Source organism: Aquamicrobium segne, assembly GCF_042656785.1.
Classification (GTDB): Bacteria; Pseudomonadota; Alphaproteobacteria; order Rhizobiales; family Rhizobiaceae; genus Mesorhizobium; species Mesorhizobium segne.
Window position 1 is genome coordinate 1 of the sequence record NZ_JBHSLL010000039.1, and the last position, 55778, is coordinate 55778.

Below are 55778 nucleotides of genomic sequence, written 5' to 3' on the forward strand. Positions count from 1 at the left end.
CTGCTCTAATCTCTTGTTTTAGCCGCATTATTGCGGCTAAAACAAGAGATTAGAGCATTTCATCCGTTTTCATGAAAACAAGAAATGCTTTAATAACCGCGCCGGTAATAGCGGTCATTATAGCGGCCGTGGCGATAGCGATTGTCGTAACGCCTGTCGTTGCGATCATAATAGCCGCGTGGACACTGGGCGGTGTAGGTTCGGCCATAGCGGTCGCGGTAGCGGCAGCGACCGGATTCGTTGGCCGAGCCGATCAGCGCACCGGCAACAGCGCCCACAGCGCCCCCAACCAGCGCGCCTTCAGCCCGGTTTCCCGGGGATGCAACAGCCGATCCGATGGCCGCCCCGCCCAGACCGCCAATTGCTGCCCCCTGTTCGGTTTGTGAACAGGCTGCAAGCGGCATGAGCAGGCCCATCAGTACGATCAATTTTTTCATTGTCCAACCTCTCGTGGGCAGTTTTGTTCATCAACACTGCAGATAACGAATAAAAACCGGATTCGATCCGGCAGAGCGGGAAAATGGTGACATCATGTTGATGAATGGCGGCTGAACGTGACTTTCGGGTGTTGCAAACACCATGCAAAGGTTGACAGGAGCAGGGCTCGTCGTTTATGAGCCAGTCACAAATTCGGCGCGCTTTTCAGGCGCGCTTTTCAGTTACGCCCGCAACGGGCCAAATTGACGGGCAGTATCATGAAAATCAAGAATTCGCTGAAGGCGCTGAAGGCACGTCACCGCGACAATCGTCTGGTTCGCCGCAAGGGCCGCATCTATATTATCAACAAGACCGACCCGCGCTACAAGGCCCGCCAGGGTTAAAGCATTTTGTGAGTACAGATGGTTACATCTGACGTCGCACAAATGCGGCTAAAACAAGAGTTTAGAGTATTTCATCCGTTTTTCGTGAAAACAAGAAATGCTCTAAAAAGCGCGCGTAGCCTTGGCTGATCTGATCCCTGAATCAGAGTTTTACCGTCTGGTTGCGCGGTTTGCATAAAATTCAGTTTGACGAAACGCATGACAGGAATAGTCTTCCTGTCATGCGTTTTATTGTTTTTACAAGTGCGGTGTTTCTGTCGCTGTCTGCCATGGTCCTTGCTGCGGCAGCGCAAGAACTGCCGCATGATGCGATCTCCGTCGATGTTGCGGTCGATGCTGCAATCGAACGGCCGATCGAAAGCCGGGCGCAAAAGCTTGACCGGCTGTTTTTTGAACTGAAGCGTGAAGGCAATGCCCGGGCTGGTGAGCGCATTGCGCGCCGCATCCAGCAGGAATGGTCACAGTCAGGCAGTGCGACTGTCGATCTGATGATGGACTGGGCGCAAAAGGCCATATCGGCTCAAAACCATGCCGTTGCCCTTGATTTTCTGGATCAGATTGTCACCTTGCAGCCGGAGTTTGCCGAGGGCTGGAACCGGCGCGCTACACTCCATTATGCAATGAAAAATTATGCCAAGTCGATGGCCGATATTGATCGCACATTCAGGCTGGAGCCGCGCCATTATGGGGCAATTTCCGGTCTTGCCCGCATCATGTCCGATACGGGGCGCGAGGCGCAGGCGTTAAAAGCCTGGCAGCATGTGCTCGATATTTATCCTGCCCTGCTTTCCGCGCAGGAGCAACTGGCAAGCCTGGCGGAAAAACTTGCCGGTCAGAGCATCTGAATCAAAACTCTGACCGGGCCGGGTTTGCGCGCTCAATGCTTATGAATGGCTTGTCTCTTCGGCACCAATATCGGCAATGCGCAGCATATTGGTGGCGCCTGAGGTTCCAAGCGGGACACCGGCGGTGATGATGATGCGCCCGCCATCTCCGGCAAAATTCTCCTCGACGGCAATGCGGCAGGCGCGGCGCACCATGTCGTCGAGATCCGTGGCATCCTGGCTCACCACGCAATGGGTGCCCCAGGCAAGCGACAGGCGTCGTGCCGTTGCAAGGATCGGCGTCAGCGCAATGATGGGAACCTTGGGGCGCTCGCGTGCGGCGCGCAGGCCCGTTGCGCCGGATGCCGTATAGGTGACGATTGCCGATAATTCGAGTGTTTCGGCAATTTCGCGGGCGGCATAGGAGATGGCGTCAGGGCCGGTCGGTTCGGGTGCGGAGCGCTGGGCATTGATGATGGCAGGATAGGTGGGGTCTTTTTCCACCCGTGCAGCAATCCGGTTCATGGTGGCGACGGCTTCGACCGGATAGGCCCCGGCAGCAGATTCAGCCGACAGCATGATGGCGTCTGCCCCTTCAAACACAGCCGTTGCCACATCCGAGACTTCAGCGCGGGTGGGCACAGGCGCTGAAATCATTGATTCCAGCATCTGGGTGGCCACCACCACCGGCTTGCCAGCCTTGCGGGCGGCGCGGGTGATTTGTTTTTGAATGCCGGGTACGGCCTCGGCAGGCATTTCCACGCCCAGATCGCCACGCGCCACCATCAGCGCATCGGTCAGTTCCATGATCTCGGCAAGGCGTTCCACAGCTTGTGGTTTTTCGATCTTTGACAAAAGCAGCGCCCGGCCATTGACGATTTTGCGGGCCTCGATCAGGTCTTCAGGGCGCTGGACGAAGGAAAGCGCAATCCAGTCAACGCCTGCTTCCAGTGCTGCATCAAGATCGGCGCGGTCCTTGTCGGTCAAGGCGCCAACGGGCAGGTCGGTGTCGGGCAGTGAAACGCCCTTGCGGTCGGAAATGGACGAGCCTGCCACCACCACACATTCGATGGAGTTTCCGTCCGTTTTCACAGCCTTGAGTTCCAGCTTGCCATCGTCGATCAGCAGACGATGCCCGGCTTCCACGGATTTCAGGATTTCAGGGTGCGGCAGGTGAATGCGGGTGGCGTCACCGGGGGCTGTATTGTCATCCAGCGTAATCGTCTGGCCGGGCGAAAGTGTTTGCGCGCCATCGGCAAAACGGCCAAGGCGCAGCTTGGGGCCCTGAAGGTCGGCCAGAATGCCGATGGGGCGGCCAACTTCGGCCTCGACAGCACGAATGCGCGTGATCAGGGTGCGCATCAGATCATGATCGGCATGGCTCATATTGATGCGGAAAACATCCGCACCGGCTTCAAACAGTTTTTTCAAAGTGGCCTGCTCGGAAGAGGCAGGGCCGATTGTTGCCAGTATTTTGACCTTGCGGCTACGTTTCATTGTCCATTCATTTCTGGGGTAGAAGCCCCGTCTGTTGCCGGTTGCTCGGTAAACTGGACCATCCAGTTTGCCTGCTCTCCGGTGTCATATTCCTGAAATCCGGCACGCTGGAAGCCTCGTGCCACGCAGTCGGTGACGCCTGCGATCTTGAATTCCTTTTCTGCCACGCACATGTTGATGGGGCCGTCCCAGCGCCCGCCGCGTTCGGCATCTTCTGCATACAGATAGTAAAACCGTGATGACAAAGGCCCCTCGATCAGCGTCTTGCAGCTTGAGGCCTCAATGTGCCACCAGCCTTCGGTGATCCAGCCGGCCTGAGCGCGATAGCCGATGCCGACCCCGACAAGGCTTTGTGTGGCGTTGCAAACCCGGAAATCTGCATGGGCAGGTGTGGTCTGCGCCAGAGCTGCAACCATGGCAACTACCGGCAGCAGGAGTGCCAGAAACGCCCGGTATGTGCTGATACGGACCCTGTTCATAGCCTTCGGCATTGCTTCCATCATGTGCTTTCAACCTCTTTTGGGCAAACTGGTTGCGCATGTCAACGCGCTGAAGAGATAAATCCAATCGATTTAAATGGGACAAAACCGCCTGTTGACGGAGAATTGCAGAGTTTAGGGAGCACATCTCATGACCGTGCTTGCATTGCGCATATACTCTCTTCATGGGATGAGATTAAAGTATTTTGCGGCGCAACGGAATCGCCTGATGCCCCACAAATGAGGCGAGACGGAAAAGGAGCCTGTTTTCTGTGCCATGACCCGATCTTCAACCTTTGCGCCTTTCGATTTGATCACAGGCGATGCCAGCCGGGGCATTCTGCTGGTTTGTGACCATGCCCGGCGCGATCTGCCGCAAGATTATGGTACACTTGGCCTGCCGGAAACGGAATTTGAGCGTCATATCGCCTATGATATTGGCGCAGAAATGGTTACCCGTGAACTGGCCGCTCTGCTTCAGGCGCCAGCGGTTCTGGCAAATTTTTCGCGCCTGCTGATTGATCCCAATCGGGGTGAAGATGATCCAACCCTGATCCGTCAGCTTTATGACGGGGCAATCATCACCGGAAATTATCCGCTTTCTGAAGCCGAGCGGCAGCGCCGGATTGATCTGTTTTATCAGCCCTATCATGATGCGGTTTCTGCTGCGACGGCATCGGTGGCGGCCCGGTCGGGGCGGGCGCCATTTCTGTTTTCGGTGCATTCTTTCACGCCCGCCATGCAGGGTGTGAAAAGACCGTGGCATGTGGGTGTGCTGTGGGATCGTGATGACCGGGTGGCAAAGCCGCTGATTGAAGCGCTGGCTGCTGACACATCACTGGTGGTTGGCGACAATGAGCCTTATGATGGCGCATTGCGCGGCGACACCATGTTTCGTCATGCCATCGTCAATGGCTATCCGCATGCGCTGATTGAAATCCGGCAGGATCTGATCGCCACCTTGCAGACAGCGCGTGACTGGGCGCAGCGCCTTGCGCCGATGGTTGCGGCCATCAGCCAGCGCCCCGATATGCAGGATGTGCGCCATTATGGTTCGCGCACCGGACCTGTCTGATTGAAGGAGAATAATAATGACGCAGAGTGATGAAACCCGGCAGCGCGATCTTGAAGCTGCTGCTTTCCGCCGTCTGCTTGAGCATCTGCGCGAGCGCACCGATGTGCAGAATATCGACATGATGAACCTTGCCGGTTTCTGCCGCAATTGCCTTGCCAACTGGTACAAGGAGGCTGCTGAAGCCGCCGATACGCCGCTTTCCAAGGAAGCGGCGCGCCAGATCATTTATGGAATGGATTATGAAGAGTGGCGCGCCCGCTACCAGAAAGAGGCAACCGACGCGCAAAAAACCGCCTTCGAGCAGAACCGGCCTGGAGCATGATTCCTAAAAAGCTGCAGACTTTTTAGATAAAATCATACGTAATAACAATAACTTAAAGCGTGTCGCGTGAATCTGAAAGATCGTGACACGCTTTAAAGAGGCGTAAGGGTTGATTTTCAAGCGCCGACCTGTGCAATCCAGTCATTGAGATTGTAATAGTTGGAAATGCGCGCAACCTTGCCGTCGCGGATTTCAAAGAACGCACCGGCTGGCAGCACATAGGTCTGGCCAGCCGCTTCCGGCAGGCCCTCATCAGTGGCCAGATATTCGCCATTGACGGTAAATTCGGCAGCGCCGCGTGTGCCGTCAGCATTTTCCATGATGACAATATCGGTCAGGCGCTCCCGGTAGCAGCGGTGCATCTTGTCCATGAAACTGCGAAAAACTTGCTTGCCGGTCTGGCGCTCGCCCTGATTGATGTCGTGGGCGACATCATCGGTCAGCAGAGCCAGAAAGGCGTCCATATCCTGCCGGTTGAAAGCATCATAATAGGCACGGATGGTGTTTGTGGCGCTCATGGTCACTCCTTTTTCGCAAACGCAATGGCCAATCCTGTGGGCAAGCTCTATAGCACTGACAAGAGCTTTGAAAGTCCGGGAGCGACAATGAATATCGTGGTTCGGCAGGGGCCTGAAATCGGTCCTTATATTGATGATCTGGCGCGGCTGCGCATTGAGGTGTTCCGGGCCTTTCCCTATCTTTATGAAGGCTCGCTCGATTATGAACAGACTTATCTGTCTACCTATGCAAGCTCACCTGAAAGCCTGTTTGTGCTGGCTTTTGATGGCAATGATGTGGTGGGGGTCTCAACCGGTGTTCCAATGGATCAGGAGACGGAGGCGTTCCAGAAACCGTTTATTGAGGGCGGCTGGAACCCGGCCCGTATTTTCTACTTTGGCGAATCGGTACTTTTGCCCCGTTATCGCGGGCAGGGGATTGGTGTGCGCTTTTTTGAGGAGCGCGAAGCCTATGCGCGCCAGCTTGGCCGCTTTGACCATTGCTGCTTTTGTGCGGTGGAGCGCCCGGTCGATCATCCGCTGCGGCCAGCCGATTATGTGCCGCTCGATATATTCTGGAATAGGCGGGGCTATATCCATCAGCCGCAATTGCGTACAGAATTTTCATGGCGTGATGTGGGCGAGCAGGAAGAAAGCGCCAAGCCGATGTCATTTTGGATGAAGGAGTTGCGCTGATGGTGAAATTTGCGTCCTGCCAATATGCTTTTGAACTGTTTGAGGATTTTTCCGCCTATGCCGCGCATCTGGAAGGACTGGTGGTGGAAGCGGTGGAGAGAGGTTCAGAACTGCTGTTGTTGCCTGAATATTCGGCAATAGCACTGACCGGCTGGCTGGAGGAGGCTGAACGTGGAGATCTGCATAAATCCATTGCCGCCATTCAGCCGCTCATTCCGCGCTGGCTGGAATTATGCGAGACGCTTGCCCGCCTCCATGCTGTGTGGTTTTGCCCCGGCTCTGCCCCGGTGCTTGACCCGGATGGAAACTATCGCAACCGCGCCTATTTGTTTGGGCCGCAAGGGCTTGTCGGCCATCAGGACAAGATCATCATGACGCGCTTTGAGCGTGAAAAATGGTTTCTGGCTGCTGGTGTCGAGGGTTTGCGCCATTTTGACACGCCTTTTGGCAGGCTCGGCATTTTGATCTGCTATGATAATGAATTTCCGATGCTAGCCCGAAAGCTGGCCGAAGATGGGGTGGATCTGGTCTTGGCGCCAAGCTGCACCGATACGGAAGCAGGCTATTACCGTGTGCGCATTGGGGCGCAGGCGCGCGCCCTGGAAAACCAGATGGCGGTGCTGGTCTCACCCACTGCCGGTTTTGCCCCATGGTCGCCAGCCGTCGATGAAAATTTTGGCCGCGCTGCCCTTTATGTGCCGGCTGATTATGGCATGCCGGCAAGCGGGATTTTTGCTGAAAGCGAGGCGCTGACGACGCAAACCAGTGTGTGGCTGACAGGCGAGATCGACCTGCAAAAAGTTGCAACCTTGCGCCGCGAGGGCCAGGTTGCGCTTTACCGGGACTGGCCCGAACAGTTCATATAGCCGGGGTAATCGTCACCAGCAGGATTTTTGCCTCGGTCTTGTGGTTCGTGAAGCTTTCGCCCGCTTCGAGCGCGATGGCGTCGAAGCGTTCGATAGCGAGTTCCTGACCGTCCGCCTCAATCTTTGCCGGTGAATTGAACACTGCCCAGTTAAACCCCGGCGTGGTGAGTGTTTCGCCCGGGGCAAGCGTTATGCGCTGCATGGCGTGGGTGCAGCGCCTGCGCCGTGTCATGATGTTGAGATCGATGGTTGGCTCATTCAGATTGCGGCTGGAAATTTCCCAGTCGCCGGAAAAGGAAAAAGGCGTGCCCTCTTGTGACAGTTCTTTGATGCGCCCTTCAGGCAGAACAAGCGCCAGCCCCGCCCCGTCAAGCAGGGCGATGGTGCGGTCAATGCCGGAAAATACTGAAAAGGGACCGTCGGCGCCGACATGGGCAATCGACAGCCGCCAGTCGAAATTGTCGGTCGTGCTGCCGGCAGGAAAGGCCGCCACCTCTTCGGTGACGCCCTGTCCGTTTTTCCATGCCATGCGCTTGTAATCAGCGCGGCGCGCGATTTTCATGGCTGGCCTTAATTGCCGAGGATGGCAGGCAGGCGCAGGCCCTGCTTTTTGGCCCAGTCGAGTGCAATCTCATAGCCTGCATCGGCGTGGCGCATGACGCCGGTGGCCGGGTCGTTCCACAGGACGCGCTCGATGCGGCGCGCTGCATCGTCGGTGCCGTCGCAGCAGATCACCATGCCCGAATGTTGCGAAAAGCCCATGCCGACACCACCACCATGATGCAGCGATACCCATGTCGCGCCCGAGGCGGTGTTCAAGAGCGCATTGAGCAGCGGCCAGTCGGACACGGCGTCCGAGCCGTCCTTCATGGCTTCGGTTTCGCGGTTGGGGGAGGCGACCGAGCCGGAATCGAGATGATCGCGACCGATAACGATCGGCGATTTCAATTCGCCATTCTTGACCATCTCGTTGAAGGCAAGGCCAAGACGGTGACGATCGCCAAGACCAACCCAGCAAATGCGCGCTGGCAGGCCCTGAAACTCGATGCGTTCACGCGCCATGTCGAGCCAGTTGTGCAGATGGGCATTATCGGGCAGCAGTTCCTTGACCTTGGCATCGGTCTTGTAAATGTCTTCCGGGTCGCCCGAAAGCGCTGCCCAGCGGAACGGACCAATACCGCGGCAAAACAGCGGGCGGATATAGGCAGGCACAAAGCCGGGGAAGGCAAAGGCGTTTTCAAAGCCTTCTTCCAGCGCCATCTGGCGGATATTATTGCCGTAATCGACGGTCGGAATACCCATGTCGTGGAAGGCGACCATGGCTTCGACCTGAACGCGCATTGAGGCGCGCGCTGCCTTTTCGACAGCCTTGGGGTCGCTTTCCTGCCTGGCGCGCCAGTCGGCAACCGACCAGCCGATCGGCAGATAGCCGTGTACCGGATCATGGGCCGAGGTCTGGTCGGTGACGATGTCGGGCTTGATGCCGCGCTTGACCAGTTCGGGGAAGACTTCGGCCGCATTGCCGATCAGGGCAATTGATCTGGCTTCGCCTGCCTTGGTCCATTCTTCGATTTTGGCCAGCGCCTCATCAAGGCTATGGGTCTTTTCATCAACATAGCGGGTGCGCAGGCGGAAATCGGCACGGGTTTCGTCACACTCAACGGCAAAACAACAGGCGCCCGCCATGACGGCTGCCAGCGGCTGTGCGCCGCCCATGCCGCCAAGACCTCCGGTAAGAATCCACTTGCCCTTGAGGTTGCCATCATAATGCTGGCGACCGGCCTCGACAAAGGTTTCATAGGTGCCCTGCACAATGCCTTGTGCGCCGATATAAATCCACGAACCGGCTGTCATCTGGCCGTACATGGCCAGACCCTTCTTGTCCAACTCGTTGAAATGGTCCCAATTGGCCCAGTGCGGCACCAGATTGGAATTGGCGATCAGCACGCGCGGCGCATCCTTGTGGGTGCGAAACACGCCAACCGGCTTGCCCGACTGCACCAGAAGCGTCTCATCCTCATTGAGGGCTTTGAGCGTGGCGACGATCCGGTCGAAATCATCCCAGGTGCGCGCAGCACGGCCAATGCCGCCATAGACGACCAGTTCATGCGGGCGCTCGGCCACGTCGGGATCAAGATTGTTCATCAACATGCGCAGCGGCGCTTCGGTCAGCCAGCTTTTGGCATTCAATTCGTTGCCGCGCGGGGCGCGCACTTCGCGTTCATTATGGCGGGGATTGGACATGATCTTGTTCCTCACGAGCGTTTCATCTCAAGCGCAATCTGTTCGATGCGTTGCAGAAGGGGTTTTAAGGTCAGGCGCAGGCGCGCAGCTTTGCTGTCATCATAGGCAAAAGGCAGGCTTTCGCTCATCAGATGGGTGGATTGGGCAAGCTCCATCTGAATGGCATGAATGTTTTGTTCGGGCCGGCCATAATGACGGGTCGTCCAGCCGCCCTTGAAGCGGCCATTGAGGATCGAGCTGTAGCCTTGGGCCCTGGCGGTTATTTCCACGGCAGCCGCTTCAATGCGGGCATCGCAGGTCTTGCCCATATCCGTGCCGATGTTGAAATTGGGCAGCTTGCCTTCAAACAGGAAGGGGATATGTGAGCGGATGGAGTGGCAGTCATAAAGCACAGCCACGCCATGGATGGATTTCACACGTTCGATCTCGGCTGCCAATGCGTCATGATAAGGCTTGTGAAAACGGGCAATGCGGTCTGCAATATCGGCCTTGGTTGGAGCCTCGCCTTCTTTCCAGATCGCCACCCCGTCAAAATCTGTTTCAGGGATCAGCCCGGTGGTGTTCTGGCCGGGATAGAGGCTGATGCCTTCCGGGTCGCGATTGGCGTCGATGCAATAGCGGTGGAAGGTGGCGCGCACCGTGGTCACACTGTCCAGAAGCCCGTCATAGAGCTTTTCAATATGCCAGTCGGTGTCGGAAAGGGTCAGGCCGTTATCATTCAGCCGCACCTTGATGTCGTCGGGCACATATGTGCCGGTATGCGGCAGCCCCAGAATGACCGGCGATGTGCCTTGATGAACTTCAAAAACCGCCGCCATCTTTAGCCCTCCAGTGAGGGCAGAAGATTGGCAGATACGCTTGCCGTCAGCCTGCCATCAGCAACCAGTTGGGCAGCTTGCGCAAGGTCGGGGGCCATATAGCGATCATCGTCCAGCTTCAGTACAACTGCGCGCAGGCAGGATATGGCTTTTTGCAATTCGGGACTGGTGGTTAGCGGCCCGCGCAACTCCACCCCTTGTGCGCCAGCAAGTAGCTCAATGCCGATGATGTTGAACAGGTTTTCGCTCATCTGCAACAAGCGCCGCGCACCATGGCAGGCCATCGACACATGATCTTCCTGATTGGCTGAGGTCGGTGTGGAATCCACTGATGCCGGATGCGCCATCTGCTTGTTTTCGCTCATCAGCGCAGCAGAGGTCACTTCGGCAATCATCAGGCCGGAATTGAGGCCGGGCCTGGGCGCCAGGAAGGCGGGCAGGCCATAAGAAAGGGCTGGGTCAACCAGCAGCGCAATGCGGCGCTGGGCAATGGCCCCGATCTCGCAGATGGCCAGTGCGATCTGGTCGGCGGCAAAGGCCACCGGCTCGGCGTGGAAATTGCCGCCGGAGACGACAGTTTCATCCGACAGAACCAGCGGATTGTCGGTGACAGCATTGGCCTCGATTTCGAGTGTGCGGCCAACCTGACGCAGAAGATCAAGACATGCGCCTTCGACCTGTGGCTGGCAGCGGATGCAATAGGGGTCCTGTACACGCTCATCGCCGTCGATGTGGCTCTGGCGAATGGCGGAACCATCAAGCAGCGCGCGCAAAGATGCGGCAATGTCGATCTGGCCCTGATGGCCGCGCAGCGTGTGAATATCTGCGGTGAAAGGGGCGGATGATCCCATGGCGGCATCGGTCGACAAGGCTCCGGTAATCAGTGCTGCCTGTGCGGCGCGATGGGCACGAAACAGGCCAGCCAGCGCCAGTGCGGTGGAGGCTTGCGTGCCATTGATCAGCGCCAGCCCTTCCTTGGCAGCCAGTGTCACCGGCTGCAAACCGGCGCGCTCAAGTGCAACACGCCCTGAAAGCTGCTCACCCTGATAAAAGGCCTCGCCTTCACCCATGAGCACGGCGGCAAGATGGGCAAGCGGGGCCAGATCGCCGGATGCACCAACTGAGCCTTTTTCGGGGATCAACGGGGTGACATTTTTTTCCAGCATGGCCTCGATCAGCCGCACCAGTTCCAGTCGAACCCCTGAAGCGCCGCGCCCCAGCGAAATGAGCTTGAGCGCCATGATGAGGCGCACCACATTTTCCGGCATTGCCGCACCCACGCCGCAGCAATGCGACAGGATGAGATTGCGCTGCAAGGTGGCGGTGTCTGCGGCGTCGATCTTGATCGAGGCCAGCTTGCCAAAACCGGTATTGACGCCATAGACCGGCTCGTTTCCGGCGGCGATGGCGGCAATGCGAGCGGCCGCCTTTTTGATGTTGTCATCAAAGCTGCGGTCAAGAACCGCATTGTCGCCGTTCCAGTAGATTGCGGCCAGATCGGCCAATGGTACGGAACCGGGATGAAGCGTAATGGTCATATGCAGGCTCCTTGTAAAATCAGATCGTGATGTCGCGATTTATTGTGGTGTGGCCGGCCCGGATACGGGCATGAAGCGGATTGAAACCAATGCGATAGACGAGTTCGGTAGGCTCTGAGATGTCCCAGATGGCAAGGTCGGCCTGTTTGCCTTCTTCCAGCGTGCCGATGCTGTCTTGCCTGCCCAGCGCGCGTGCCGCCTCGCGGGTAATGCCCGCAATACATTCCTCAACGGTCAGCCCAAACAGGGTTGCGCCCATATTCATGGTCAAGAGCAGCGAAGTCAGGGGCGAGGTGCCGGGATTGTTGTCGGTGGCAAGCGCCATATGGGCGCCATGTTTGCGAAACAGATCAACCGGCGGCTTTTTTGTTTCGCGAATGAAGTAGTAGGCGCCCGGCAGCAACACGGCAACGGTGCCGGATCTGGCCATGGCGGCCGCCCCTTCATCATCGGTATATTCCAGATGGTCGGCCGATAATGCGCCATAAGAGGCAGCAAGTGCCGCTCCATGCAGGTTGGAAAGCTGGTCGGCATGGAGCTTGACCGGAAGGCCGTGCCTTTGGGCGGCATCAAACACCAGCCGCATCTCGTCCGGTAAAAAGGCGATGCCTTCGCAAAAGCCGTCAACGGCATCAATCAACCCTTCAGCATGGGCAGCTTCCAGCCCCGGCAACACCACGTCGCGCAAAAAATCGCCATTGCGGCCCTTATAGTCGGCAGGTGTGGCGTGTGCGCCCAGATAGGTGGTGGCAATCGCCACATCGCGCTTGTGGCCAAGCTGGCGGGCGGCCCGCAGCATTTTTAGTTCATCAGCAACAGTCAGCCCATAGCCGGATTTGATTTCGATGGTGGTGACGCCCTCGGCCAGCAGGGCGTCAAGGCGCGGCAGGCTCTCGGCAATCAATGTGTCTTCATCGGCAGCGCGCAGATTGGTCACAGATGAGACAATGCCACCCCCGGCGCGGGCGATTTCCTCATAGGAAGCCCCTGCCAGCCGCATTTCAAACTCACGCGCCCGGTTTCCGGCATGGACAAGATGGGTGTGGCAATCGATCAGGCCAGGTGTGATCCAGCGCCCGTCGCAATTAATCACTTCAGCATCGGCAAGCACGCTAGAGGGCAGATCAGCGGCTGAACCGACATAAAGGATGCCCCCCTCACGTGCTGCCACAGCGCCGTTTTCGACAATGCCAAGCCCTGACCGGGCGGGGTCAAGCGTTGCCAGCCTTGCATTGGTCCAGATACGATCGCCCTTGGCCATGGAAAATCTCCCGCAGACTTTTTAACTGGCGCATTGCGCAAGTTTTCTGTTGCTGATATGTATATACTTAATCAAGGTTGGCGCAAGCAAAAAGTCAGAGCCCTTCGTGGTGCGCTGCAATCGGGAGCCTCACATGACCACTATTCACGCTGAATATGCACTTTTGCCGGAAGGCCTTGTGCGCAATGTGCGCATCACATTTACGGGCGCCGAAATTGAGCAGGTGGAACAGTTTGTGGAGGCGCGCGCAGGTGATGAGCGCCACCGTTTTGTTGTTCCGGCCATGCCCAATCTGCACAGCCATGCCTTTCAGCGCGCCATGGCGGGGCTGGCTGAAAGGCGCGGGCCGGGGGCTGACAGTTTCTGGAGCTGGCGCGTCGAAATGTACCGCGTTGCTTTGTCGATGTCGCCTGAACAGGTCGAGGCGGTTGCGGCGCAGCTTTACATGGAAATGCTGGAGGCCGGTTTTGGCCGGGTCGGCGAGTTTCACTATCTGCATCACGACAAGGACGGCGCTTGTTATGCCGACCCTGCCGAAATGGCCGCCCGTATCGGGGCGGCAAGCGCACAAACCGGCATTGCGCTCACGCTTTTGCCGGTATTTTATGCCCATTCCGGTTTTGGCGGGGCAGCACCGATCGAAGGCCAACGCCGCTTCATTCATGATGTTGATGGTTTTGCCCGGTTGATGGAGCGTTCGCGCCAGATCGTGGCTTCCTTGCAAGGGGGTGTGCTGGGCATTGCGCCGCACAGCCTGCGTGCCGCAACGTTGGAAGAGCTGCAACAGATCATGCCTTTTGCTGAAGGCGGGCCGGTGCATATCCATGTGGCCGAGCAGGCTAGGGAAGTGGAAGACTGCATTGCATGGTCGGGCAAGCGCCCGGTGGAGTGGCTGCTTGATCATATGGAGCTTGATGAGCGCTGGTGCCTGATTCATGCCACCCATATGACTGAGGATGAAACGGTTCGTATGGCCAAAAGCGGTGCGGTGGCGGGTCTGTGCCCGATCACCGAGGCCAATCTGGGCGATGGCGTGTTTGAGGCGCCGGGTTTCCTTGGCTCTGGTGGGCGGTTCGGCATCGGCTCGGACAGCAATATCCTGATTTCGCTGGAAGAAGAGTTGCGGACACTGGAATATTCGCAGCGTCTTTTGCGCCGCTCCCGCAATGTAGTGGCCGATCCGGGCCAGTCGACCGGGCTTAATCTGTACAGCCGCGCGTTAAATGGTGGCGCGCAGGCGCTTGGGGCTGTAAGCAGTATCGGAGCGGGCAGGCCAGCCGATCTTGTATCGCTTGATCTTTCGCGGGTGAATTATCTACCCGCTGAAAAAATTCTCGACCATTTTATCTTTGCAAAAGGGATCGGCGTCGACAGCGTGTGGGTGGCTGGCATGAAGCGGGTTGAAGGCGGACGCCATCACCAACATGAGGCCATTACAGCGCGTTTTGCCAAGGTCATGGCTGAACTTGCACAATAAAAGCAGGGTCAAAATTGGAAGGCGTGCGACATATTCAAAAGTAAGAGCAGCGTGGCAAAAGCAGACAGCAAGGACACAACCCTTCATCAGATGATCCTGAGCGAGATTGAAGGGCGCATTATGTCCGGTGAATGGCCGCCGGGCTTTCGGCTGCCGTTTGAGGTTGATCTGGCGCAGCATTATGGCTGCTCGCGCATGACCGTCAACAAGGTGATGACCCAGCTTGCCAAGGCAGGGCTGATCGAGCGCCACCGCAAGGCAGGCAGTTTTGTCACCCGGCCACGCGCCCAGTCGGCGGTGCTGGAATTGCATGATATCGAAACCGAGGTGAAGTCGCTTGGCCAGCCTTATGGCTACAGGCTTGTCTCGGAAAAAAAGCGGCCTTCCAATACTGAGGATCGCCGTCTGCTGGAATTGACGCAGGCAACGCCGATGATTGAATTGCTGGCGCTGCATCATGCGGGTGGAAAATCTTTCTGCGTGGAGGAGCGCCGCATCAATGCCGGTGTCGTGCCTGAAGCTATAGAGGCGGATTTTACAGTCGAACCGCCAGGTGGCTGGCTGATTGCACAAGTGCCGTGGAGTGCTGCTGAAAACCGTATTCAGGCCATGTCAGCCACAGCCGAGATCGCCCGCCTGCTCAATCAGCCGAAGGGATCGGCCTGTCTGGTGGTTGAACGGCGCACTTGGAGCCATGCCGGGCCGGTGACTTTTGTGCGCCTGACCTATCCGGGCGACAGCCATATGCTGGTAGCGCGTTTTGCCCCGGCGACATGATCTGGGACTACATGAATAAAAAAACCCAGCGCAAGGCCGGGTTTTTTGCATTTGGATTATTTGTAATCAGCTGACCTGAACCTTGGCAGCGGCCTGATCTGCCGCCAGCTTCTGCTGGAACATCTGTGCAAAATCAATCGGGTCGAGCATCAAGGGTGGGAAGCCGCCATTGCGGGTGGCGTCGGCCACGATCTGGCGAGCAAAGGGAAACAACAGACGCGGGCATTCGATGAACAGCACCGGCAGCATATGTTCTTGCGCAAAACCGGCAATGTTGAACACGCCGCCATAGACGAGTTCGACATTAAACAGCACATCATCATCGACCGTGGCCTTGGCCGTCAGGGACAGGTTGACGTCGAACTGATTTTCCGAAAGCGGATTGGCGTTGACATTGACATTGATGGCAATGCCGGGAGCTTTTTCGCGAGCCCGCAGTGAATTGGGAGCGCCGGGGCTTTCAAAGGAAAGATCCTTCACATATTGCGCCAGCACATTCAGCGTCGGCTGCTGGGCAGCACTGTCATTGCCATTACCGTTTCCGGCAGCTTTTTTGTCATTCGCGTTGGCCATAAGCCTTGTTCCTGTTCTTGGAGCGTTTTTTTGGAGCGTCCGGCCCCGGATGGATTCGCAATTTGGCTATCACGCCAGGATGCTCAAGACAAGTTTTTGACGGCGCTGTCCTATTGCTTTCAAACCTGCAAGGCTCAATCGTCGGAAATATGCCGCCAGGGTGAGTTTTTATCGGGTTGTCCGCCCGGCGGGGTATTTCTGGAAAAATCCTCGCTGTCGAGGTCGATCGTATGGCTGTCCTTCCCATGCCGTGGCCCGGATGCGCCAAACGGGCTGGTGACGATAACGTGGTGGCCCAACAGTTTCCAGAACAGGGCGCGCACAGGCGGCAGCAGAATCAACAGGCCGATGGTTGAGGTGATAAAGCCTGGAAGAATGAGCAAAATGGCAGCGATGACGCTCATGGCGCTGCTGGCCATCTGGCGGCTGGGATCTTCACCGGCCTCAATAGTTGCACGCACCCTGTTTACCGTGCCGGTGCCTTGATGGCGAAGCAGTGCGACCCCGGCAACACTCGATAAAATCACCAGGCCGATTGTCGCCAATGCGCCGATTTCCTGCCCGACAATGACAAAGCCGGCAATTTCCAGAAGCGGAAGTACGAGAAAAAACAGGGGAAGAAAGGAAATGCGCAAATTTGTAGCCGTTTGTTGGTTGTTTATGCGACAGAGTTCATTTGTCTCTGGCACTGGCCCTTACAGATAGGTATGTCTGCCTTTAATTTGAATGATTGAGTTGCGCGTTCTATATGTTTTTATAGAGCGAGGCCAGACAAGGTGTTGCGCTTTCGACGTAACCGAAACAGGGACTATTGGCGCGGGCATGGAATTCTTCGACTTCGGCACGATTTTCTTCATGATTGCGGCGGTGGTGATCTTTTTTCAGCTGCGCAATGTGCTTGGCCGCCGCACGGGCAATGAACGCCCGCCTTTTGACCCCTATTCTGCCCGCAAGCAGGAAAAGCCAAATGGAAGTGATGGTGACAATGTGGTGACGCTGCCGCGCAAGCGCGGGGAAGCGGTTCCAGATGCCTATGCTGCCATTGACGCCTTCGCAAAGCCGGAAAGCGAGTTAAACAAGGGCCTGCGCGCCATCAAGGATGTGGATGCGGGCTTTGACCCCAAGAGCTTTGTCGAAGGTGCGCGCATGGCTTATGAGATGATTGTGCTGGCCTATGCCGATGGTGATCGCAAGGCATTGAAAAACCTTTTGTCACGTGAGGTTTATGATGGTTTCAGTGCGGCAATCTCCGAGCGCGAGGCCCGTGGTGAAAAGGTCCAGTCCTCTTTTGTCGGTATTGACAAGGCCGATATCGTGTCCGCCGAAATGAAGGGCAGCGAGGCCCAGATTACATTGCGTGTCGTCTCGGAACTGATTTCGGCCACCCTTGACAGGGACGGGGCCATTATTGATGGCGATCCTGAAACGGTCGCCGAGGTCAAGGATGTGTGGACCTTTGCCCGTGATGCACGCTCGCGTGATCCGAACTGGAAGCTGGTCGCCACCGAGGTTGAAGACTGATCGTTGCGACCGGTTTCATCGCATGTCTTTCGCTCCGTTTTTTGAGCCGAGCTGTTTTGAGGCTTTGCCGGGGTGGGAACTGGACGATCATCTTGCTGCTTTTGCAGCTTTTCAGCGCTCGGCCCATCATGTCATGGTCAAGCCTTATAAAACCGGCGCTCTTGGCATCCGGTTTGAGGCTTTTGCCAGTGCTTATGAAGCGGCAAGAACGGCTTTAGCCTCAGATCAGGAAGAGGCGCGCAGCTTTTTCGAGCGCCATTTTACCCCTGTTTATGTCAAGCCGGAGCAGGGCGGCCAGGGTTTTGTTACCGGCTTTTATGAGCCGGAAGTTGAAGCCTCTCCGGTTCGCACACCGCATTTTACCGTGCCGTTGCTGATGCGCCCGCATGATCTTGTTGACATTGACGATGCCAACCGCCCGGCTGGCATGGACCCCTATCTGGCCTTTGCCCGTCAAACCTTGTCCGGGCTGGTGGAGTATCATGACCGGCAAGCCATTGAGCGCGGTGCACTGGCGGGCAGGGGGCTTGAAATTGCCTGGCTGGCGGACAAGGTGGATGCGTTTTTCATTCATGTGCAAGGGGCTGCCCGGCTCAACATGGTTGATGGGCGCAGCCTGCGGGTCAGCTATGCGGCCAAATCCGGCCAGCGCTTTACCGGACCCGGCGGCATTCTGGCTGGTTTGAGGGAAATTCCTCTGGAACAGGTCACCATGCAGTCGATTCGCGCATGGTTTTTACAAAATCCACAGCGTGTGGATGAGATTTTGTGGCAAAACCGCTCCTACATCTTTTTTCGGGAAGCGCCGGTTGACAATCCGGCACTGGGGCCGATTGCTGCGGCCAAAGTGCCGCTGACGCCGGGCCGCTCTGTTGCGGTGGATCGGTTGCTGCATACATTTGGCACGCCTTTTTATATCGACGCGCCAAAACTGATGGCTTTTGAAGAAAAACCGTTTCGGCGGCTGATGATTGCACAAGAGACCGGATCGGCTATTTTAGGGGCGGCGCGTGGCGATCTGTTTGCCGGTTCAGGCCGGTGGGCGGGTGAAACTGCCGGTGTGGTGCGCCATCCTGCCGATTTTTATGCTCTTGTGCCACGCGCGCTTGTGGAGCATCTGTCGGGCAGACAGGTGTAAAAGAATGACACGGCGATCGCAAAAAACGCTGAGCGATGAGGATCGGATTCTATGGAATCTGGTGGCGCGCTCGGCTGTTCCGCTGAAAGGGCGCGCTGCACCTGTGGTGGAACTGGTTGAGCCTTCGTCGCCACCAGCCCCCAAAATATCTCCTTCAGTGCAGGCTTTGCCTGCCACGCAACCGCAGGCAAAGCCTTTGGCGGCGCCGCGCAGCCTTGACCGCCCGACGCTCAACAAGCTGGCCAAAGGCCGGCTTGCCATTGAAGCGCGGGTGGATTTGCATGGCATGACACAGGCAGAAGCCTATTCGCTGCTGTTTTCGTTTATCAGCCGCGCCCATGCGTCTGGTGTGCGCTATGTGCTGATCATTACGGGCAAGGGATCTTCGTCGGGCGGGGATGGCGTGTTGCGCCGCTCGGTTCCCGGCTGGCTGGCAACGCCTGCTTTTCGTATGTTCGTTTCCAGCCATGAACAGGCAGCGCGCCATCATGGCGGTTCGGGCGCACTTTATGTGCGCTTGCGAAAAATACGTTAGACCATTCGTAGCAAGAGAAGCCTGAATGACACCGCTTGGCGAAAAAATTCGGCAGTTGCGGCGCGAGCGAGGCGTCAGTCAGAAAGACATGGCTGAGGCAATCGGTGTTAGCCCCGCTTATTTATCTGCACTGGAGCATGGCCGGCGCGGTGTGCCGAACTGGTCGCTGATTCAGAAGATCATTGGTTATTTCAACATTATCTGGGATGAAGCGGAGGAATTTCAGCAGATCGCCGAGGCGTCTCACCCTACTGTCCGGGTTGATACGGCAGGCCTGTCACCGGCGGCCACGGAACTGGCCAATCTTCTGGCCAGAACAATCGGGCGTCTGGATGAGGCCGAAATCCAGACCCTTATTCTGCGTATCCGCAAGGCCGTGAAGGACAGATAAAAAAACTCATACTGTGGCAGCGGCAGCCTCACAGGAAACATCGGAAAACTGTCCGATCATGCGGGTGATTGCCTCCTGGTCAGGCATTAAACATGCGGCGGTGGAAAGCGCATCGGCAAGGGCGGCGGAAGGTGCTGAAATCGACACTGACTGCCAGACTGCCGCAATTGGCAAACCCGTTTCGGGGTTCAGGATGTGGCCTTGCTTGCCATCCTGATCAAAAGTCGTGCCAAGCGGGGCTGACGTTGCCAGCGCCCGCTGGCGCAGGCCAAGCCGTTCACCGCTTTCCAGCCGCATCGGCCAGTCTCCGCCTTGGGGACGACCGCCCAATGCGCGAAACTCGCCCGTATCGACCAGAATATCGTTGAGCCCTTCATGTTCCAGCAGGCCCACCACACGGTCTGCAACATAGCCCTGACCGATGCCGTTGAGCGTCAGCGCCATGCCCGGCTCCATGATGATGGCTTGCGGGCTGAACCGGATTTTTTGCCAGCCGATTTTGCGCCGTGTCTGCGCAATTTCTGCCTGTGTGGGGTTTTTGCCTGCCGTTACAGCCTGTGCCCACAAGGCCCAGAGCGGCTGCACGGTCGGGTCAAAACGGCCCTTGCTGGCCTTGTGAACCGTGCTGGCAATGGAAAGGCATTCCAGCAATTCAAAGGGCGGGGTTTTTAGTTCTCCATCCCGGTTTAAACGGCTTAACGCACTGTTTTCCCGGTAGAGGCTCAAGATGTTTTCCAGCCGCTCGATTTCGGCCAGAACACGGGCGGCAATTTTGTCTGCCTGTGGGTGATCAAGCCGGATGGAGGCGCGTGCCCCCAGCGCCTGCCCGGTCCAGATCTGGTGGCCAGAGCCTGCCCGCGCTGCCCCGGCAAGGGTTGAAGCGGCCATGGCGGCGGAAATGGCGATCATACGGCGGCGTGTCAGCATGGTTCAGCCTCCAATCGAATTGGGCAAGGCGCGCAGGCGACCCTGAAAATCATCGTCATCATCAATGTCTGATTCATGCTCCACTGGTGTGAGCACCATGTCGTCGGTGATGTCTGCCAGTTGCAACACTTCTCCGCCTTCGGCCCTGGCAAAAGCTTCGGCATCTGTCCTTGATGAAAAGGGCACGGTTTCAGGGGCTCCCATGCCGCCTTCGCGGAGCGAGCCGACGACATAGAAAGCCTTGTTGGCGTCAATCCAGTTGCCATCGCCGGGAGCGTCCCATGTGGCGGCAGGGTCGCCCATGTCATTGACATAAATGGCAAGGATCGGGGCGATCTGTTCAGGGGCGCGCGCATAGGCAATGGCGTCACGCACCTGACTGAAAAACAGCGGTGCGGGCATGTTTTTCATATGCACCTGCCCCTTGGGACCGGGATGTTCAAGCAGATTCATCTGGCAATAATGGCCAAGTGTCTCAGTCGTCATGTCCTGCGGGTCAATATTCTGGGTTATTTCCTCCTTGCAGGCGCTCAAGGCGACCACAAGGGCAAGCAGGATCAGGCGTAACCGAAATCTCATGGCGTCACCTTTTTGAAAGCGGCCCAGGCAAGCAGCAATGCAGCAATGGGCCATAACAGGATTGAAGTGGCCGATTGCCAGAGCGGAATGGCATCTGCTGCCCCGCCAATGCCGCCAGCGGCTGAAACAGCCAGCGCTGCCGACAGGTTGAAAATGCGGAACGCATCAGCCGGATTGGACAAAAGTGCGACGGGCAGGATTTGCGTGGTCAATGGGCCGCCCGCATCCGAGACAATCAGGGCGAGCAGCGCCAGATCATATAAAACGACAATCGCCAGCCACAGGCCGACAGCCAGTCCCGCAGCACTCGATGTGCGCCGTGTCAGTGCAGACAGTGCATAGCCAGCGCCCAAAAAGGTGGCGCCCAGCAACACGGATGACCAGATCAGCCGCCATAGCGAGGCAAGCCCGGCCAGTGCGCCGGGGTCAACCAGGATGGCGGCAATGGCGGCAACACCATAGCCCAGCCCGATGGCCAGAGAAAGGATGGCGATATGGGCCAAAAGCTTGCCAAGCAGGATTTGCAGGCGTGAGACCGGATAGGTCAGCAAAAGCGGCAAGGTGCCGCGCTCGACCTCGCCTGCCACGGCGTCAAAGCTGACCAGCAATGCCAGCAGGGGCACCAGATAGACCGACAGCGAGGTCAGCGAGGCGACAATCACCGATAGCCGGTCAACGCCGACATCGCCGGTGGGGGCTGCGCCTGCTGCTGCCAGCACCAGCGCAAACAGCGTCATCATGGCGGTGGCAATAGCCACCCAGCGATTTCTGAACGCCACGCGAAATTCACAAAGGGCGGTGGCAAGGATACGCTTCATTGCCCGTCCCTCCGGCTGAAATGCGAATACATGTCTTCAAGACTTGGCGGGATGACATCAAGATCGGTGATCTTGTCGCCAAGGGCGGTTATGCGTGACAGCAGCGAAAGTTTATCTGCCTGCTCGCAAGTCAGCCGGAAGCGGCCATCATCGCTGCGAATGGCTTGCGGAAAACTTGTGCTCAAGATTTCTGACCCATTATTGGCCGGGGTGATGAGCAGCGTAATGGGCAAATCCGCCTGCGCGCGCAATTCAGCCAGAGTGCCTTCGGCCACCATTCTGCCCTTGGACAGGATCAGGATCTTGTCGGTGCGGGCTTCAACCTCGGTCAAGGCGTGAGACGACAACAAGACAGAAGCCCCATCTGCCGCCAGCCCGTCCAGAAGGTCGTAAAAATCACGCCGGGAGATGGGATCAAGGCCGGAGGTCGGCTCATCCAGCACCAGCAGGCGGGGTTTGCCGATCAGGGTCTGGGCAAGGCCGACACGCTGACGCATGCCCTTGGAATAGCCGCCAATGCGCCTTCGCGCTGCATGGCCAAGGCCGACACGCTCTAAAAGTTCCATGGCAAGTTTCGGGTTCTGACCGCGCAAGGACAGATAATAGCGAATCTGCTCTTCTCCGGTCTGGGCCGGATGAAACGACACATTTTCGGGCAGATAAGCCACTTGCGCCCGTGCCTGCGCCGAACCCGGGGTCAGGCCGCAGACCTTGACCTCACCGCTGTCGAAGGGGATCAGCCCGAGGATGATTTTCATCATCGTCGATTTGCCCGCGCCATTATGGCCAAGCAAGGCGACACGTTTGCCGCCCTCCAGCGTCAGCGAAACATTTTTCAACGCTTCAAGCGCATCAAAACGCTTAGTGAGCGAGGAAATTTTCAGGGTCGAAGTCATTACTATTTCCTTGGGTCCACCGTCCGCGGACTTTGTCTTCAAAACCCTGCACCTCCTGATCCACCGCAATTGTCAGCGGCTGCATCAGGGGGGCGGAATCACGCACGCCACCGGGCAGGGTTGCGGGAAAGCTCTGCTGGCTCCAGCGCACCAGTTGCACGGCGGGCGAGCCGATCAACAGGGCGGCAGCAGGTTGTGACCATAAAATCTGGTCCATCAAATCATTGGGGCGATAAAAACTGTCGGCAAGGCCATCGCCATTCAAATCATAGGCCGGATGGTCCGACCAGAAATTGCCGCGCCCTTCATGGCTCCATTCCATATGGCGGGTACCGACATATTTGACCTGTTCGCGATTGCCCATGAAGGCATTGCCGGTCAGCACATTGCGCTCGGAACCTGCGGTGAAATGGATGCCGATGCCGCAGCCTTCAAAGCGGTTGTCCCAGATCAGGTTCTTGTGCGCATTATAGATGAACAGGCATTTCTTCGTGCCGCCGCGCACCAGATTGCCGCTCACATCGGCATTATTGGCATAGTTGAGCATGAGCCCGTGTTCACGGTCGCCCAGACTTTGATTGTGCAGGATTTTGCTGCGGTCGGAAAACATGATGGCAAAGCCCAGATGGTTGCCGATCGAGATGTTTTGCGAAACTTCCGTATTGCGGGTGTACATGAAATGCACGGCAAAGCGCAGGTCACGCATCAGATTGTTGCGATAGATGCTGTTGGAACTGGCATTGGAGAAAATGCCATCGCGCCCATAGCGGATCAGATTGCCTTCAAGCAGTGTGCCGGGACTGTTCCAGACATAGATGCCATTGCCGCGCTCATTCATATGGGTGTGCTGTGTGCCGATGATCTCATTATTCAAAACCTGGGAATCACGCCCGCCATGCACGTCGATCCCGTGCATATTGCCGGTGACCAGCAGATTCTCCACCAGCGTGCGATCTGCGCCTTTGAGGATTTTGACACCGGCATCGAGATCGGCATTCACATGGCCTGATCCGGTCACTGTAAAGCCTGAAAGGGTGATGTCGGGTGCGGCCAGCGTCATGACACTGCCTTTGCCGTTTCCTTCCACAATTGCCCCGCGCGGGCCGGTAATGGTCAGGGAGCGGTCGACGGTGACGGGGCCTTGATAGACCCCGTCAACCAGTTTGAGCACATCGCCGGGGGCAGACCCGGCGATGGCCCGTGCAAGGCTGCCTGCTCCGGGCATAACCTCGCGCTCTGCGGCACCTGAAGGTGCAGCAAAGAGCAGGCCCAGAAAAAGAACAGCCAGACGCTTCATCATCAGGCGTTCTTCGGCTTGACGAACATACGCCCGCGCATCTCCATATGGAGCGCATGGCAGAACCACTGGCAATAATACCAGTAGACGCCGGGGGTTGCCGCCACGAAGGTGACCGATGCGGTCTGCTGCGGTCCGACCTCCATCGCCACACCGTGATTGCCCATGGTAAAGCCGTGGGTCAAATCGTCGATCTCATCAAGATTGGTGACGATAATCGTTACTTCATCGCCTTCGTTCACGGTAAAGCTCTCAAGGCTGAAGGCCGGTGCAACCGAGGTCATGTAGACGCGCACCTTGTTGCCGTCGCGCACCACTTCCTCGGCCCATTCGTCAATATCGACGCCATCCTTCTCGGCCTGTGCCCGCGTTTCGGCCCACATGGGGTCGTTGCGGTCCCAGACAGACTTGATGTTGGACATGATCGAGGGATGCACGGCAATTGCATCATGCGGCTCGGCAAATGTCGGGCCATCATGCACCAGCACCATCTTGTCGCCGGAAATGTCGATCAACTGGTCGTTCTCGGGCTTGAGCGGTCCCACATTGAGGAAGCGGTCCTTTGAGAACTTACATAGACACACCAGCCAGTCATTGGTTGCATCCAGTGTCTCGCCCATCACCGTCTTCAAATGGCCGGGCTGATAGTGAACATCGATCTTGTCCTTGATCGGATCGATATTTTCACCTGCATAGGCGCGGATGGCGTCTTCAATGTTCCACTTCACCACCTGGCTGTCGAGGAACAGTGACGTATAGGCATTGCCGCGCCCGTCAAAGGCGGTGTGCAGTGGTCCAAGGCCAAGCTGCGGCTCTGCCACCACGGCGCTGCGCGGTTCGGCATTGTCATAAAAGATTGCGTCGAACTTGGTGACATCGAGCACGGTGACGGTGGGCGAAAGCTTGCCGGCAATGCACAGATGCTTCTTGTCGGGCGCCATGTTGCAGCCATGGGGATTGTTGGCGATCGGGATATAGCGGGTAAAGAGGGAGTTGGCCTCTTTGCGCCCGTCCAGAACCTTGACGCCATTGATCTCCTCATACTGGCCGGCGGCGATGGCCTTTTCGATCTCCGCAATGTTGAAGACAACCACATGGTCCATTTCGGCCTCGGTCATCTCTTCCAGCGTCATGCCCATTTCAGAGTTGTAGCTGGTCGAAAACGCCCATTTGCCTTCATAGTCAGCGTCGCAATTGTCGAGATTGCCCGACACCTGAATCTGCCAGGCGACATCCCACTTGTCGGCATCGACGGCTGTGAAAATATTCACATAGGTCGAAACGTCTTCCATGGTTGAGCCGTCATTAATGAGCGGCGCCTCATCCTCGCCATTACAGAAGACATAGTTGGTGCGCGGCCATTTTTGCGGGCGCATGCCATGGATGCCCTTGGCGTTGGGGATTTCAAGGATCGCATCGGTCTTCATGACATCGCAGCGTACCCGCGCCACCCGCGTGTTGGCCTTGTCATTCATATACAGATAGCGACCGTCATATTTGCCTTCGGTGAAGGACATATGGACGTGGTGTAGGTCACCATTGTCATGGATCTGCTTGCCATTGGCAGCCAGCTGCTTTTTTGTCTTTTCGCTCATGGTGCGCTGATGGACGCGGATCGACTCATTGGTCTGTCCCCAGCCGGTGGCCGAGCAGCGGTTGAATACTGGAACGCGCATCAATTCGCGCATGGAGGGCACACCCATGATGCGCATTTCGCCGGTCTGGCCTGAAGACCAGAAGCCGTAATAATCATCAAGCTGGCCCGGGCCAACCGAGCCATCCGCTCCGGCAGCCAATGCGGTGCCGCTGCTTAAAGCCGTGGCCGTTCCGGCCAGACCAAGGCCAAGTGCGGGAGTTCCAAGCGCCAGCCGCCCGCCAAAAGCTCCGGCAACGGCAGCACCCCCTGCGGTTGCTCCAAGCAGGGTACGCCGGCTGACCCCTTTTTTACCAGTCGATTCCATATTTCAGGCTCCTTTGATTAAATGTTGGAAACATTTGCGCGTGTGACGGTAGGCTGGCCGATGCCGGGGCCAAGCGGCCCCGTTGGCGTGCTTTGCGCCAGCTTTTCCCGTCGCTTCACTTTCTTGATAACGACCGGGCAGGTTGTCTCGGACTGGTAGAGAACCTGACAATGCAGACAGTTGATGCATTCATTGGGGTTGATTTCCCCGGTCGGGTGGATTGCCTGCACCGGGCATTGCTTTGCGCAGGTCTGGCAGGGATTGCCGCATTCATGGTAGCGCTTGAGCCAGTCAAACATGCGCAGCCGCGCCGGAATGGCCAGTGCCGCCCCCAGCGGACACAGATAGCGGCAATAGAAGCGTTCCACGAACAGACCGGCAATCAGCAATGCTGCAGCATAGGCGACAAATGGCCATGCCCGCAGGAAGTTTAGGATGATGGCCGTCTTGAATGGCTCGATCTCGGCCAGACGCTCGGCCTGCTCGATACTGGCCAGCGACACGCCAAACAGCCCAAGGAAGATCATGTATTTGACCGGCCATAACCGCTCATGCAGGCCCCATGGCAGGGTCCATTGCGGAATACGCAGCTTGCGGGCAATCTGATTGGTCAGCTCCTGCAAGGCGCCGAACGGGCACAGCCAGCCGCAATAGGCGCCACGCCCCCAAAACAGCAGGGCAGCCGCCACCGCAAACCATAGAATAAAGGTCAGCGGATCAAGAAGAAATGCCTGCCAGCTAAAACCGCTCACCAGGCTGCCAAACAGCGCCATGAGATTGACTACGGAAAGCTGCGCATTGGCGTACCAGCCTAAAAACACCAGCGTTACCGTCAGAAAGCCCATGCGGAAGATATAAAACCGGCGCTCGTTTCTGACGGCAAAGGTCTGGAAGAAGAACACGCCGGTCAGCACCAGCAGCATGATGCCAAGACCCACGATCTTGACTTTCGAATCCATCCAGATCCGCTTCCATAGCTGGGCTTGCGCTTCACTTTCACTGGGGTCGGCAGCAAGTGTTGTTTCAGAAGGCGGGGCAGGTGGCGGGCTGAGCGCGCGCAGATATTTTTGCGGCAACTGGTAGCCCAGATCAAATGTATGGAAGACCTTTTCAACCGGCCCGACCTCGCGCTGCACCAGCAATTGAATGCGAAACGGCTTTGTCGGGTCAAAGCCGGAATCGGCTGGAATGCGAAACAGGTCTTTTTCGAGGAAATCGGGCGCACTTTCCGCATGGATGGCAGACAGGCGGCGATGATCACGGTCGCGAAACCGCACCGACACATCATCCTGGATCAGGACGACCCGGTCAAAAATGCCGCCGCGCACATAGCCTGACCCCTTGAAGGAATAAAGGCCACGCCCCATCAGCGCAATGGCGCTGTCGCCTTCCTTCAGCCAGGCTTGCAGATTGGCAGCTTCGGCTTCTCCCAGCAGCCCTTCGGCAATGGGCGGCACGGAAACAAGGGCGGCCTGCAACTCGATGAAAAGTGTTTCAGGCGGCTCGCTCAGCGCCCGCTCGGCTGCTCTTTTGTCGCTATGTTCGGCAAAGGCTGCATTGACCTGCCCGACATCCAGCACCAGACGCCGCACCGTACCGTCGCCTTCGGCTTCAAACCAGTCGACGGGAGTTTGCGCCTGCCTGTTAATCTCAAAGCGCGGGCCGGTTGCCTGCTCGGGCGCCAGCCCGCCAAGACCAAGTGCGCGGGCGACCCTGAGGCCGGAGCGGATGATGGAATCGTCAATCACCATCACGGTGACTGTTGCACCGGAAATGATGTCGACCTCATGCGCCGTACCACCGGCCCTGGCCTCGGCCAGCAGATCAAGCCCGGCATAGCCTTCCACAAAGGCTCGCACTCTGGCTTCAGGAATGCCGATGAGAACAATGGGTTCGGAATGCTTGACCAGATGAACGCTGATGATCCGGGCATTTTCATCCACTGTGACAAGCGAATGGATGGGCTTGCCTGAATAGCCTGTCGTGCCGACAAAGTCAGAGGTGATGAATGCCCAGGCAATGGTTTTCCCGTCCTTCAGGACGGGTGCAACGGCCACATCATCGCGGATTGGCCCAAAGCCGTCGGCTCCGGGAACCAGTTCAGAGGCATTTGCAGAGGGCAAATACTCCTGCAATATGGGTGCAGCAACAGCCGGGCCTCCCCAGATTAAAATTGTAAATAATACAAGTAAAAAACGGAGGGACTTCATCCGCACATTCCGGAAAAACGTGATCGTGACGCTTAAAGCTTTTGACAGAATAATTTTACTACTCCGGTGAAGTAAGAGCAGTTCTTGAATCAGAAGTGTGGACCATTTCATCTGTTCCCGTGGAAACAGAAAATGATCTAGGCTGTTTTGGCAGTGCAATCTTTGCGCTCGATCAAATCGCAGGCAGTTTCAGGTGCAATGAGAATATTTCTTGTTTCTATGGGAGCAGACGAAATGCTCTAAGCTATTGTTTTAGCTGCATTTGTGTGACGTCAGATGACGCGATCTGTACTCACAAAATATTCTAAAACCTGTCTCTTAAAACTGGTTTCTGGTTCGGGAGGCACTCTTTAGTTGCAGTCAAAGTGTAGTGGCCCGGATAAACGGGTGTTCAAGGGGTAGAAATCGGGGAAATGAACGGTGCAGTCCAGCTTCCACCGACAAAAAATTCGGCCTGACTGGCAGGAGGCGAAGCCTCTGTGCCATCGCTATTTTCCGGTTGCTGGTTTGCAATGCCGCCGGTTAGCGCCAGTCCGCGTCCGGCATAGGGCATGATGCCGTTCAGCCACAGGAGCAGATTGCCCTGTGTGGCCTGCGCCTTCTCAATCCGCACCACACCTTTGGTGATATTCGCCTTGAACTCTGCGCTGCTGATCGGCACCGAGCCATTGGCAACCTCATCCAGAGCAAAGAATCCGCCCTCAGCATTGCGCTTGAGGAAGGCGGCCAGATCAAGCCCGGTAAGTGCGCCGGGGCCAAAGCTTGCCGAAATCGAGCCATCGGCATTTTCAACCACCGAGTCCCAGCTCTTGCCTGGTCCTTTCAAAATGACAGACACGGTGCCTTTTCCGGTCGGCATCAGGCGCGTCATGTCAAAGGCTGCGCCAAAAGCCGCACCATTGACATCGGAAGCCAGCAGCCGCATTTCGGCCTGTGTGCCGCTTGGGGTGCGGTCAAAACGGATGCTGCTTTGAATGTTGCCGCCAAAGGCGGTCGCATCCGAAACGTCGAGCACGCATAGCCCATCCTTGACCTGTATGGTGGCGGCAAGGGTGGTCAGTGGAATTGTATTGATGCTTGCTTTGGCTGCTGAAAGCCTGAGGTCGAAATGAAGCAGTTCCGGCGCTGTGGGGTCTGCGGCGCCTGCACCGGCAAAAGCCGGGCTTGTCAGCGGCGTAAAGGCGGCGATGAACGGGTCGAGGTCGAGGGTTTCAAAAGCCAGTGTGCCTGAAAGTGCGGGGCGCCCGGCCTGGCCAAAGGCAAGATCAAGCACGCCGGCGCCGGAATTCTTGCCCAGTGTGATGCGGGTGGTGTCGAACTTTATCCGTTCCCTGTTGCCAAGAATATGGCTGTCGAGCAATGCGGCTGAAATGCTTGTCGCACTGGCCATGGGCAGCCCTGTCCATTCCATGACGCGCCGCAGGGAAGGCGACTGGAATTTTACATTGCCCTCAATGAAGGGGTTGATGGACAATTCAGCCTTGCCTTCAAAAGACAGGCTTGCCGGGGCGGATTTGATCGAAAAAGAAAGAGGGGCTGCGCCACCGGCAGCCAATAGCAGCGGCCTTTGGGTGGAGGCGTCGATCGTGACATTTTCACCGCGCCAGATTGCCGAGGCTGAAAGCAGGGAGGATGTGCCCGGTGCTGCCCAGTTGGCACGGGCGCTGATGCTGCTCAAGACCTCCTCATCTTGACCATTGACCTGCATGACAATGCGCCCGTCGCGGATTTCTGCACTGCCAATGGCGGTTGCAGGCAAACTGGCAGGATCGGGTTCGGCAGTGCCGCTTTTAATGATCATGCGTGCGGCTTCAACGGCGCGGCCAATGGTGCCGGTGTCAGGCATGGGCGGTAAATACAGCCCGGAATCGGCCTGTTCGACCCTGATGACGGGGCGGATCAGCCGGGTCGAAGAAAACTGCACCTCGCCACGCAGGGCTGCCATGGCCGAAAGGCCGATCTCGATCTGTTCCGCATAGATGACCGGCTCCTGCTCACTCTTGTCCCAGCGCGAAAAAGACACTTGTGTCAGGACGGCATTGAATTGCGGCCAGATATTGATCTGCGGGGAGCCGGTAATGGTCACCCGATAGCCGGTCCAGTTGCTCATTTCCCAGGCGATACGGTCGCGTACGATGCGGGTGGAGGCAATATAAGGCAATGCCACTATGGCCACTGCCGCAACAAAGGCTGCAATGCCAGACGCCCATAAGCCACGCCGGAGCCATCTCGACGTCATCTTGCCCTTTCCATATTACGCCAGGTGGCGCAAGGTGTAACCCGTAGTCGATAGATTTCAAGTGTTTATGCGCTGTTCATGGCGCAATTGAGCATAAACTGTGTCGCGCTACACAGTTGTGATTTACTACGCCAACATGCTTAATCAGCCATAAAGACCGGCGCAGTGATTATTAAGAGGCTTTCGTGACCGCAAAAAAACCGCTTTGGACACCGACAGCAGAGCAGATTGCAGCCTCGCCCCTGACAGCCTTCAAGGCAGAAGCAGAAAAGCGCACCGGGCGCAATTTTGCCAACTATGGCCAGTTGCATTCATGGTCGGTGACAGAACCTGAAGCGTTCTGGGATCTGGTGTGGGATTTTTGCGGCGTCATCGGGGAAAAAGGCAGCATCGTGCTCAGGCATGGTGACAAGATGCCTGGTGCCGCCTTCTTTCCGGAGGCCCGGCTGAATTATGCTGAAAATCTGCTTGGCAATGCCGGCAAGGGTGATGCGATCATCTTTCGCGGTGAAAACAAGGTGGAGCGGCGGCTGGGCTGGGCGGAACTGGAAGCGCAGGTCTCGAAATTGCAGCAATTGTTCCTCTCTCTGGGCCTCAAGGCCGGTGACCGGGTGGCGGCGATGATGCCGAATATGCCCGAAGCCGTGACCGCCATGTTGGCCGTGACCTCGATCGGGGCGGTCTGGTCTTCCTGCTCGCCTGATTTTGGTGAGCAGGGCGTTCTCGATCGTTTTGGCCAGATCGAGCCGGTGATCTTCATTGCACCAGACGGTTATTGGTATAATGGCAAGGCAATCGAGACTGGCCCCAAGACGGCAATGGTTGCAGCCCGGTTGCCAACGTTGAAAAAAGTGCTGATCGTCGATTATCTGGGTACAGCCCGTGAGGTTGCAGCACCGATTCCCGGAGCTGAAGCATTTGAAGATGCAATCCAGCCCTTTACGCCAACAAAAATTGCCTATGCGCAACTGCCCTTTTCGCATCCCTCGTTCATCCTGTTTTCGTCTGGAACGACCGGCATTCCCAAATGTATTGTCCATTCGGCAGGTGGCACACTGCTTCAACTCCTGAAGGAACATCGGCTTCATGCCGGGCTGGAGGCGGGCGATCCCTTCTTTTATTTCACCACTTGCGGCTGGATGATGTGGAACTGGCTGGTCAACGGGCTGGCTTCAGGTGCGACGCTGCTGCTTTATGACGGCTCGCCCTTTTATCCTGATGGCAATGCGCTGTTTGACTATGCGCAGGCCGAGAAAATGACCCATTTCGGCACTTCAGCCAAATTTATCGATTCGGTACGCAAGGCAGGGCTGCGTCCAATCGATAGCCATGATCTTTCTGCCCTGCGCAGCATTTCCTCCACCGGCTCGCCGCTGTCGCCGCAGGATTTCCGCTTCGTTTATGACGGTATCGGGCATGATCTGCATCTGGCCTCAATTTCCGGCGGCACCGATATTGTGTCCTGCTTTGTGCTTGGCGTGCCGACTGAGCCTGTGTGGGAGGGGGAGATCCAGGGGGCGGGCCTTGGCATGGCCGTTGATGTCTGGAACGATGAAGGCCGCCCGGTGCGCGAAGAAAAGGGTGAACTGGTCTGCACCCGGCCGTTTCCTTCCATGCCGGTCAGCTTCTGGAATGACCCGGATGGCGCCAAATACCGGGCTGCCTATTTTGAAGGTTTTGCCAATACATGGTGCCATGGCGATTTTGCCGAATGGACGGTGCATGGTGGCATCATCATTCATGGCCGCTCGGATGCAACGCTCAATCCGGGCGGTGTGCGCATCGGCACAGCCGAGATTTACAATCAGGTTGAGCAGATGCCGGAAATTATTGAGGCGCTCTGTATCGGTCAGGATTTTGACGATGATGTGCGTGTCGTGCTGTTCGTGCGACTGGCGCAAGGTGTGAGCCTGACGCAAGAACTGGAAAAAGAGATACGCACCCGTATCCGTACCGGCGCCAGCCCGCGCCATGTTCCGGCGCGTATTGTGGCGGTCAGTGATATTCCGCGCACCCGCTCGGGCAAAATTTCTGAACTGGCCGTGCGTGACACGGTGCATGGCCGCACGGTCAAGAACAAGGAGGCGCTGGCCAATCCGGAAGCGCTGGATCTGTTTGTGGAGTTACGGGCCTCATTGATGGAAAGCTGAGCCGCATCAGCCTTCAGAAACGATAGGTTACACCCAGCACCGGACCGCTGAGGCGCGTGTCAAAGACATGGCCGCTGCGCTCATAATCGACATTGAGCACTTTATAGCCTGCCGAGACGGAAAAATGATCGGTGACGACATAATTCAGTGTCGCCAGCGCCGACCAGGTCAGGTCGGAGCCTGCGCCAAAACCGCCAATATCGCCCTGTGCCTGAAGGGAGAGCTTTTCGGTTATCGGCACAAAGACGCGCAAGCCTGCCACCGGGTCCACCCAGCCGAATTTTTCGCCATAGCTGCCGTTCACGCTTCCGTCACCCAGATTGACGGTGAGCGTCACATCATTTGAAATGCGCCAGAAACGAGCGCCAGCCAGCGCATCAAGCGTCAATTGCGGGGTGTCGATGACCCGGTAGCCACCCTGTAGCGTGGCCATGAATTGTCTGGAATCAAATTCTGCATCAACACTGGTGCCGGCTGGTATGGAACCCAGTCCTGGAATGGTGATTTCCGGCAGCAAGCCTGTCCCGTGGTTTTCGGATGTGCTGACATACATGAGATTGCCGGAAAAAATGAAACGATCCGAACGGGCCCAGATATCGAGGAACCCGCCGAAGTTGAGACTGTCCATCACATCGGAAAAGGATTTTTCGACCGCAAGCGTCGGTCCGCGCCGGAATGGCGATATGTTTCCGTCCAGACCGGCCGCCCACATATAGGGCGTGATCTGCAAGGCCCATGACGGCTGCCCGCTTGCCACCGCTGGGGCCTCTGGCGGCAGAACCGGGATTGTATCGGCTGCATGAACAGTGTGTGCACCAAACAGAAAAAATGCAGCGATAATCAGAAGATTTTTCATGGTTCTACCGTGTGGGACATGCGTTTTGCAGCCTCATGCTGCTGACGGGTTGATACCCGTTCCCGGGCAGCTTCCTGTTTGCACTTGCGGCAATCTTATGCCAATCAGGGACAGATCAATCAATTCATCAGGATAGCTTTTCTCCTGTCTTGCACAATGTCTGCCTGCTTTGCAGGTTTGTCGCATTGTTCTTTTCAGGCGTAGTACCAATGTAAGAGCATCGGCATCACAGTTTTCACCCTTCAACTTTCAAGACAGTCTGGAGACCCCATGTCAGATCAAGGTAAACCCGACCATTCCCATAACACCGGTTCCACAACGGGAACCGGCGCTCCTGCTGTGAGCGACCGCAATTCGCTGACTATTGGCGCCGATGGCCCGATCGTGCTTCACGATGTGCATTTTCTGGAGCAGATGGCGCATTTCAACCGCGAGAAGGTGCCGGAGCGTCTGCCGCATGCCAAGGGTGCCGGTGCTTTCGGGATTTTCGAAACGACCGAGGATGTCTCAGCCTATACCAAGGCAGCCCTTTTCCAGAAGGGTGCTTCGACGGATATGCTGGCGCGTTTCTCCACCGTTGCCGGTGAACAGGGCAGCCCCGACACATGGCGCGACGTGCGTGGCTTTTCGCTGAAATTCTACACCAGTGAAGGCAATTACGACCTCGTCGGCAACAACACGCCGATCTTTTTCGTGCGTGACCCGATGAAGTTCCCGCATTTCATCCGCAGCCAGCGGCGTCTGCCCGATTCCGGGCTGCGCGACAATCACATGCAGTGGGATTTCTGGACCAGCAACCCGGAGACCGCGCATCAGGTGACCTATCTGATGGGCGAGCGCGGCCTGCCGCGCACCTGGCGTCACATGAATGGCTATGGCTCGCACACCTATATGTGGGTTAATGCAAAGGGCGAAAAATTCTGGGTCAAGTACCACTTCCACACCGAGCAGGGCATGGAATTCTTCAGCAATGAAGAAGCTGCCGCCATGTCGGGCAATGATGCTGATTTCCATCGCCGTGACCTGTTTGACGCCATTGAGCGTGGCGAGCATCCAAGTTGGATCCTGTCGGTTCAGGTCATGCCTTATGAAGAGGCCAAGACCTACCGCATCAACCCGTTTGACCTGACCAAGACCTGGCCGCATAAGGATTATCCGCTGATCAGGGTCGGCAAGATGACGCTCAACCGCAACCCGGAAAATTTCTTTGCCCAGATCGAGCAGGCCGCCTTCTCGCCGGGCAACACCGTGCCGGGCATTGGCCTGTCACCCGACAAGATGCTGCTTGGCCGGGCTTTTGCCTATGCCGACGCCCAGCGCAACCGCATCGGCACCAATTTCCATCAATTGCCGGTCAACCAGCCCAAGGTGCCGGTTAACTCCTATATGTTTGATGGCCACATGACCTATCATCATTCGGGCAACGCCCCGGTCTATGCGCCCAATAGCGGCGGACGTTCGTGGTCGGATGAGACCGGCCCGGTCGCAGATGGCTGGGAAGCTGATGGTCCAATGGTTCGCAGCGCTTATGCGCTGCGGGCTGAAGATGATGATTTCAGCCAGCCGGGCACTCTGGTGCGCGAGGTCTTCAATGATGCCCAGCGTGCGGCACTGGTTGATACGGTTGCCGGTGGCCTTGCCGGTGGTGTGCGTGAACCGGTGCTGAGCCGTGCTTTCGATTACTGGAAGAGCGTCGATGCCGATATTGGCGCCCGCATCGAGGCAAAGGTGAAGGCGATCAAAGCCTGAACTAGAAAGAGCCGGTCGAAAGACCGGCTCTAAACTTTTGTTTTAACCGCAATTTGTGCGACGTCAGATGATTCCATCTGACGTCGCACAAATGCTCTAGCGAACGCTGGCCAGCGCCTGCTCAATATCCTCTACGAGGTCGTCAATATCCTCAAGGCCGATCGACAGTCGCAACGTGCCTGCACCAATCCCGCTTTCAGCCCGTGCTTCATCGCTCAGATTCTTGTGCGTGGTCGTGGCTGGATGGGTAATCAGGCTTTTGGCATCGCCCAGATTGTTGGAAAGCAGCACAATATCAAGCGCATTCTGGAAGGCAAAAGCTCCCGCCCTGCCGCCTTTTACGTCAAAACAGATGAGCGTTGAGCCACCTGACATCTGCCTGGCGATTATATCGGCCTGCGGATGGTCGGGACGGCCTGGATAGATGACGCGCTCGATCTGCGGCGCTTGCGCCAGAAGATCGGCAATGCGGGCGGCCGAGCGCATCTGCTGATCAACCCGCACGGCAAGTGTTTCCAGCCCCTTGAGCAGCGTCCACGCATTAAAGGGCGACATGGACGGGCCGGTATGGCGGAAGTAATCCTGCAAATGCTCTTCAACCCATGCCTTGTCGGAAAGGACGATGCCGCCCAGACAGCGGCCTTGCCCGTCTATATGCTTGGTAGCTGAATAGACGACGACATGAGCGCCCAGTTCCAGCGGGCGTTGCAGCAGTGGCGTGGCAAACACATTGTCAACCACCAGCCTTGCGCCAATCGAATTGGCAAGGGCTGCCACAGCGGCAATGTCGATGACCTCAAGGGTGGGGTTGGTCGGGCTTTCAAGGAAGAAAAGCTTGGTGTTGGGGCGTACGGCCTGTTCCCAATTGGCAATGTCCTTGCCATCGACCAGCGTGGCTTCAATGCCATAGCGCGGCGCCAGTGTCTCGACGATCCAGCGACAGGAGCCGAATAAAGCGCGTGCCGCCACAATATGATCACCCGCCCTGAGGCTGCACAGAATGGCTGCGGCCACCGCTGCCATGCCTGAAGCCATGGCGCGGCCTTCTTCAGCGCCTTCAAGCGCACACATGCGCCTTTCAAACATGTCAACCGTAGGATTGGCGTAGCGCGAATAGATGAAACCCGGATCTTCACCCTTGAAGCGGGCTTCGGCAGCCTCTGCCGTTTTATAGACATAGCCTTGCGTGAGAAAGATTGCTTCTGACATCTCGCCATATTGTGAGCGCAGCGTTGCGTCGTGAACCAGCGTCGTGCGTGGTTTCCAATTGCGTGTCTTGTCCGATGTCATGGCTTTCTTTCCCAAAACAAAAAACCGGCCGCGAAGTCGCAACCGGTACAGACAGCTTCCAAAGAGTCCGACGGTCCCTTAGCGACTTGTTTAACGTGGCTGCAAGCCGACCGGCCAAATCACCACGGGATAAGCATGGCTTTAAACCTCACGCCGGGTTGCGTCAATCATTTGTATGTTTAAGACATATTCAATTGTCATCCCCTATCGGCCGGGAGCTTGAGCCTTGCGTCAGACTGGCATTTTGCCCGATCAGGAAATTGCCGCGCTGTTTGAAACTGGCGCGCTTGTTTCACCTCGCGCACTCGATGCTGACCAGATTCAGCCTGCAAGCCTTGATCTGCGGTTGGGAGAAAAGGCGTTCAGGGTGCGCGCCTCCTTTCTGCCGGGGCCGGGCCATTCGGTTGCAGAAAAACTTGACCGGCTGCAATTGCATGAAATTGACTTAAGCGCGGGCGCCGTTCTGGAAACGGGCTGCGTCTATATCGTGCCGCTTTTGGAAACACTTGCGTTGCCAGAAAAAATTTCTGCCTCGGCCAATCCCAAAAGCTCGACCGGACGGCTTGATATTTTCACCCGTGTGATGACGGATCACGGCGCGGAGTTTGACAAGATTGCCGCTGGCTATCATGGCCCGCTCTATCTGGAAGTCAGTCCGCGGACCTTTCCAATCGTTGCCCGCACCGGTTCACGCCTGTCGCAAATCCGGTTTCGCAGTGGCAATGCCTTGCTTGGTGAAGAAGAACTGCATGCGCTGCATCAAGGCGAGATGCTGGTGGCAACCGATCCGCCCGATATTTCTGGCGGTGGCATTGCCTTGTCCATTGATCTGGAAGGGGATGCCAACGGGCTGATCGGCTACCGCGCCAAACATCACACCGGCCTCATCGACGTGGACCGCCGCGCCATTCATGAGGTGCTGGATTTCTGGGAGCCGCTTTATAATCGGGGTGCGGCTGAATTGGTGCTTGATCCTGACGAGTTTTATATTCTGGTCAGCCGCGAGGCCGTGCATGTGCCGCCCTTATATGCAGCCGAAATGACACCTTTCGACCCGCTGGTGGGTGAATTCCGGGTTCACTATGCCGGTTTTTTTGATCCCGGCTTTGGCCATTCGGCTGCTGGCGGCACCGGCAGCCGCGCCGTTCTGGAAGTGCGCAGCCATGAGGTTCCCTTCATCCTTGATCACGCACAGATTGTAGGCCGATTGGTCTATGAACATATGCTTGCACGCCCGCAAGCGCTTTATGGTGCTGATCTTGGCTCCAACTATCAGGCGCAGGGCCTCAAACTCTCCAAGCATTTTCGCAGTCCCGTTCAAGTATAAGCCTCTCCTTTTCGGCTTGTCTCCGGCTTCTGGCTGTGCTTGGCTGGAGACAAGGCCAAAGGGGCCTGAATTTTTTGGGAAGAGGTATAATATGCGAATTTCCAGATGGCTCGCAGGCGTTGCCACGGCGAGCGTGATTGCTCTTATCGCCGGTCAGGCAGCCGCACAGGATGGCAAGCTCAGGATTGGGACTGAAGGTGCTTATCCTCCCTTCAACAGTTTGACAGCCGATGGTCAGCTTGAAGGGTTTGACATCGACATTGCCAATGCGCTTTGCGAGCAGATGAAGGTCGAATGTGAATTTGTCGTGCAGGATTGGGATGGCATTATTCCAGCCCTTCAGGCCAGCAAGTTCGATGCTGTTGTTGCCTCCATGTCGATCACCGAAGAGCGCAAGGAGCAGGTTGATTTTACCAATAAATACTATGTCACGCCGCTGGCTGTCATCGCCACCAAGGACAGTGACCTGAGCGGCACCAAGCCCGAAGAGCTTGCGGGCAAGACGATCGGGGCGCAATCGGCGACCACGCAGGCAATTTATGCACAGGATCATTATGCCAAGGCTGGCGCGGATGTTAAGCTTTACCCGACACAGGAAGAGGCCGTGCAGGATATGCTCAATGGCCGTCTTGACGCGCTTGTGTCCGATAAATTCGTTCTCGTTGACTGGCTCAACAATTCGGATGAGGCGGATTGCTGCAAGCTAATTGGCGATGTTGAGGGCACTGAACTGGAAACCGGTATCGCCATTCGCAAGGGTGAGGATGAACTGCGCGAAAAGATCAACAGCGCCATTGACGCCATTGTTGCTGACGGCACCTACCAGAAAATTCAGTCAAAATATTTCAATTTTGATATTTATTGATCAATCAGCATTTTTCTTGAAAGGCCGCAGCGCAAGTTGCGGCCTTTTGGCCGCCCTGATCGCATGATGTAAGGGCTTGTATCAAAAACCCGGAACCTGTTGCAGTCAGCTTACGTTCATCTTCATGATGCGATGTGAGAATGGGCTATCAGACAAGGAGAAGGATCAGATGAGAGTTTTTAAATTTGCAGCCATTGGCGCTGTCGCCCTGACCATGGGTCTTGCCGGCTGTTCGCAAACGCCGCAACAGCAGCGCGCCACGACAGGGGCCGCCGTTGGTGGTGTGGGCGGGGCACTGGTTGGTCAGGCGATTGGCCGCGATACAAAGAGCACGCTGATTGGCGCCGGTGCCGGTGCGCTGCTTGGTGCTGTGGTTGCCACTTCCGGCGGGCCACAGCCAGGTGATCGCCAGATGTGCCGTTACCGCGCGCCCAATGGTCAGGTCTATGTCGCTGAATGTGATGAGCGCTATTATAGCGGGCGCTATTAGAGCGTTTTGCAAGGACAGGCGGTTGCGTCCGGCAGGACGCAACCGCGCTCCATGAAAAGAGCCTGCGGCATTTCATTCGTTTCCATGATGGGATGAAATACTCTAACATGCAGCGCAGGAGGCAGATATGGCTTCTGCGCAACGCTGGCCGCTGACTGAACTTGTCTGGAGGCAGTTCAGGATTTTTGACCTCGCCATGGAGCGAGCCGGGATCGATGCTGCTTCTGCGGCGCGTCTGGAGGCAGGCAAGGCAATGGCTGAGGCGCGCACGACCTGCCTGACCTGTCCAGTTAAAGAGCAGTGCCGGGCTCTGTTGGAAAAACAGGCTGATTTTGCAGATGTGAGGGCAATCTGCCCGAATGCCGATTTCTTTTTGCGGTGCATGGAAAAACCGGATTCTTAGAGCATTTTGCAGCCAGACGGAATCTTCTGGCGTCGCATAAATGCGGCTAAAACAAGAGATTAGAGCATTTCATCCGTTTTTCATGAAAACAAGAAAAGCTCTGTCAGAAAAGCGAGCCTTGTCCGCCATCATCTCTGGTCTTGGATTGCGTGTTGGGTTTTGGAACCGGGCGTGGACGAGGTGTTTCTGGCTTGCCTTGTCCGGCCATGGCTTTGGCCGTACCATCGGCAAAACGCAATTCCAGTTCCTGCCCGGACACAATATCAGCAGCGCGGCGCATAACTTGTCTTTGTGTGTCCAGCACCATTGCATAGCCGCGCTCAAGAATGGCCTGTTCGGACAGTTTTAAACTGGCAAGCAGGCGGTCGGCCTGCACAAGGCGGGCCCGCAGCCTTTCAAGGCGTATTGTCATTGTCTGCCCGCTCCGCCGGGCAAGGGCTGTCACGGTCTCTTCAAGCTGTTTTTGGCGGTGCAGCAAGGGGATCGGCGTCAGGCGGATTGCAGCAAACCGTGCCCGTTTACGCTCAACGCCCACTTCCAGTGCTCGCTGCAAGCGGCTTTCGGCCTCATCAAAACGGCGGCGTTTTAATCCCAGCAATTGGTCTGGTGAGGGCAGGGCGCGTGCTGCTGCCCGAAGTGCCTGCCGCTCGCGCTCCAGCCGCCGTGAGATGCCTGCCTGTAGCCGCGAAGTCAAAGTGGCCAGCATTGCTTGCAGTTCCGCCCGCACCGGCACCGCCATTTCGGCAGCACCGGTTGGAGTGGGGGCGCGCTTGTCGGCAGCAAGGTCGATCAGCGTCCAGTCGGTTTCGTGGCCGACCGCCGAGATAACCGGGATATGCGAGGCGGCAACGGCGCGTGCCAGCGCCTCATCATTAAAGCCCCACAAATCTTCAAGGCTGCCGCCGCCGCGCGCCACGATCAAAAGATCGGGTCGGTGCACAGGACCAGCAAGCGGCAATTCATTGAAGCCGGTTACGGCAGCGGTTACTTCTGCGCCGCTGGTCTCGCCCTGCACCCGCACCGGCCAGATGATGACATGCAGCGGAAAGCGGTCGCGGATGCGGTGGAGAATATCGCGAATGACCGCACCGGTCGGTGAGGTGATAACGCCGATGACTGCAGGCATATAGGGCAGGGCGCGCTTGGTGGCGTCGTCAAAAACGCCTTCAGCCGTCAGCCTGCGCTTGCGCTCTTCTAAAAGCGCCATCAGCGCCCCGGCCCCTGCCGGTTCGAGATTATCGATGACGATCTGATATTTGGAAGAGCCCGGATAGGTGGTCAGCTTGCCGCTGGCCACCACTTCCATCCCCTCTTCGGGGCGGAATTTCAGGCGTGACATGGTGCCCTTCCAGATCACCGCTTCCAGTCTGGAGCGATCATCTTTCAGGGCAAAATAGGCATGGCCGGAAGAATGCGGGCCGCGATAGCCGGAAATTTCGCCGCGCACCCGCACATTGCCGAATACGTCCTCGACGGTGCGCTTAAGCGCCCCGGAAATTTCACTGACGGTAAATTCGGCAGCATTGCTGCGCGGCTCGGCTGTGGTCTCATTCATGGGTGGTGGCCCTGACTTTAGCGCATTTCATCCGTTTTTGTGAAAACAAGAAATGCTTTAGCCTTTCCGGTCCATGCCACGTAAAAACTGGTCAAAGATAGATTCCATGCCCTTTTGGTAGTCGTCACGTTGCTGGCGGCCTGCCTCAAACATCTGGCCAAACAACTCACCATAAGGGTTTTTTGCCGGTTCGCTGGTCTTGGCTGGATCTTGCTTAGGGGCCAGATCTTGCTCAGGGGTTTGCGCGCCGCCCAGAAAATCGTTCAGCATCTTGCCCCATGGGGAATTTGCCAGCGGATTTTGTGTCTGGCTCTGCCCGCCACCGAACATGCCCTGCAAAAGAGTGCCCAGCGGATTGTCACTGGAATTTCCGGCGGACTGTGCCGGTCCGGTGGATTGCTTGAACAGGCCGCCCATGACCATTGAGGCAATGACCGGCAGCATTTGTTGCAGCAATTGCTGGCCAAGGCCGGTGGCTTGAGCGGCTTGCCCGGCCACTGCACGTGACAGGTCCTTGGAGCCAAACAGATGGCCAAGAATGCCATTGCCTTCCTCGATGCCTTGCGCAGAAAAGGCGCGGCTTGCATCCTCGAAATATTTGGCATGCTGGCCGGTGCTGAGCGCATTGAGAAAGTCACCAAGCCCGGATGTGTCAGCCGTGTTGCGCTTCAGCCCTTGGGAAAAAGCCGGCAGCAGGGCCGCAACGGCTTCTTGCGCCTGGGCCTGTGACAGGTTGAACTGTTTGGCCAGTTCTTCCATTGCCTGCCCGTTCTGGGCTTTGCTCAGCATTTCAAACAGATTTTGCATGGCCGGATTCTCCGTTGGAAAAATTCCTGGACTTCACTCAATAGGCATATTCAAGGAAAGCCGGTTCGATCGAACCGCCCCAGCGCGTATGATAGGCCGAAACCATTTCCTGCGCACTGGTGGTGCCGCGGCTGATCACTTCTTCCAGTGTTTGCAGGAAGGAGGTTTCATCATAACCCTCCTGATTGAGGCGGGCACGATTTTTTAAACCCAGATGGGAAATGGCCAATACTTCGCGCCCGATTTCTCGCAAACTGGTGTTGCGGAAAGCGGTGTCGATGCCTTGGCGTGGCACCTCGTCACGCAAGGCGAGCGTTTCCTCATAGGTCCAGTTTGATGTCAGTGTCTCGACGGCGGCCAGTGCTTCATCATCATAAAGCAGACCGACCCAGAAGGCAGGCAGTGCGCAAATGCGCCGCCACGGACCCCCGTCTGCGCCGCGCATTTCCAGAAAACGCTTCAGGCGCACATCAGGAAACAGTGTCGACAGATGATTGGCCCAGTCGCCTATTGTCGGCAGCCCGTCGGGCAATTCATTGCGGGCTGCGCCATTCATGAACTGGCGGAAGGTCATATGCGTCATGTCGTGATAGCGCTCATCACGGATGACAAAATACATCGGCACATCAAGCGCCCATTCTACATAATCAATAAAGCCGAAATCTGGCGCAAAACAGAAACGCGGCATACCTGAGCGCTGATTGTCGGTGTCGCGCCAGATTTCGCCGCGCCAGCTTTGCAGCCCGTTGGGTTTGCCGTCGGTAAAGGGCGAGTTGGAAAACAGTGCGGTTGCCAGCGGCTGGAGTTTCAGCGAGACCTGCATCTTGCGGCGCATATCCGCCTCGCTCTCAAAGTCGAGATTCACCTGAATGGTGCAGGTGCGGTACATCATGTCGAGACCTTGCGCACCAACTTTGGGCATATAGCGCGTCATGATGTCATAGCGTGATTTTGGCATTTTCGGCGTCTCCGCCAGTGTCCATTTCGGACTGCCGCCCAGACCCAGAAAACGGATGCCAAGCGGCTCGGCAATCTCGCGCAACTGGGCCAGATGCGCATTGCCTTCGCGGCAGGTCTGGTGGATGGTTTCAACCGGTGCGCCAGACAGTTCGAACTGGCCACCCGGCTCAAGGCTGATAGCACCCTGTCCGGTCGGCTCAACCAGGCCGATAATGTGGCCCGCATCAATGATCGGGTCCCAGCCGAGCTTTTCCTGCATGCCTTCCAAAAGTGCGCGGATACCACGCTTGCCGCCATAAGGAACCGGCGCATGGCCATCAACATAAAAGGGGAATTTCTCATGCTCGGTGCCAATGCGCCATTGATCGCGCGGCTTGTTGCCGGCAGCCAGATAGGCCACCACTTCGTCAAGACTTTCCACGGGGCTGAAATCGGTTGTGTCGCGGGCCATGAAAACCTCATTGCCGGGTATCTGGAGCATTTTGCTGCAAGATCACAGGATCTGGCGTCGCATAAATGCGGCTGAGACAGGAACTTAAAGCGTGGAATGCGAATCCGGAAGATTGCCATTCGCTTCAAGTTCTTATTTTTACATATGTCTTTATCCAAAAACCGGTTCGTAAGGCTTTGGGAGACAGGCTTTAGTTGGCCGATATGACCGTGGCGATCAAGTAAGAATTATAGCGCCAGACTTCAACGAGATTTCATGCCAGATGAAGTTGAGCCTGTGATGTGTTGTCGGCGTGCCGATTACCAGTCGCCAATTGTTGCCTGAATGACGGCAAGTGCGGCAACGGCTGCCGTATCGGCGCGCAGGATGCGTGAGCCCAACGGAATGGCGCTGACAAAGGGCAAAACGCGCAGCATGTGGCGTTCTTTATCGGAAAAACCACCTTCCGGCCCGACCAGCAGGGCCAGCCTGCGTTCGGTAATGGCGCTCAGGGCCGCAATGGGATTATGCGTGGCTGCAGCCTCATCGCAAAAGATCAGCCGCCGGCTGGCATCCCATTGGCCTAACAGAGGCTCCAGCCGCATTGTGTCGCGCAGTTCCGGAACAGTCAATATGCCGCATTGTTCAGCCGCTTCAATGATATTGGCGCGCAGTCGCTCAAGGCCGGGTTTTGTAACCTGCGTATGTTGGGTGATAACCGGTTGCAGAATACCAGCTCCCATTTCCACGGCTTTTTGCACCAGATAGTCGAGCCGCTCACGTTTTAATGGGGCAAAGCAATAGACGAGATCAGATGGCGCAGGCTGGGGGCGTTGCAGCTTCTCTACAGCAAGCCGCACCGTCTTTTTTGCAATTTTGGAAATGGCTGCGAGCCATTCACCATCGCGCCCGTTAAACAGCAGAAGTTCTGCCCCTTGGCCAAGCCGCAGCACATGGGCCAGATAATGGCTCTGTTGCGCATTGACCTCGATCTCATGGCCAGCGGCAAGGTCGTCTGGCACAAATAGTCTTTGTAATTTGTAGTTGGCGCGCATGGCCAACTGATGCGGCAGTCAGTGCAGTGCGTCAAGCGGTGAGACGGCTTGGCGGACCTGTATGTGCATGGTATCGCACGGGCCAGCTTGTCTTGCGGGTGAAAAGTAATGCAGATACTGGTTGTTGAAAACTATGAGGGCACCGGCCTTGGCCAGATGGGTGTTGCTATCGGGCTGGCGGGTGGTACGGTTGATATACGCCGCCCTTATCTGGGCGATGCCCTGCCGCAAAATGCCGATGGTCATGACGGGCTGGTGGTTCTGGGCGGTGCGCAAAATGCGATGGCTGATGATGTGTGCCCCTATTTCCCGGCTTTGCTTAATCTGATCCGCGACTTTGAGAAAAAAGACCGGGCCATTGCCGGTATCTGCCTTGGCAGCCAGCTTCTGGCCCGTGCTTTTGGAGGGAAAAACCGGATTGGCGGGGCAAGGGAGTTTGGCTGGACAGAAATTGAACTGACCGAGACTGCAAAAGGCGACGCCGTATTTGCTGATCTGCCGGAAGAATTTTCAATCTTCCAGTGGCATGATGACAGTTTCACCCTGCCGGAACAGGCAACCCGGTTGGCTGGCAGTGCGGCTGTCAAAAATCAGGCGTTTCGGGTTGGTCGCGCCGCTTATGGGTTTCAGTTTCATTTCGAGGCTGATGCGCAACTGGTGCGGCAGTGGAGTGCGGACTTTGCCCCGCTCATTGAAAAAATCAGCCCCGACTGGCCGCAGCGTCTTGAACAGGAACTGGCTGGCAAAGCTGCAGAAGCTGACAAGACAGGGCTTGCCATTGCCCGCAACTGGGTGGCGACGGTTGGTGCAGGCTAAAGCCTGTCTCTCGAACCGGGAGCCAGTTTCGAGATAAAGACATGCGTAAAACAAAAGTTTAAAGCATTTGTACGACGTCAGATGATTCCATCTGACTGCAAAATACTCTAGCCAAAATCAATCAACTTCATGCAAAGTGACCGGAAAACACCAACTGTCATGACTTCAGCCAGAGCCGTTCTTTTAACCTTCGCCATGCTTTCTGGTCTCGTCATGGGCGGGGTTGGCATTTATGCCGCCGATGCGTCGAGCGGCCACACCCCTGTTGACGGCTATGGTGTGACCAGCGCGCTGGACTGAAACATTGCTTACCTTGCGTTATTTGCGGTAGAGCATGGATTTGTCGGCGGTGCGGATATCGCGTCGCCCACACAGCGCCATGGTTGTGTCCAGCTCTTTGGCGATAATATCGAGCGCCTTTGACACGCCTTGTCTGCCGCCAGCGCCCAGGCCGTAAAGGAATGGCCTGCCGATAAAGACGCCTTTGGCGCCAAGGCATAGCGCCTTGAGCACATCCTGCCCGGAGCGGATGCCGCCATCCATAAAGACCTCGATGCGCTCGCCAACAGTATCGGCAATCTCTTCCACAACCGAAATGGACGAGGGCGCGCCATCAAGCTGACGCCCGCCATGATTGGAAACAATGAGTGCGTCGGCCCCGGTCTTTGCGGCGATTTCAGCGTCCTTGCTGTCCATGATGCCTTTCAGGATCAGCTTGCCGCCCCAGCGTTGCCGGATCCATTCCACATCATCCCATGAAAGCTGCGGGTCGAACTGGTCCGCGGTCCATGACGCCAGCGATGACAAATCGCCAACGCCTTTGACATGGCCGACAATGTTGCCAAAGCTGCGGCGCTTTGTGCCCAGCATGCCCATGCACCAGGCGGGGCGTGTCGCCATTTGCCAGACATGCTTTGGCGTGAATTTGGGCGGGGCTGACAGACCGTTGCGTATATCCTTGTGGCGCTGGCCCAGAACCTGCAAATCAAGGGTCAGCACCAGTGCAGAGCATTTTGCAGCCTTGGCGCGCTCAAGAAGGCTTTCCACAAAACCCCGGTCGCGCATCACATAAAGCTGGAACCAGAAGGGTTTTTTTGTAGCAGAAGCCACGTCTTCAATGGAGCAGATGCTCATGGTTGAAAGCGTGAAAGGTACGCCAAATTCTTCGGCAGCTTGCGCCGCCAGCATTTCGCCATTGGCGTGCTGCATGCCGGTCATGCCGGTGGGGGCGAGCGCCACAGGCATGGCCACCTCTTCGCCCAGCATGGTTGATTTCAGCGACCGGTTGGTCATGTCAACCAAAACCCGTTGGCGCAGCTTGATGTCGGCAAAATCCGCTTCATTGGCGCGGTAGGTTGTCTCTGTCCATGAGCCGGAATCGGCATAGTCGAAAAACATTTTCGGCACACGTCGTTGCGCCCTGTTTTTAAGATCGTTGATTGTCAGCGGTTCGGTCATGTTTCTGGTCCGGTTTTGTCAGTGTCGCGCGCGTCCGAGCGCTGCTGGCGTCTCATTTTTGCAATGCGCCGCCAGTCGCCCACCCGTTGCGCCCGGGTGCTGGCCTCTTCAATATAGTCAATATGGTCCATGGCTGCCTTGCGTGCGGCTTCAGGGTCTTTTGCCATGATGGCGGCATGGATGGCATGGTGCTGTTGAAGCAGAGCTTCGCGCGCGCCCGGCAGGGTAAAGATCATCAGCCGGTTCTGAAACACGTCTTCTGACAAAAGCCGGTAACAGGAGCGCAGCGTATGCAGCAGGATGATGTTATGTGCACATTCGCTTACTGCGTGGTGGAACTCGACATCGACTCTGGCCTCGGCCTCAAAATCATTTGCCTGATGGGCTTCATCCATACGCGCCATGATGGCGTCAAGCAGGGCAAGATCGTCGGCTGTTGCGCGTTGCGCTGCATATTCAGCCGCCACGCCTTCAATCTCGCGCCGATATTCCAGATAGTCGGCAATCGCCTTGGGATGGCTGGAAATCAGCTCAATGACCGGCTTTGAAAAGACCTGTCCGATAATGTCGGCAATGAATGTGCCGCCGCCATGACGGGTGACCAGCAGGCCGCGCGCTTCCAGCGCCTTGAGGGCATCGCGCAAAATGGGGCGTGAAACGTCAAATTGGCGCGCCAGTTCGCGTTCGCCGGGCAATTGATCGCCGGTGCGCAAAACCCCTTCCAGTATGAGGCTCTCGATTTGCTGGGCCACCTCATCGGCAGTGCGTGATGGCTCAATTCGGGTGAAAATCTCTGTCAATTCATAGCTCATCGGCAGCACGGGGCGGCATGGAGAGCGCAGATATAGCTGCAAGCATCAAAACTGGTCAAATTATTTATCCAGTGTGCGACCTGTCGTTTAGGGTGTAGAATTATACGTAATCTGATTTTGCAAAATACCGGATTTACAGGGGCGACCACTCACAGGTAAACAGAGTTGACCAGTGGAGGAGGTTCTGCCTGATGTCCAGCCTTGTCATGCCCGCGCCCGATGCGGCAACCCTTGCCCGTCGTGCTGAAATCGTCGCTGATCTGCGTATGATCGTGCCGGGTGAAGGGGTTGTCGATGCCGTCAATCAAATGCGCGCCTTTGAAAGTGACGGGCTGACGGCCTATCGCCAGTTGCCGCTGGTGGTGGTGTTGCCGCAAACAACTTCTCAGGTGTCGCGCATCCTGAAATATTGCCATGAACGCAATATCCGTGTGGTGCCGCGTGGCGCTGGCACCTCCTTGTCGGGCGGCGCGCTGCCGCTGGAAGATGGCGTCCTTCTGGTCATGAGCCGCTTTAGCCGCATTTTAGGAATTGATTACCCCAATCGTGCCGTGACTGCGCAGCCGGGGGTCACCAATCTGGGCATCACCCATGCGGTTGAGGCGGAAGGTTTTTATTATGCGCCTGATCCTTCCTCGCAGATTGCCTGCTCGATCGGCGGCAATGTGGCGGAAAATTCCGGCGGTGTGCACTGCCTGAAATATGGGCTGACCGCCAATAATCTTTTAGGCATTGAAATGGTGCTGATGAATGGCGAGGTGGTGCGCCTTGGCGGCAAGCATCTTGATGCTGAGGGGTATGATCTTTTGGGCGTCATGACCGGCTCGGAAGGGTTGCTGGGGGTGGTTACTGAAGTAACGGTGCGCATCCTGCAAAAGCCTGAAATAGCGCGCGCCTTGCTGATCGGCTTTCCCACCAATGAGCAGGGCGGCCAATGTGTCGCTGATATTATCGGCGCAGGCATTATTCCCGGCGGCATGGAGATGATGGATCTGCCCGCCATCCATGCGGCGGAGGATTTTGTTCAGGCTGGCTATCCGCTCGATTGCGAAGCGCTTTTGATTGTCGAACTGGACGGACCGGCGGTGGAAGTCGATCATCTGATCGGCAAGGTGGAAAAGATTGCGCTCAATAATGGCTCTACCTCCTGCCGCATCTCGCAAAATGAAGAGGAGCGGCTGACCTTCTGGGCCGGGCGCAAGGCGGCATTTCCGGCGGTGGGGCGCATTTCGCCTGATTATTACTGCATGGATGGCACCATTCCGCGTAAAGAACTGCCGCGAGTTCTGGCTGGAATGCGGCAATTGTCTGAACATTATGGTCTGCGCGTCGCCAATGTTTTTCATGCGGGCGACGGCAATCTGCATCCGCTGATCCTGTATGACGCCAATGTGCCGGGTGAATTGGACAAGGCCGAATCCTTCGGGGCTGACATATTGCGGTTATGCGTCAAGGTTGGTGGTGTGCTGACCGGCGAGCACGGGGTGGGTGTGGAAAAGCGCGACCTGATGCCGGAAATGTTTACGCAAGCCGATCTTGACCAGCAAATGCGGGTCAAATGCGCTTTTGATCCGGGTCATCTGCTCAATCCGGGCAAGATGTTTCCGCAACTGCGCCGCTGCGCTGAACTTGGCCGTATGCATATTCATCGCGGCCAGATGCCGTTCCCGGATATTCCCAGGTTTTGAAAAATGACCCTGTTCAAACCCGCTTCTGCTGAAGGCGTCTTGCAGGCCGTTCAATGGGCTGTGTCTGAAGAACAGCCCTTGGAAATCATCGGCCATGGTTCCAAGCGCGCCATAGGTGGTGTGGTTGAGGCTTCAAATAGGCTTGATTTGTCCGGCCTTTCCGGCATCACGCTTTATGAGCCGGAAGAACTGGTCTTGTCGGCAAAAGCCGGAACGCCATTGCTGGAAATTCAGGCGACGCTTGCAGAAAAAGGTCAGGAGCTTGCTTTTGAGCCGATGGATTACGGCCCGCTTTTGGGGCAAAAACCAGGGCAAGGCACTATCGGGGGTGTATTGGGCGCCAATCTGAGCGGCCCGCGCCGCCTGAAGGCAGGGGCGACGCGTGACCATATTCTGGGCATTCATGCGGTTTCGGGGCGTGGCGAGGCGTTCAAATCCGGGGGGCGTGTGGTCAAGAATGTGACCGGCTATGATCTTTCCAAGCTGATGGCTGGCAGTTGGGGCACGCTGGCGGTGGTTACAGATGTTACCTTCAAGGTGCTGCCTCGTGCTGAAACCGAAACCACGCTGATCATTGACGGCTTGCTCGATGATGCAGCAATTGCGGCCATGGCGCTGGCGCTGGGGTCCAGTGCGGAAGTGTCGGGGGCAGCCCATCTGCCTTATCCGGCCATAAGCCGTGTGGCGGGTGGCGCGCTGGGCAGTGATCCGGCCACCTTGCTGCGTGTTGAAGGGTTTGGCCCGTCTGTTGCCTACCGGGTGCGGCTTTTGCGGAAATTGCTGGAAAAAGCCGGGCCGATGCAGGAAGCGCAGGCCGAAGCCTCACGTGCACTTTGGCGGGATGTGCGCGATTGTCAGCCCTTTGCCGCCGTGCCGGACCTGCCGGTCTGGCGCATTTCCATGCCGCCAGCGGATGGCCATAATATGGTGATGGCGCTGCGGATGCAGGCCGCAGTTGAGGCCTTGTATGACTGGCAGGGCGGATTGATCTGGCTTGCCATGGCCGCCGGTGAACCGGAAGCTGAACTTGTGCGTTCACTGGTTGAAAAACATGGTGGTGGCCATGCCACGCTGGTGCGGGCAACTGCAAAACAGCGCGCCACCATTGCCACATTCCAGCCGCAGCCACAGGCGCTTGCCGCCCTGTCGGCGCGGTTAAAGGCCGAGTTTGATCCAAAGCATATCCTCAATCCGGGGCGGATGGTTCCGTCCGGCATGGCTTCAAAGAAAGCAGCCTGACCAATGCAAACGCACTTCACACCTGAGCAACTTGCCGATCCGCAAGTGGCGGAATCGGAAAAAATTATCCGCAAATGTGTGCATTGTGGCTTTTGTACTGCAACTTGTCCCACTTATGTGACGCTTGGCAATGAGTTGGACAGTCCGCGTGGGCGCATCTATCTGATCAAGGATATGCTGGAGGCAGGCCGGGCGGCTGATCCTGAGATCGTCACCCATATTGACCGCTGCCTGTCGTGTCTTTCCTGCATGACCACCTGTCCGTCCGGGGTGCATTATATGCATCTGGTCGATCATGCCCGCGCCCATATCGAGCAGACGTATAAACGCCCGTTGGCAGACCGGATAATCCGCTCGCTTTTGGCTATGGTGCTGCCTTATCCGGGCCGGTTTCGCGCAGCACTGAAACTGGCAAGGCTGGGCAAGCCTTTTGCCGGCCTGTTTGAAAAAAGTGCTGCATTAAAGCCGCTGGCGGCAATGTTGAAACTTGCGCCTGCAAGTGTTCCGCGCCCGTCGGTAATCGCGCAGTCGGGGGTGCATCAGGGTCGAGGGCAAGGGCGAGGCCGGGTTGCAATTCTCACCGGCTGTGCTCAGCCGGTGCTGGAGCCCGGCATCAATGAGGCGACCATTTCACTTTTAAACCGGCTGGATATCGAGGTGGTGATACCGCCCGGTGAAGGCTGTTGCGGGGCGCTTGTCCATCATATAGGCCGTGAAGATGAGGCGCTCGGTTTTGCCCGGCGCAATGTCGATGCGTGGGCGCGCCAGATTGATGAGGGCGGGCTGGATGCCATCATCATCACTGCTTCCGGTTGCGGCACCACGATCAAGGATTATGGCTATATGCTGCGGCTTGATCCTGCCTATGCCGACAAGGCGGCAAAAGTGTCAGAACTGGCAAAAGACATTACCGAATATCTGGATATGCTTGACCTGCCGGAACCAGTGCTGAAACCAGGAATTGTGGTGGCCTATCATTCGGCCTGTTCCCTGCAGCATGGCCAGAAGATCACCCGCCAGCCCAAATCATTGCTGGTAAAAGCAGGTTTTGTGGTGAAGGAGCCACGCGAAGGGCATTTATGCTGCGGCTCGGCTGGCACCTATAATATCTTGCAGCCGGAAATTTCGGCCAGCCTGCGTGATCGCAAGGTGAAAAACATTGTGGCAACAGAAGCTGAACTGGTTGCCACAGGCAATATTGGCTGCATCACCCAGATTGCTTCGGGGGCAAAAATACCCGTGGTGCATACCATTGAACTGCTGGATTGGGCCTATGGGGGGCCAAGGCCCCAAAAACTGCAATAAATATAATTGCAACAAAAAAGGCAGCGCGGCTTTTGCCCGGCTGCCTTTTTCGTGACTGGCCACGTCCCCCCGACACGGCCCGTCCCCCGTTGTTGAAGAATGCTTTTACATGACAATAACCGTCGCGCCAACCGGCACACGGCCATAAAGATCGACCACATCCTCATTGCGCATACGGATACAGCCTGAAGAGACGGCTGCGCCGATGGTCCATGGCTGGTTGGTGCCGTGGATGCGATAGAGCGTGGAGCCCAGATATAGCGCGCGTGCACCCAGCGGATTTTCAATGCCGCCTGCCACGAAATTCGGCAAATGGCGGCCCTTGGCTTTCTCGCGGGCGATCATCTGGGCGGGTGGGCGCCAATCCGGCCATTCGGCCTTGCGTGTCACCTTGTGGGTGCCTGCCCATTCAAAGCCCGGCTTGCCGGTGCCCACACCATAGCGGCGCGCCTTGCCGTTTTTTTCGACAAGATAAAGAAAATTGTCGCGCGTATCGATGACAACAGTGCCCGGCTTGTGCTTGCTGCCATAATTGACGATTTGCGGCAGATAGGCGGGGTTGATTTGCGGGCGCTTGGTGCGTTTTTGAGACACCTGCTTTTTTTGCACCGGTGCTGTGGCTTGCGTCTGTTGTGTGCGGGCTGGCCGCGCCTGAACGGCACGCTGGCGTGCTACAGGTTTTTGGGCGCGTTTTTGTGCTGGTGCTGCGCGCTGAACCTTGTTTGGCGAATGGCCCAGTTGCAAAAGCCAGGGGGCGGCAAGGTCGGGACTGACCCGAACCGGCGGGCGCTCGCTATAGCGGCTGTTGGCCAGTGCCGGAGACAGGCCCATGGCGAGCGCACCGGCAAGGCAGGTGATCAGGAAGAAAAGTCGTTTCATGTGACGAACTCTTTAAAACAGGCTTTCTGGTTGTGAGGCAATCCTGTGGGTGGGGAAACAACCAAAACGTGAATGACCGCTACAGTGCCGGTCGTTTTGTCGGTAAAATTACCAGTATGGTTATCCGGCGGTTCAGGAATCTGGTAAAAAGCTGGTAAAACTCCTGACCCTTGCATGAATGGACAATTTGCATGGACCAAAATAACGGCATCCTCACTGGTGACGATGGCGTCGATCGCTGTTACTGGCATGGCAATCTGCCCGATTATCTGCATTATCATGACCATGAATGGGGCCGTCCGGTCGCAGATGATCAGCGCCTGTTTGAAAAAATCTGTCTTGAGGGTTTTCAATCCGGCTTGTCGTGGCTGACCATATTGCGCAAGCGTGAAAATTTCCGCGAAGCTTTTGCCGGTTTTGACTTTGAACGGGTCGCGCAGTTTGATGAAGCTGATGTGGAGCGCCTGCTTGGCAATGCCGGTATTGTGCGCCATCGCGGCAAGATTGTCTCAACCATCAACAATGCGCGCCGCGCACGTGAACTGGCTGATGAGGCGGGTTCTCTGGCTGCATGGTTCTGGAAATTTGAACCTTCCGCACAGGAGCGGCCAGCACGGGTGGATTATGCCCATTTGCGTGCCAACCCCACAACTACCATTTCCACCCAAATCTCGAAGGATCTGAAAAAACGCGGCTGGAGTTTTGTCGGGCCCACTACAATCTATGCCTTCATGCAGGCCATGGGCATGGTCAATGACCATATCGAAGGCTGTACTTGTCGTGCCGAAGTCGAGGCCGAGCGCGCTTGCTTCAAACGGCCCGTCTGATTGCTTCCTGCCCTTGCTGCCGGGGGCGGCATCGGTTAGGACAGCGCACGGTGCGATGAAAGCGCACTGCTTGTTATTTTATGCCCGAACCGCAGAGTATCCGCCATGGCCGAACGACCGGAAAAGATGAAACCACGCCTGCCGCGCGGCTTTGTCGATCGCAGCCCGGAAGACATCAGGGCCGTGGAGCGCATGGTGGCAAGAATCCGTGCGGTTTTTGAACTCTATGGTTTCGAGCCTGCTGACCAGCCGCTGATTGAATATACGGATGCGCTGGGTAAATTTCTGCCCGATCAGGATCGCCCCAATGAAGGTGTGTTTTCCTTTCAGGATGATGACGAGCAATGGCTGTCGCTGCGTTATGATCTGACCGCACCGATGGCGCGTTTTGTTGCTGAAAATTATGAGCGCCTGCCAAAGCCGTTCCGCTCTTATCGCTCTGGCTGGGTGTTTCGCAATGAAAAGCCGGGTCCGGGGCGTTTTCGCCAGTTCATGCAGTTTGATGCCGATACGGTGGGCACACCCGGCATCGCGGCAGATGCTGAAATGGCCATGATGATGGCCGATGTGATGGAGGCGCTGGGCATTGCGCGTGGCGATTACGTCATTCGCGTCAACAATCGCAAGGTGCTGGATGGTGTTCTGGAAGCCATCGGTCTTGGTGGTGAGGACAATGCCGGGCGTCGTCTGACCGTGCTGCGCGCCGTCGATAAGCTCGACAAGGTGGGCACAGACGGTGTGCGCGATCTGCTGGGCAAGGGGCGGCTGGATGAAAGCGGCGATTTCACCAAGGGGGCCGGGCTGGATGATGCGCAAATCAAGCGTGTGCTGCTTTTGACCTCTTCCACGGGTGAGGATCTGACAAGCGCTCTGTCTGCCATGAGCGGTGCTGTTGCAGGCGCAAGTCAGGGCGAACAGGGTGTGCAGGAGCTTGCCGATATTGGCGCCATGATTGCTGCTGCCGGTTATGATGATGGAAGGGTCAAGATTGATCCGTCTGTCGTGCGCGGCCTCGAATATTATACGGGCCCCGTTTATGAGGCCGAATTGCTGGCTGAAATTCCCAATGAGGATGGCCAGATCGTACGCTTCGGTTCGGTTGGCGGCGGTGGCCGTTATGACGGGTTGGTGTCACGTTTTCGTGGCGAGCCGGTACCGGCAACGGGGTTTTCCATCGGCGTTTCACGGCTGATGACGGCGCTGAAAAACCTTGGCAAGCTTGATGTGTCAGATGTCGTGCAGCCGGTGGTGGTGCTGGTCATGGACAAGGATGTGGAAAGCCTTGGCCGCTATCAAAAAATGGTGTCGGATTTGCGCAAAGCTGGCATTCGGGCCGAGCTTTATCTGGGCGGGGCGGGCATGAAGGCGCAGTTGAGATATGCCGACCGGCGCGGCTGTCCGATTGTGGTCATTCAAGGCGGCGATGAGCGGGCCCAAAGCGAGGTCCAGATCAAGGATCTGATCGAGGGCGCGCGTCTGTCGGCTGAAATTTCCGATAATGCGCAGTGGCGGGCAGCGCGCCCGGCGCAGGTCACTGTCCCGGAAGCTGATCTGGTGGCCGAGGTGAAGAAAATCCTGGCTGCGCAGGCCGCTGACAGGGAAAACCAATGAGCCTTGATAAGTGCGGCAAGCAGGCAGGTCAGGAATTGGGGCGACCATGACAAAGCGCGCTTCTTCTCTGGCTGGTGAAGTAAAAGCATTGTTTGCGGCCCGCAAGGTCGATCTGGTCAATGTCGGCATTTTGCAACCGGCCGATCCATTTCTGGATATTGCCGGAGAAGATCTGCGCCGCCGCATTTTTCTGACTGAAAATGAGACGGGTCAGGCCCTGTGCCTGCGGCCGGAATTTACCATTCCCGTCTGTCTGGATCATATTGCCAGCCAGTCGGGCACGCCGCGTCGCTATGGCTATCTGGGCGAAGTGTTTCGCCAGCGCCGTGATGGGGCCAATGAGTTTTTGCAAGCCGGTATTGAGGATCTGGGCGAGACGGATGTGGCTGCTGCCGATGCGCAGCTGGTGGTTGATGCGCATCAATTGCTGGCACAGGCGGTGCCTGATGCAGCCCTTGAAGTCACGCTTGGCGATCAGTCGGTGTTTGAGGCGGTGCTGGCTTCGCTGGGGTTGCCGCGAGGCTGGCGTATGCGGCTGGCGCGGGCGTTTGGCTCGCACACCATGCTGGAGACAGCGCTTGCCGATCTGGCCAATCCGCCGCGCAATGGCCAGTTGGCCGGGCCGGTAGCGCTGATGGCGGTGGATGGCGATGTTGAAGGACTAAGCGCCCATATTGCCAGTGGCATGCAGCAGGCGGGCTTGCCGCTTTCGGGTGGTCGCACACCGGCTGAAATTGCCCGCCGGGTGATTGAAAAGGTGCAATTGCGCAGTGTGCGCCTGTCTGACGATGCCTTTGCCGCGCTCAAGACCTTTCTTGCCATTGATACACCGCTTTCACAGGCAAGTTCTGCATTGCGTGATTTTGCAAGCACTGCCGGGCTGGAACTGGGGGGTGCTCTTGATCTGTTTGCTGAACGCACTGAAGCCA

General features: G+C 56.9%; 53 protein-coding genes, 1 pseudogene and 1 riboswitch (1 of these 55 running past the window's edge). Of the genes and pseudogenes, 26 read left to right on the top strand and 28 right to left on the bottom strand.

Annotation, left to right across the window (positions count from 1 at the left end):
* Nucleotides 1-170 precede the first annotated feature (170 nt).
* A pseudogene (locus ACFPLB_RS11585) lies at nt 171-437 on the bottom strand (YMGG-like glycine zipper-containing protein); the annotation flags it as partial.
* Nucleotides 438-695: 258 nt separating this feature from the next.
* Here ACFPLB_RS11585 and ykgO point away from each other — a divergent pair.
* Complete coding sequence (ykgO, locus tag ACFPLB_RS11590) at nt 696-821, top strand: type B 50S ribosomal protein L36 (RefSeq protein WP_035022199.1); 126 nt, start codon at nt 696-698, stop codon at nt 819-821.
* A gap of 221 nt (nt 822-1042) precedes the next feature.
* A complete protein-coding gene (locus ACFPLB_RS11595) occupies nt 1043-1666 on the top strand; it encodes a tetratricopeptide repeat protein (protein WP_378229748.1) in 624 nt (207 codons plus the stop codon).
* Nucleotides 1667-1705: 39 nt separating this feature from the next.
* On the opposite strand, the gene pyk is transcribed toward ACFPLB_RS11595, so the two are convergent.
* Both pyk and ACFPLB_RS11605 read right to left on the bottom strand, forming a co-directional pair.
* Nucleotides 1706-3142 carry a pyruvate kinase gene (gene pyk, locus ACFPLB_RS11600; RefSeq protein ID WP_378229750.1) on the bottom strand — a complete coding sequence of 479 codons (1437 nt, stop codon included), beginning with the start codon at nt 3140-3142 and terminating at the stop codon, nt 1706-1708.
* Nucleotides 3139-3621 carry a DUF1036 domain-containing protein gene (locus ACFPLB_RS11605; RefSeq protein WP_378229752.1) on the bottom strand — a complete coding sequence of 161 codons (483 nt, stop codon included), beginning with the start codon at nt 3619-3621 and terminating at the stop codon, nt 3139-3141. Before ACFPLB_RS11605 ends, pyk begins: the two co-directional genes overlap by 4 nt.
* Nucleotides 3622-3898: 277 nt before the next feature.
* Between ACFPLB_RS11605 and ACFPLB_RS11610 the strand changes: the two genes are divergently transcribed.
* Nucleotides 3899-4696 carry an N-formylglutamate amidohydrolase gene (locus tag ACFPLB_RS11610; protein ID WP_378229754.1) on the top strand — a complete coding sequence of 266 codons (798 nt, stop codon included), beginning with the start codon at nt 3899-3901 and terminating at the stop codon, nt 4694-4696.
* 16 nt (nt 4697-4712) lie between these two features.
* Nucleotides 4713-5018 (top strand): DUF1244 domain-containing protein, encoded by a 306-nt coding sequence (locus ACFPLB_RS11615; protein ID WP_378229756.1) that lies wholly within the window; start codon nt 4713-4715, stop codon nt 5016-5018.
* 116 nt (nt 5019-5134) lie between these two features.
* Here the strand turns inward: ACFPLB_RS11615 and ACFPLB_RS11620 are convergent, their stop codons facing one another.
* On the bottom strand, nt 5135-5536 hold the full coding sequence (locus tag ACFPLB_RS11620) for a ketosteroid isomerase-related protein (RefSeq protein ID WP_378229758.1): 402 nt from the start codon (nt 5534-5536) through the stop codon (nt 5135-5137).
* A 24-nt stretch (nt 5537-5560) separates the two neighbouring features.
* On the opposite strand from ACFPLB_RS11620, the gene ACFPLB_RS11625 reads away from it, so the two are divergent.
* Both ACFPLB_RS11625 and ACFPLB_RS11630 read left to right on the top strand, forming a co-directional pair.
* Nucleotides 5561-6211, top strand: a complete 651-nt coding sequence (locus ACFPLB_RS11625; protein ID WP_378229760.1) for a GNAT family N-acetyltransferase — start codon at nt 5561-5563, stop codon at nt 6209-6211.
* Nucleotides 6211-7077 (top strand): carbon-nitrogen hydrolase family protein, encoded by an 867-nt coding sequence (locus ACFPLB_RS11630; RefSeq protein ID WP_378229762.1) that lies wholly within the window; start codon nt 6211-6213, stop codon nt 7075-7077. The genes ACFPLB_RS11625 and ACFPLB_RS11630 overlap by 1 nt, the downstream gene beginning before the upstream one ends.
* Here the strand turns inward: ACFPLB_RS11630 and ACFPLB_RS11635 are convergent.
* The 5 genes from ACFPLB_RS11635 to hutI are packed head-to-tail and all read right to left on the bottom strand — an operon-like array spanning nt 7070 to nt 12938.
* A complete protein-coding gene (locus ACFPLB_RS11635; RefSeq protein WP_378229763.1) occupies nt 7070-7639 on the bottom strand; it encodes a HutD/Ves family protein in 570 nt (189 codons plus the stop codon). The genes ACFPLB_RS11630 and ACFPLB_RS11635 overlap by 8 nt on opposite strands.
* Before the next feature lie 8 nt (nt 7640-7647).
* Nucleotides 7648-9321, bottom strand: a complete 1674-nt coding sequence (hutU, locus tag ACFPLB_RS11640; protein WP_378229765.1) for a urocanate hydratase — start codon at nt 9319-9321, stop codon at nt 7648-7650.
* An 11-nt stretch (nt 9322-9332) separates the two neighbouring features.
* On the bottom strand, nt 9333-10139 hold the full coding sequence (hutG, locus tag ACFPLB_RS11645) for an N-formylglutamate deformylase (RefSeq protein ID WP_378229767.1): 807 nt from the start codon (nt 10137-10139) through the stop codon (nt 9333-9335).
* Between the two features lie 2 nt (nt 10140-10141).
* The gene (gene hutH, locus ACFPLB_RS11650; RefSeq protein WP_378229769.1) at nt 10142-11677 is read right to left on the bottom strand and encodes a histidine ammonia-lyase; all 1536 of its coding nucleotides are present in this window, start codon (nt 11675-11677) and stop codon (nt 10142-10144) included.
* 19 nt (nt 11678-11696) lie between these two features.
* Nucleotides 11697-12938 (bottom strand): imidazolonepropionase, encoded by a 1242-nt coding sequence (gene hutI / locus ACFPLB_RS11655; RefSeq protein WP_378229771.1) that lies wholly within the window; start codon nt 12936-12938, stop codon nt 11697-11699.
* A 133-nt stretch (nt 12939-13071) separates the two neighbouring features.
* Here hutI and ACFPLB_RS11660 point away from each other — a divergent pair, with 133 nt between their 5' ends.
* Nucleotides 13072-14415: a formimidoylglutamate deiminase gene (locus tag ACFPLB_RS11660; RefSeq protein WP_378229773.1), complete on the top strand. Its 1344-nt coding sequence runs from the start codon at nt 13072-13074 to the stop codon at nt 14413-14415.
* Nucleotides 14416-14505: 90 nt separating this feature from the next.
* Complete coding sequence (hutC, locus tag ACFPLB_RS11665) at nt 14506-15192, top strand: histidine utilization repressor (RefSeq protein WP_378229997.1); 687 nt, start codon at nt 14506-14508, stop codon at nt 15190-15192.
* 66 nt (nt 15193-15258) lie between these two features.
* Here hutC and secB read toward each other — a convergent pair whose 3' ends face one another.
* Together secB and ACFPLB_RS11675 are read right to left on the bottom strand one after the other, a co-directional pair.
* Nucleotides 15259-15765, bottom strand: coding sequence for a protein-export chaperone SecB (gene secB, locus ACFPLB_RS11670; protein ID WP_378229775.1), 507 nt, complete (start codon nt 15763-15765; stop codon nt 15259-15261).
* 134 nt (nt 15766-15899) lie between these two features.
* The gene (locus ACFPLB_RS11675) at nt 15900-16400 is read right to left on the bottom strand and encodes an FxsA family protein (protein ID WP_378229777.1); all 501 of its coding nucleotides are present in this window, start codon (nt 16398-16400) and stop codon (nt 15900-15902) included.
* A gap of 187 nt (nt 16401-16587) precedes the next feature.
* Between ACFPLB_RS11675 and ACFPLB_RS11680 the strand changes: the two genes are divergently transcribed.
* From ACFPLB_RS11680 to ACFPLB_RS11695, 4 genes are read left to right on the top strand one after another with little or no spacing between them, the layout of a single operon-like run.
* A complete protein-coding gene (locus ACFPLB_RS11680; RefSeq protein ID WP_378229779.1) occupies nt 16588-17286 on the top strand; it encodes a Tim44/TimA family putative adaptor protein in 699 nt (232 codons plus the stop codon).
* A gap of 22 nt (nt 17287-17308) precedes the next feature.
* Nucleotides 17309-18424, top strand: coding sequence for a murein transglycosylase A (gene mltA / locus ACFPLB_RS11685; RefSeq protein ID WP_378229781.1), 1116 nt, complete (start codon nt 17309-17311; stop codon nt 18422-18424).
* A 4-nt stretch (nt 18425-18428) separates the two neighbouring features.
* Entirely contained in the window at nt 18429-18959 is a 531-nt protein-coding gene (locus tag ACFPLB_RS11690; protein WP_378229783.1) for a Smr/MutS family protein, read from the top strand.
* A 25-nt stretch (nt 18960-18984) separates the two neighbouring features.
* Nucleotides 18985-19350, top strand: a complete 366-nt coding sequence (locus ACFPLB_RS11695; protein WP_378229785.1) for a helix-turn-helix domain-containing protein — start codon at nt 18985-18987, stop codon at nt 19348-19350.
* 6 nt (nt 19351-19356) lie between these two features.
* On the opposite strand, the gene ACFPLB_RS11700 is transcribed toward ACFPLB_RS11695, so the two are convergent.
* From ACFPLB_RS11700 to ACFPLB_RS11735, 8 genes are all read right to left on the bottom strand, one after another.
* A complete protein-coding gene (locus tag ACFPLB_RS11700; RefSeq protein ID WP_378229787.1) occupies nt 19357-20277 on the bottom strand; it encodes an FAD:protein FMN transferase in 921 nt (306 codons plus the stop codon).
* Nucleotides 20278-20280: 3 nt separating this feature from the next.
* The gene (locus ACFPLB_RS11705) at nt 20281-20856 is read right to left on the bottom strand and encodes a nitrous oxide reductase accessory protein NosL (protein WP_378229789.1); all 576 of its coding nucleotides are present in this window, start codon (nt 20854-20856) and stop codon (nt 20281-20283) included.
* Nucleotides 20853-21674: an ABC transporter permease gene (locus ACFPLB_RS11710; RefSeq protein WP_378229791.1), complete on the bottom strand. Its 822-nt coding sequence runs from the start codon at nt 21672-21674 to the stop codon at nt 20853-20855. The genes ACFPLB_RS11705 and ACFPLB_RS11710 overlap by 4 nt, the downstream gene beginning before the upstream one ends.
* Nucleotides 21671-22570 (bottom strand): ABC transporter ATP-binding protein, encoded by a 900-nt coding sequence (locus ACFPLB_RS11715; protein WP_378229793.1) that lies wholly within the window; start codon nt 22568-22570, stop codon nt 21671-21673. Before ACFPLB_RS11715 ends, ACFPLB_RS11710 begins: the two co-directional genes overlap by 4 nt.
* Nucleotides 22536-23870 carry a nitrous oxide reductase family maturation protein NosD gene (locus ACFPLB_RS11720; protein ID WP_378229795.1) on the bottom strand — a complete coding sequence of 445 codons (1335 nt, stop codon included), beginning with the start codon at nt 23868-23870 and terminating at the stop codon, nt 22536-22538. The genes ACFPLB_RS11715 and ACFPLB_RS11720 overlap by 35 nt, the downstream gene beginning before the upstream one ends.
* Complete coding sequence (nosZ, locus tag ACFPLB_RS11725) at nt 23870-25828, bottom strand: TAT-dependent nitrous-oxide reductase (protein WP_378229796.1); 1959 nt, start codon at nt 25826-25828, stop codon at nt 23870-23872. Before nosZ ends, ACFPLB_RS11720 begins: the two co-directional genes overlap by 1 nt.
* Before the next feature lie 17 nt (nt 25829-25845).
* On the bottom strand, nt 25846-28038 hold the full coding sequence (locus tag ACFPLB_RS11730; protein WP_378229798.1) for a 4Fe-4S binding protein: 2193 nt from the start codon (nt 28036-28038) through the stop codon (nt 25846-25848).
* Between the two features lie 391 nt (nt 28039-28429).
* Complete coding sequence (locus ACFPLB_RS11735) at nt 28430-30277, bottom strand: AsmA family protein (RefSeq protein WP_378229800.1); 1848 nt, start codon at nt 30275-30277, stop codon at nt 28430-28432.
* Nucleotides 30278-30462: 185 nt separating this feature from the next.
* Here ACFPLB_RS11735 and ACFPLB_RS11740 point away from each other — a divergent pair, with 185 nt between their 5' ends.
* Nucleotides 30463-32427: an acetoacetate--CoA ligase gene (locus ACFPLB_RS11740; protein ID WP_378229802.1), complete on the top strand. Its 1965-nt coding sequence runs from the start codon at nt 30463-30465 to the stop codon at nt 32425-32427.
* A gap of 13 nt (nt 32428-32440) precedes the next feature.
* Here ACFPLB_RS11740 and ACFPLB_RS11745 read toward each other — a convergent pair whose 3' ends face one another.
* On the bottom strand, nt 32441-33283 hold the full coding sequence (locus ACFPLB_RS11745) for a hypothetical protein (protein ID WP_378229804.1): 843 nt from the start codon (nt 33281-33283) through the stop codon (nt 32441-32443).
* Between the two features lie 270 nt (nt 33284-33553).
* Here ACFPLB_RS11745 and ACFPLB_RS11750 point away from each other — a divergent pair, with 270 nt between their 5' ends.
* Nucleotides 33554-35032, top strand: a complete 1479-nt coding sequence (locus ACFPLB_RS11750; RefSeq protein ID WP_378229806.1) for a catalase — start codon at nt 33554-33556, stop codon at nt 35030-35032.
* Between the two features lie 96 nt (nt 35033-35128).
* Here the strand turns inward: ACFPLB_RS11750 and ACFPLB_RS11755 are convergent, their stop codons facing one another.
* A complete protein-coding gene (locus tag ACFPLB_RS11755; protein WP_378229808.1) occupies nt 35129-36322 on the bottom strand; it encodes an O-succinylhomoserine sulfhydrylase in 1194 nt (397 codons plus the stop codon).
* 58 nt (nt 36323-36380) lie between these two features.
* Nucleotides 36381-36458, bottom strand: a riboswitch (SAM riboswitch).
* A 90-nt stretch (nt 36459-36548) separates the two neighbouring features.
* Between ACFPLB_RS11755 and ACFPLB_RS11760 the strand changes: the two genes are divergently transcribed.
* The 4 genes from ACFPLB_RS11760 to ACFPLB_RS11775 all read left to right on the top strand — a co-directional run bounded on the left by ACFPLB_RS11760 (nt 36549) and on the right by ACFPLB_RS11775 (nt 39407).
* Nucleotides 36549-37649, top strand: coding sequence for a 2'-deoxycytidine 5'-triphosphate deaminase (locus ACFPLB_RS11760; RefSeq protein WP_378229810.1), 1101 nt, complete (start codon nt 36549-36551; stop codon nt 37647-37649).
* Nucleotides 37650-37740: 91 nt separating this feature from the next.
* The gene (locus ACFPLB_RS11765) at nt 37741-38514 is read left to right on the top strand and encodes an ABC transporter substrate-binding protein (RefSeq protein WP_378229812.1); all 774 of its coding nucleotides are present in this window, start codon (nt 37741-37743) and stop codon (nt 38512-38514) included.
* 169 nt (nt 38515-38683) lie between these two features.
* Nucleotides 38684-39004, top strand: a complete 321-nt coding sequence (locus tag ACFPLB_RS11770; protein ID WP_378229814.1) for a YMGG-like glycine zipper-containing protein — start codon at nt 38684-38686, stop codon at nt 39002-39004.
* A 127-nt stretch (nt 39005-39131) separates the two neighbouring features.
* Nucleotides 39132-39407, top strand: coding sequence for a DUF6455 family protein (locus tag ACFPLB_RS11775; protein WP_378229816.1), 276 nt, complete (start codon nt 39132-39134; stop codon nt 39405-39407).
* A gap of 103 nt (nt 39408-39510) precedes the next feature.
* Here ACFPLB_RS11775 and xseA read toward each other — a convergent pair whose 3' ends face one another.
* From xseA to ACFPLB_RS11795, 4 genes are all read right to left on the bottom strand, one after another.
* Nucleotides 39511-40962: an exodeoxyribonuclease VII large subunit gene (gene xseA, locus ACFPLB_RS11780; RefSeq protein WP_378229818.1), complete on the bottom strand. Its 1452-nt coding sequence runs from the start codon at nt 40960-40962 to the stop codon at nt 39511-39513.
* A 57-nt stretch (nt 40963-41019) separates the two neighbouring features.
* Nucleotides 41020-41769, bottom strand: a complete 750-nt coding sequence (locus tag ACFPLB_RS11785) for a DUF937 domain-containing protein (protein WP_378229820.1) — start codon at nt 41767-41769, stop codon at nt 41020-41022.
* A 37-nt stretch (nt 41770-41806) separates the two neighbouring features.
* On the bottom strand, nt 41807-43180 hold the full coding sequence (locus tag ACFPLB_RS11790; RefSeq protein ID WP_378229822.1) for a glutamate--cysteine ligase: 1374 nt from the start codon (nt 43178-43180) through the stop codon (nt 41807-41809).
* A gap of 299 nt (nt 43181-43479) precedes the next feature.
* Complete coding sequence (locus tag ACFPLB_RS11795; protein ID WP_378229824.1) at nt 43480-44214, bottom strand: 16S rRNA (uracil(1498)-N(3))-methyltransferase; 735 nt, start codon at nt 44212-44214, stop codon at nt 43480-43482.
* Nucleotides 44215-44322: 108 nt separating this feature from the next.
* Here ACFPLB_RS11795 and ACFPLB_RS11800 point away from each other — a divergent pair, with 108 nt between their 5' ends.
* Both ACFPLB_RS11800 and ACFPLB_RS11805 read left to right on the top strand, forming a co-directional pair.
* Nucleotides 44323-45030 (top strand): type 1 glutamine amidotransferase, encoded by a 708-nt coding sequence (locus tag ACFPLB_RS11800; protein ID WP_378229826.1) that lies wholly within the window; start codon nt 44323-44325, stop codon nt 45028-45030.
* A 159-nt stretch (nt 45031-45189) separates the two neighbouring features.
* On the top strand, nt 45190-45330 hold the full coding sequence (locus ACFPLB_RS11805; RefSeq protein WP_378229828.1) for a hypothetical protein: 141 nt from the start codon (nt 45190-45192) through the stop codon (nt 45328-45330).
* A gap of 18 nt (nt 45331-45348) precedes the next feature.
* Here the strand turns inward: ACFPLB_RS11805 and ACFPLB_RS11810 are convergent, their stop codons facing one another.
* Nucleotides 45349-46488 (bottom strand): alpha-hydroxy acid oxidase, encoded by a 1140-nt coding sequence (locus ACFPLB_RS11810; protein WP_378229830.1) that lies wholly within the window; start codon nt 46486-46488, stop codon nt 45349-45351.
* Nucleotides 46485-47288 carry an FCD domain-containing protein gene (locus tag ACFPLB_RS11815; protein WP_378229832.1) on the bottom strand — a complete coding sequence of 268 codons (804 nt, stop codon included), beginning with the start codon at nt 47286-47288 and terminating at the stop codon, nt 46485-46487. The genes ACFPLB_RS11810 and ACFPLB_RS11815 overlap by 4 nt, the downstream gene beginning before the upstream one ends.
* Before the next feature lie 203 nt (nt 47289-47491).
* Between ACFPLB_RS11815 and ACFPLB_RS11820 the strand changes: the two genes are divergently transcribed.
* Genes ACFPLB_RS11820 through glcF form a run of 3 tightly spaced genes read left to right on the top strand, consistent with a single transcriptional unit; the run spans nt 47492 to nt 51532 of the window.
* A complete protein-coding gene (locus ACFPLB_RS11820; protein WP_378229834.1) occupies nt 47492-48988 on the top strand; it encodes an FAD-linked oxidase C-terminal domain-containing protein in 1497 nt (498 codons plus the stop codon).
* 3 nt (nt 48989-48991) lie between these two features.
* Complete coding sequence (gene glcE / locus ACFPLB_RS11825; RefSeq protein WP_378229836.1) at nt 48992-50227, top strand: glycolate oxidase subunit GlcE; 1236 nt, start codon at nt 48992-48994, stop codon at nt 50225-50227.
* A gap of 3 nt (nt 50228-50230) precedes the next feature.
* Entirely contained in the window at nt 50231-51532 is a 1302-nt protein-coding gene (gene glcF / locus ACFPLB_RS11830) for a glycolate oxidase subunit GlcF (RefSeq protein WP_378229838.1), read from the top strand.
* Between the two features lie 105 nt (nt 51533-51637).
* Here glcF and ACFPLB_RS11835 read toward each other — a convergent pair whose 3' ends face one another.
* Nucleotides 51638-52411 carry a L,D-transpeptidase family protein gene (locus ACFPLB_RS11835; RefSeq protein WP_378229840.1) on the bottom strand — a complete coding sequence of 258 codons (774 nt, stop codon included), beginning with the start codon at nt 52409-52411 and terminating at the stop codon, nt 51638-51640.
* Between the two features lie 191 nt (nt 52412-52602).
* On the opposite strand from ACFPLB_RS11835, the gene ACFPLB_RS11840 reads away from it, so the two are divergent.
* The 3 genes from ACFPLB_RS11840 to ACFPLB_RS11850 form a co-directional block, all read left to right on the top strand.
* Nucleotides 52603-53238: a DNA-3-methyladenine glycosylase I gene (locus tag ACFPLB_RS11840; RefSeq protein WP_378229842.1), complete on the top strand. Its 636-nt coding sequence runs from the start codon at nt 52603-52605 to the stop codon at nt 53236-53238.
* Between the two features lie 105 nt (nt 53239-53343).
* Complete coding sequence (gene hisS / locus ACFPLB_RS11845; protein WP_378229844.1) at nt 53344-54849, top strand: histidine--tRNA ligase; 1506 nt, start codon at nt 53344-53346, stop codon at nt 54847-54849.
* A 46-nt stretch (nt 54850-54895) separates the two neighbouring features.
* A protein-coding gene (locus ACFPLB_RS11850) for an ATP phosphoribosyltransferase regulatory subunit (RefSeq protein WP_378229846.1) crosses the window boundary here: on the top strand, nt 54896-55778 show its 5' portion. It continues 236 nt past the right edge of the window; 883 of the gene's 1119 nt are visible here — the first part of the coding sequence; it begins with the start codon at nt 54896-54898; its stop codon lies off the right edge, out of view.

Excerpts from the sequence above, each read along its gene's own strand:
- ykgO (WP_035022199.1), top strand. The coding sequence starts at position 696 with ATGAAAATCAAGAATTCGCTGAAGGCGCTGAAGGCACGTCACCGCGAC.
- ACFPLB_RS11595 (WP_378229748.1), top strand. The coding sequence starts at position 1,043 with ATGCGTTTTATTGTTTTTACAAGTGCGGTGTTTCTGTCGCTGTCTGCC.
- pyk (WP_378229750.1), bottom strand. The coding sequence starts at position 3,142 with ATGAAACGTAGCCGCAAGGTCAAAATACTGGCAACAATCGGCCCTGCC.
- ACFPLB_RS11605 (WP_378229752.1), bottom strand. The coding sequence starts at position 3,621 with ATGAACAGGGTCCGTATCAGCACATACCGGGCGTTTCTGGCACTCCTG.
- ACFPLB_RS11610 (WP_378229754.1), top strand. The coding sequence starts at position 3,899 with ATGACCCGATCTTCAACCTTTGCGCCTTTCGATTTGATCACAGGCGAT.
- ACFPLB_RS11615 (WP_378229756.1), top strand. The coding sequence starts at position 4,713 with ATGACGCAGAGTGATGAAACCCGGCAGCGCGATCTTGAAGCTGCTGCT.
- ACFPLB_RS11620 (WP_378229758.1), bottom strand. The coding sequence starts at position 5,536 with ATGAGCGCCACAAACACCATCCGTGCCTATTATGATGCTTTCAACCGG.
- ACFPLB_RS11625 (WP_378229760.1), top strand. The coding sequence starts at position 5,561 with ATGGCCAATCCTGTGGGCAAGCTCTATAGCACTGACAAGAGCTTTGAA.
- ACFPLB_RS11630 (WP_378229762.1), top strand. The coding sequence starts at position 6,211 with ATGGTGAAATTTGCGTCCTGCCAATATGCTTTTGAACTGTTTGAGGAT.
- ACFPLB_RS11635 (WP_378229763.1), bottom strand. The coding sequence starts at position 7,639 with ATGAAAATCGCGCGCCGCGCTGATTACAAGCGCATGGCATGGAAAAAC.
- hutU (WP_378229765.1), bottom strand. The coding sequence starts at position 9,321 with ATGTCCAATCCCCGCCATAATGAACGCGAAGTGCGCGCCCCGCGCGGC.
- hutG (WP_378229767.1), bottom strand. The coding sequence starts at position 10,139 with ATGGCGGCGGTTTTTGAAGTTCATCAAGGCACATCGCCGGTCATTCTG.
- hutH (WP_378229769.1), bottom strand. The coding sequence starts at position 11,677 with ATGACCATTACGCTTCATCCCGGTTCCGTACCATTGGCCGATCTGGCC.
- hutI (WP_378229771.1), bottom strand. The coding sequence starts at position 12,938 with ATGGCCAAGGGCGATCGTATCTGGACCAATGCAAGGCTGGCAACGCTT.
- ACFPLB_RS11660 (WP_378229773.1), top strand. The coding sequence starts at position 13,072 with ATGACCACTATTCACGCTGAATATGCACTTTTGCCGGAAGGCCTTGTG.
- hutC (WP_378229997.1), top strand. The coding sequence starts at position 14,506 with ATGATCCTGAGCGAGATTGAAGGGCGCATTATGTCCGGTGAATGGCCG.
- secB (WP_378229775.1), bottom strand. The coding sequence starts at position 15,765 with ATGGCCAACGCGAATGACAAAAAAGCTGCCGGAAACGGTAATGGCAAT.
- ACFPLB_RS11680 (WP_378229779.1), top strand. The coding sequence starts at position 16,588 with ATGGAATTCTTCGACTTCGGCACGATTTTCTTCATGATTGCGGCGGTG.
- mltA (WP_378229781.1), top strand. The coding sequence starts at position 17,309 with ATGTCTTTCGCTCCGTTTTTTGAGCCGAGCTGTTTTGAGGCTTTGCCG.
- ACFPLB_RS11690 (WP_378229783.1), top strand. The coding sequence starts at position 18,429 with ATGACACGGCGATCGCAAAAAACGCTGAGCGATGAGGATCGGATTCTA.
- ACFPLB_RS11695 (WP_378229785.1), top strand. The coding sequence starts at position 18,985 with ATGACACCGCTTGGCGAAAAAATTCGGCAGTTGCGGCGCGAGCGAGGC.
- ACFPLB_RS11700 (WP_378229787.1), bottom strand. The coding sequence starts at position 20,277 with ATGCTGACACGCCGCCGTATGATCGCCATTTCCGCCGCCATGGCCGCT.
- ACFPLB_RS11705 (WP_378229789.1), bottom strand. The coding sequence starts at position 20,856 with ATGAGATTTCGGTTACGCCTGATCCTGCTTGCCCTTGTGGTCGCCTTG.
- ACFPLB_RS11710 (WP_378229791.1), bottom strand. The coding sequence starts at position 21,674 with ATGAAGCGTATCCTTGCCACCGCCCTTTGTGAATTTCGCGTGGCGTTC.
- ACFPLB_RS11715 (WP_378229793.1), bottom strand. The coding sequence starts at position 22,570 with ATGACTTCGACCCTGAAAATTTCCTCGCTCACTAAGCGTTTTGATGCG.
- ACFPLB_RS11720 (WP_378229795.1), bottom strand. The coding sequence starts at position 23,870 with ATGATGAAGCGTCTGGCTGTTCTTTTTCTGGGCCTGCTCTTTGCTGCA.
- nosZ (WP_378229796.1), bottom strand. The coding sequence starts at position 25,828 with ATGGAATCGACTGGTAAAAAAGGGGTCAGCCGGCGTACCCTGCTTGGA.
- ACFPLB_RS11730 (WP_378229798.1), bottom strand. The coding sequence starts at position 28,038 with ATGAAGTCCCTCCGTTTTTTACTTGTATTATTTACAATTTTAATCTGG.
- ACFPLB_RS11735 (WP_378229800.1), bottom strand. The coding sequence starts at position 30,277 with ATGACGTCGAGATGGCTCCGGCGTGGCTTATGGGCGTCTGGCATTGCA.
- ACFPLB_RS11745 (WP_378229804.1), bottom strand. The coding sequence starts at position 33,283 with ATGAAAAATCTTCTGATTATCGCTGCATTTTTTCTGTTTGGTGCACAC.
- ACFPLB_RS11750 (WP_378229806.1), top strand. The coding sequence starts at position 33,554 with ATGTCAGATCAAGGTAAACCCGACCATTCCCATAACACCGGTTCCACA.
- ACFPLB_RS11755 (WP_378229808.1), bottom strand. The coding sequence starts at position 36,322 with ATGACATCGGACAAGACACGCAATTGGAAACCACGCACGACGCTGGTT.
- ACFPLB_RS11765 (WP_378229812.1), top strand. The coding sequence starts at position 37,741 with ATGCGAATTTCCAGATGGCTCGCAGGCGTTGCCACGGCGAGCGTGATT.
- ACFPLB_RS11770 (WP_378229814.1), top strand. The coding sequence starts at position 38,684 with ATGAGAGTTTTTAAATTTGCAGCCATTGGCGCTGTCGCCCTGACCATG.
- ACFPLB_RS11775 (WP_378229816.1), top strand. The coding sequence starts at position 39,132 with ATGGCTTCTGCGCAACGCTGGCCGCTGACTGAACTTGTCTGGAGGCAG.
- xseA (WP_378229818.1), bottom strand. The coding sequence starts at position 40,962 with ATGAATGAGACCACAGCCGAGCCGCGCAGCAATGCTGCCGAATTTACC.
- ACFPLB_RS11785 (WP_378229820.1), bottom strand. The coding sequence starts at position 41,769 with ATGCAAAATCTGTTTGAAATGCTGAGCAAAGCCCAGAACGGGCAGGCA.
- ACFPLB_RS11790 (WP_378229822.1), bottom strand. The coding sequence starts at position 43,180 with ATGGCCCGCGACACAACCGATTTCAGCCCCGTGGAAAGTCTTGACGAA.
- ACFPLB_RS11795 (WP_378229824.1), bottom strand. The coding sequence starts at position 44,214 with ATGCGCGCCAACTACAAATTACAAAGACTATTTGTGCCAGACGACCTT.
- ACFPLB_RS11800 (WP_378229826.1), top strand. The coding sequence starts at position 44,323 with ATGCAGATACTGGTTGTTGAAAACTATGAGGGCACCGGCCTTGGCCAG.
- ACFPLB_RS11805 (WP_378229828.1), top strand. The coding sequence starts at position 45,190 with ATGACTTCAGCCAGAGCCGTTCTTTTAACCTTCGCCATGCTTTCTGGT.
- ACFPLB_RS11810 (WP_378229830.1), bottom strand. The coding sequence starts at position 46,488 with ATGACCGAACCGCTGACAATCAACGATCTTAAAAACAGGGCGCAACGA.
- ACFPLB_RS11820 (WP_378229834.1), top strand. The coding sequence starts at position 47,492 with ATGTCCAGCCTTGTCATGCCCGCGCCCGATGCGGCAACCCTTGCCCGT.
- glcE (WP_378229836.1), top strand. The coding sequence starts at position 48,992 with ATGACCCTGTTCAAACCCGCTTCTGCTGAAGGCGTCTTGCAGGCCGTT.
- glcF (WP_378229838.1), top strand. The coding sequence starts at position 50,231 with ATGCAAACGCACTTCACACCTGAGCAACTTGCCGATCCGCAAGTGGCG.
- ACFPLB_RS11835 (WP_378229840.1), bottom strand. The coding sequence starts at position 52,411 with ATGAAACGACTTTTCTTCCTGATCACCTGCCTTGCCGGTGCGCTCGCC.
- ACFPLB_RS11840 (WP_378229842.1), top strand. The coding sequence starts at position 52,603 with ATGGACCAAAATAACGGCATCCTCACTGGTGACGATGGCGTCGATCGC.
- hisS (WP_378229844.1), top strand. The coding sequence starts at position 53,344 with ATGGCCGAACGACCGGAAAAGATGAAACCACGCCTGCCGCGCGGCTTT.